The organism is Spirosoma flavus, assembly GCF_054778555.1.
Genome location: NZ_BAAGZL010000005.1, coordinates 1 through 57,671, shown reverse-complemented (window position 1 = coordinate 57,671; position 57,671 = coordinate 1). Strand labels below are relative to the sequence as shown.

49 protein-coding genes (1 of these 49 running past the window's edge) are annotated in these 57,671 nt (G+C 48.6%); 25 read left to right on the top strand and 24 right to left on the bottom strand.

From position 1 onward, the window contains the following. On the top strand, positions 1-555 hold the 3' portion of the coding sequence (locus ACYVF1_RS23985) for a 2-phosphosulfolactate phosphatase (protein WP_461083678.1). The gene continues 156 nt to the left of window position 1, outside the view; 555 of the gene's 711 nt are visible here — the last part of the coding sequence; its start codon lies off the left edge, out of view; the stop codon is at positions 553-555. Positions 556-618: 63 nt separating this feature from the next. Then, positions 619-1,014, top strand: a complete 396-nt coding sequence (locus ACYVF1_RS23980; RefSeq protein WP_461083676.1) for a hypothetical protein — start codon at positions 619-621, stop codon at positions 1,012-1,014. 10 nt (positions 1,015-1,024) lie between these two features. On the opposite strand, the gene ACYVF1_RS23975 is transcribed toward ACYVF1_RS23980, so the two are convergent. The 5 genes from ACYVF1_RS23975 to ACYVF1_RS23955 form a co-directional block, all read right to left on the bottom strand. Further along, entirely contained in the window at positions 1,025-2,992 is a 1,968-nt protein-coding gene (locus ACYVF1_RS23975; RefSeq protein ID WP_461083674.1) for a CotH kinase family protein, read from the bottom strand. A gap of 359 nt (positions 2,993-3,351) precedes the next feature. Further along, positions 3,352-3,582, bottom strand: coding sequence for an acyl carrier protein (locus ACYVF1_RS23970; RefSeq protein WP_461083672.1), 231 nt, complete (start codon positions 3,580-3,582; stop codon positions 3,352-3,354). Positions 3,583-3,679: 97 nt separating this feature from the next. After that, complete coding sequence (locus ACYVF1_RS23965; protein WP_461083670.1) at positions 3,680-5,026, bottom strand: TolC family protein; 1,347 nt, start codon at positions 5,024-5,026, stop codon at positions 3,680-3,682. Positions 5,027-5,101: 75 nt separating this feature from the next. After that, positions 5,102-6,682 (bottom strand): DHA2 family efflux MFS transporter permease subunit, encoded by a 1,581-nt coding sequence (locus tag ACYVF1_RS23960; protein WP_461083668.1) that lies wholly within the window; start codon positions 6,680-6,682, stop codon positions 5,102-5,104. A 121-nt stretch (positions 6,683-6,803) separates the two neighbouring features. Continuing rightward, positions 6,804-7,916, bottom strand: a complete 1,113-nt coding sequence (locus ACYVF1_RS23955) for an HlyD family secretion protein (RefSeq protein WP_461083666.1) — start codon at positions 7,914-7,916, stop codon at positions 6,804-6,806. A gap of 177 nt (positions 7,917-8,093) precedes the next feature. Here ACYVF1_RS23955 and ACYVF1_RS23950 point away from each other — a divergent pair, with 177 nt between their 5' ends. Further along, positions 8,094-8,573: a MarR family winged helix-turn-helix transcriptional regulator gene (locus ACYVF1_RS23950; protein ID WP_461083664.1), complete on the top strand. Its 480-nt coding sequence runs from the start codon at positions 8,094-8,096 to the stop codon at positions 8,571-8,573. Positions 8,574-8,658: 85 nt separating this feature from the next. Next, positions 8,659-10,017 (top strand): NAD-dependent succinate-semialdehyde dehydrogenase, encoded by a 1,359-nt coding sequence (locus ACYVF1_RS23945; RefSeq protein ID WP_461083662.1) that lies wholly within the window; start codon positions 8,659-8,661, stop codon positions 10,015-10,017. A gap of 135 nt (positions 10,018-10,152) precedes the next feature. On the opposite strand, the gene ACYVF1_RS23940 is transcribed toward ACYVF1_RS23945, so the two are convergent. The 4 genes from ACYVF1_RS23940 to ACYVF1_RS23925 all read right to left on the bottom strand — a co-directional run bounded on the left by ACYVF1_RS23940 (position 10,153) and on the right by ACYVF1_RS23925 (position 14,799). Beyond that, on the bottom strand, positions 10,153-10,986 hold the full coding sequence (locus tag ACYVF1_RS23940) for a LysM peptidoglycan-binding domain-containing protein (protein ID WP_461083660.1): 834 nt from the start codon (positions 10,984-10,986) through the stop codon (positions 10,153-10,155). A 67-nt stretch (positions 10,987-11,053) separates the two neighbouring features. Next, positions 11,054-11,542, bottom strand: coding sequence for a 5-(carboxyamino)imidazole ribonucleotide mutase (purE, locus tag ACYVF1_RS23935; RefSeq protein ID WP_461083658.1), 489 nt, complete (start codon positions 11,540-11,542; stop codon positions 11,054-11,056). Between the two features lie 204 nt (positions 11,543-11,746). After that, positions 11,747-13,168: a vanadium-dependent haloperoxidase gene (locus ACYVF1_RS23930; RefSeq protein ID WP_461083656.1), complete on the bottom strand. Its 1,422-nt coding sequence runs from the start codon at positions 13,166-13,168 to the stop codon at positions 11,747-11,749. 107 nt (positions 13,169-13,275) lie between these two features. Then, positions 13,276-14,799, bottom strand: coding sequence for a T9SS type B sorting domain-containing protein (locus ACYVF1_RS23925; RefSeq protein ID WP_461083654.1), 1,524 nt, complete (start codon positions 14,797-14,799; stop codon positions 13,276-13,278). A gap of 177 nt (positions 14,800-14,976) precedes the next feature. Between ACYVF1_RS23925 and ACYVF1_RS23920 the strand changes: the two genes are divergently transcribed. Next, positions 14,977-16,188 (top strand): DUF3179 domain-containing (seleno)protein, encoded by a 1,212-nt coding sequence (locus tag ACYVF1_RS23920; protein WP_461083652.1) that lies wholly within the window; start codon positions 14,977-14,979, stop codon positions 16,186-16,188. A 178-nt stretch (positions 16,189-16,366) separates the two neighbouring features. Here the strand turns inward: ACYVF1_RS23920 and ACYVF1_RS23915 are convergent, their stop codons facing one another. The 5 genes from ACYVF1_RS23915 to ACYVF1_RS23895 all read right to left on the bottom strand — a co-directional run bounded on the left by ACYVF1_RS23915 (position 16,367) and on the right by ACYVF1_RS23895 (position 20,650). Beyond that, positions 16,367-16,522, bottom strand: coding sequence for a hypothetical protein (locus tag ACYVF1_RS23915; protein ID WP_461083650.1), 156 nt, complete (start codon positions 16,520-16,522; stop codon positions 16,367-16,369). A gap of 843 nt (positions 16,523-17,365) precedes the next feature. After that, complete coding sequence (locus ACYVF1_RS23910) at positions 17,366-17,524, bottom strand: hypothetical protein (protein ID WP_461083648.1); 159 nt, start codon at positions 17,522-17,524, stop codon at positions 17,366-17,368. Between the two features lie 796 nt (positions 17,525-18,320). Next, positions 18,321-18,614, bottom strand: coding sequence for a hypothetical protein (locus ACYVF1_RS23905; protein WP_461083646.1), 294 nt, complete (start codon positions 18,612-18,614; stop codon positions 18,321-18,323). Positions 18,615-19,212: 598 nt separating this feature from the next. Then, positions 19,213-20,127, bottom strand: a complete 915-nt coding sequence (locus ACYVF1_RS23900; RefSeq protein ID WP_461083644.1) for a YihY/virulence factor BrkB family protein — start codon at positions 20,125-20,127, stop codon at positions 19,213-19,215. Between the two features lie 361 nt (positions 20,128-20,488). Beyond that, positions 20,489-20,650: an LOG family protein gene (locus tag ACYVF1_RS23895; protein ID WP_461084263.1), complete on the bottom strand. Its 162-nt coding sequence runs from the start codon at positions 20,648-20,650 to the stop codon at positions 20,489-20,491. 205 nt (positions 20,651-20,855) lie between these two features. Here ACYVF1_RS23895 and ACYVF1_RS23890 point away from each other — a divergent pair, with 205 nt between their 5' ends. The 7 genes from ACYVF1_RS23890 to ACYVF1_RS23860 all read left to right on the top strand — a co-directional run bounded on the left by ACYVF1_RS23890 (position 20,856) and on the right by ACYVF1_RS23860 (position 26,928). Further along, positions 20,856-21,134: a hypothetical protein gene (locus tag ACYVF1_RS23890; protein ID WP_461083643.1), complete on the top strand. Its 279-nt coding sequence runs from the start codon at positions 20,856-20,858 to the stop codon at positions 21,132-21,134. Positions 21,135-21,245: 111 nt separating this feature from the next. Next, on the top strand, positions 21,246-21,422 hold the full coding sequence (locus tag ACYVF1_RS23885) for a hypothetical protein (protein WP_461083641.1): 177 nt from the start codon (positions 21,246-21,248) through the stop codon (positions 21,420-21,422). A gap of 344 nt (positions 21,423-21,766) precedes the next feature. Continuing rightward, entirely contained in the window at positions 21,767-23,500 is a 1,734-nt protein-coding gene (locus ACYVF1_RS23880; RefSeq protein ID WP_461083639.1) for a gliding motility-associated C-terminal domain-containing protein, read from the top strand. 120 nt (positions 23,501-23,620) lie between these two features. After that, on the top strand, positions 23,621-24,286 hold the full coding sequence (locus tag ACYVF1_RS23875) for a hypothetical protein (protein WP_461083637.1): 666 nt from the start codon (positions 23,621-23,623) through the stop codon (positions 24,284-24,286). Beyond that, on the top strand, positions 24,286-24,969 hold the full coding sequence (locus tag ACYVF1_RS23870) for a response regulator transcription factor (RefSeq protein ID WP_461083635.1): 684 nt from the start codon (positions 24,286-24,288) through the stop codon (positions 24,967-24,969). The genes ACYVF1_RS23875 and ACYVF1_RS23870 overlap by 1 nt, the downstream gene beginning before the upstream one ends. A 25-nt stretch (positions 24,970-24,994) precedes the next feature. Further along, a complete protein-coding gene (locus tag ACYVF1_RS23865; RefSeq protein ID WP_461083633.1) occupies positions 24,995-26,353 on the top strand; it encodes a sensor histidine kinase in 1,359 nt (452 codons plus the stop codon). A 116-nt stretch (positions 26,354-26,469) separates the two neighbouring features. Next, positions 26,470-26,928, top strand: coding sequence for a DoxX family protein (locus ACYVF1_RS23860; protein WP_461083631.1), 459 nt, complete (start codon positions 26,470-26,472; stop codon positions 26,926-26,928). A gap of 156 nt (positions 26,929-27,084) precedes the next feature. Here ACYVF1_RS23860 and ACYVF1_RS23855 read toward each other — a convergent pair whose 3' ends face one another. The 4 genes from ACYVF1_RS23855 to ACYVF1_RS23840 all read right to left on the bottom strand — a co-directional run bounded on the left by ACYVF1_RS23855 (position 27,085) and on the right by ACYVF1_RS23840 (position 31,827). Then, positions 27,085-28,278 (bottom strand): PepSY-like domain-containing protein, encoded by a 1,194-nt coding sequence (locus ACYVF1_RS23855; protein ID WP_461083629.1) that lies wholly within the window; start codon positions 28,276-28,278, stop codon positions 27,085-27,087. A gap of 94 nt (positions 28,279-28,372) precedes the next feature. After that, positions 28,373-29,299, bottom strand: a complete 927-nt coding sequence (locus ACYVF1_RS23850) for a hypothetical protein (protein WP_461083627.1) — start codon at positions 29,297-29,299, stop codon at positions 28,373-28,375. Positions 29,300-29,583: 284 nt separating this feature from the next. Beyond that, positions 29,584-30,825: an MFS transporter gene (locus ACYVF1_RS23845; RefSeq protein WP_461083626.1), complete on the bottom strand. Its 1,242-nt coding sequence runs from the start codon at positions 30,823-30,825 to the stop codon at positions 29,584-29,586. Between the two features lie 282 nt (positions 30,826-31,107). After that, positions 31,108-31,827: a hypothetical protein gene (locus ACYVF1_RS23840; RefSeq protein WP_461083624.1), complete on the bottom strand. Its 720-nt coding sequence runs from the start codon at positions 31,825-31,827 to the stop codon at positions 31,108-31,110. Between the two features lie 133 nt (positions 31,828-31,960). Here ACYVF1_RS23840 and ACYVF1_RS23835 point away from each other — a divergent pair, with 133 nt between their 5' ends. Beyond that, positions 31,961-32,830, top strand: a complete 870-nt coding sequence (locus ACYVF1_RS23835; RefSeq protein WP_461083622.1) for a helix-turn-helix domain-containing protein — start codon at positions 31,961-31,963, stop codon at positions 32,828-32,830. A 196-nt stretch (positions 32,831-33,026) separates the two neighbouring features. Then, positions 33,027-33,788 carry a nuclear transport factor 2 family protein gene (locus tag ACYVF1_RS23830; RefSeq protein WP_461083620.1) on the top strand — a complete coding sequence of 254 codons (762 nt, stop codon included), beginning with the start codon at positions 33,027-33,029 and terminating at the stop codon, positions 33,786-33,788. A gap of 292 nt (positions 33,789-34,080) precedes the next feature. On the opposite strand, the gene ACYVF1_RS23825 is transcribed toward ACYVF1_RS23830, so the two are convergent. From ACYVF1_RS23825 to ACYVF1_RS23810, 4 genes are all read right to left on the bottom strand, one after another. Then, the gene (locus tag ACYVF1_RS23825; RefSeq protein ID WP_461083618.1) at positions 34,081-35,340 is read right to left on the bottom strand and encodes an arsenic transporter; all 1,260 of its coding nucleotides are present in this window, start codon (positions 35,338-35,340) and stop codon (positions 34,081-34,083) included. 20 nt (positions 35,341-35,360) lie between these two features. Beyond that, entirely contained in the window at positions 35,361-36,401 is a 1,041-nt protein-coding gene (locus tag ACYVF1_RS23820; protein WP_461083616.1) for a metallophosphoesterase family protein, read from the bottom strand. An 83-nt stretch (positions 36,402-36,484) separates the two neighbouring features. Next, positions 36,485-36,916, bottom strand: a complete 432-nt coding sequence (locus ACYVF1_RS23815) for a hypothetical protein (RefSeq protein WP_461083614.1) — start codon at positions 36,914-36,916, stop codon at positions 36,485-36,487. A gap of 429 nt (positions 36,917-37,345) precedes the next feature. After that, positions 37,346-38,083 (bottom strand): IclR family transcriptional regulator, encoded by a 738-nt coding sequence (locus ACYVF1_RS23810; protein WP_461083612.1) that lies wholly within the window; start codon positions 38,081-38,083, stop codon positions 37,346-37,348. A gap of 254 nt (positions 38,084-38,337) precedes the next feature. On the opposite strand from ACYVF1_RS23810, the gene ACYVF1_RS23805 reads away from it, so the two are divergent. From ACYVF1_RS23805 to ACYVF1_RS23755, 11 genes are all read left to right on the top strand, one after another. Next, positions 38,338-41,403: a SusC/RagA family TonB-linked outer membrane protein gene (locus tag ACYVF1_RS23805; RefSeq protein ID WP_461083610.1), complete on the top strand. Its 3,066-nt coding sequence runs from the start codon at positions 38,338-38,340 to the stop codon at positions 41,401-41,403. A 25-nt stretch (positions 41,404-41,428) separates the two neighbouring features. Next, positions 41,429-42,841, top strand: coding sequence for a RagB/SusD family nutrient uptake outer membrane protein (locus ACYVF1_RS23800; RefSeq protein ID WP_461083608.1), 1,413 nt, complete (start codon positions 41,429-41,431; stop codon positions 42,839-42,841). A gap of 17 nt (positions 42,842-42,858) precedes the next feature. Next, positions 42,859-43,329 (top strand): hypothetical protein, encoded by a 471-nt coding sequence (locus ACYVF1_RS23795; RefSeq protein ID WP_461083606.1) that lies wholly within the window; start codon positions 42,859-42,861, stop codon positions 43,327-43,329. A 150-nt stretch (positions 43,330-43,479) separates the two neighbouring features. Further along, positions 43,480-44,271 carry an SDR family NAD(P)-dependent oxidoreductase gene (locus tag ACYVF1_RS23790; protein ID WP_461083604.1) on the top strand — a complete coding sequence of 264 codons (792 nt, stop codon included), beginning with the start codon at positions 43,480-43,482 and terminating at the stop codon, positions 44,269-44,271. Further along, positions 44,268-45,236, top strand: a complete 969-nt coding sequence (locus tag ACYVF1_RS23785; RefSeq protein ID WP_461083602.1) for a mannonate dehydratase — start codon at positions 44,268-44,270, stop codon at positions 45,234-45,236. The genes ACYVF1_RS23790 and ACYVF1_RS23785 overlap by 4 nt, the downstream gene beginning before the upstream one ends. Then, the gene (locus ACYVF1_RS23780; protein WP_461083600.1) at positions 45,233-46,483 is read left to right on the top strand and encodes an MFS transporter; all 1,251 of its coding nucleotides are present in this window, start codon (positions 45,233-45,235) and stop codon (positions 46,481-46,483) included. Before ACYVF1_RS23785 ends, ACYVF1_RS23780 begins: the two co-directional genes overlap by 4 nt. Continuing rightward, positions 46,480-49,389: a glycoside hydrolase family 2 protein gene (locus tag ACYVF1_RS23775; protein ID WP_461083598.1), complete on the top strand. Its 2,910-nt coding sequence runs from the start codon at positions 46,480-46,482 to the stop codon at positions 49,387-49,389. The genes ACYVF1_RS23780 and ACYVF1_RS23775 overlap by 4 nt, the downstream gene beginning before the upstream one ends. After that, complete coding sequence (locus ACYVF1_RS23770) at positions 49,389-50,261, top strand: SMP-30/gluconolactonase/LRE family protein (RefSeq protein ID WP_461083596.1); 873 nt, start codon at positions 49,389-49,391, stop codon at positions 50,259-50,261. The genes ACYVF1_RS23775 and ACYVF1_RS23770 overlap by 1 nt, the downstream gene beginning before the upstream one ends. Before the next feature lie 44 nt (positions 50,262-50,305). Next, a complete protein-coding gene (locus ACYVF1_RS23765) occupies positions 50,306-51,019 on the top strand; it encodes an RraA family protein (RefSeq protein WP_461083594.1) in 714 nt (237 codons plus the stop codon). A gap of 606 nt (positions 51,020-51,625) precedes the next feature. After that, the gene (locus ACYVF1_RS23760) at positions 51,626-53,224 is read left to right on the top strand and encodes a beta strand repeat-containing protein (protein ID WP_461083592.1); all 1,599 of its coding nucleotides are present in this window, start codon (positions 51,626-51,628) and stop codon (positions 53,222-53,224) included. Between the two features lie 356 nt (positions 53,225-53,580). Then, on the top strand, positions 53,581-53,931 hold the full coding sequence (locus tag ACYVF1_RS23755; protein WP_461084261.1) for a transposase: 351 nt from the start codon (positions 53,581-53,583) through the stop codon (positions 53,929-53,931). A gap of 291 nt (positions 53,932-54,222) precedes the next feature. Here ACYVF1_RS23755 and ACYVF1_RS23750 read toward each other — a convergent pair whose 3' ends face one another. Both ACYVF1_RS23750 and ACYVF1_RS23745 read right to left on the bottom strand, forming a co-directional pair. Further along, complete coding sequence (locus tag ACYVF1_RS23750) at positions 54,223-54,939, bottom strand: LytR/AlgR family response regulator transcription factor (RefSeq protein ID WP_461083590.1); 717 nt, start codon at positions 54,937-54,939, stop codon at positions 54,223-54,225. Between the two features lie 339 nt (positions 54,940-55,278). Beyond that, positions 55,279-57,069 (bottom strand): ATP-binding protein, encoded by a 1,791-nt coding sequence (locus ACYVF1_RS23745; RefSeq protein WP_461083588.1) that lies wholly within the window; start codon positions 57,067-57,069, stop codon positions 55,279-55,281. Positions 57,070-57,671: the final 602 nt, after the last annotated feature.

Below are 57,671 nucleotides of genomic sequence, written 5' to 3'. Positions count from 1 at the left end.
GAAGAATGCCAGCAATTACAGGAACGTGGCTATCTGGCCGCTGCCGAACGTAACGCCCGCAAGGTAGAAGGCTTCGAACTCGATAACTCGCCCTTTACGTATATGGACGAACGCATTCGCGGAGCCAATATAGCGATGACAACTACCAACGGTACCTTAGCTATAACTCGTTCCCGTTCGGCGGTGAAAGTGCTCGTCGGGTCATTTCTAAATCTGGACGCTATTGTTCGGTATCTGAAAACCGAAGGCTACGATGTAATGGTGCTTTGCGCTGGCTGGAAAGGCCGTGTTAATCTGGAAGATACACTCTTTGCCGGTGCGCTGGTCGACCGTCTGAAAGACAGTTACGCAATGGCTGAGGACAGTGCCATCATGGCGTGGCGAATGTACGCACAGGGCAAAGACAATCTGGTGGGATTTATGGCTAATGCATCGCACATTCGGCGACTTCAGCGGTTAGGCATTCAGAAAGATATTACGTACTGCCTCCAACATGATCTCTACGACGTAGTGCCAGTGTTACGTGGCAATGCACTGGTGAGCATGGAAGTTTAATAGGAAAATAATCCTGGAAACGATGTTGATTTTTGTATATTCATTTATACAAATATTAACGCTATGAAAAAACTATTCGGAGGTTTAGCTATTACGTGTTGGCTGAGTTTGTCTGCTAACGCACAATCACTCCCTCCTACCAGAATTCATATTTTTAATGGCCTGACTGCGATACCTATCGAAATCAAAACAACGCTTAATGAAGCCAATCCGCTACGTATCAGATCGCGCATGTGGGCAATTATCCAATTTCAGGGAGACAGTTTAGGTTTTGTCGTAAACGATAAACCGTATTTTCTTCATTTTGAGCCGGGTAAGCAATATTATTTTGTAGCTCAGTCAAGCCATACTAGCCTTGCGGTCTTTACCGAGAAGTCGGAACGAGAGTTTATTCTAACAGCAAGCGTCGCTTCGGGCAAAGGTCCCGAAGCGTACAATCTGCCCCGACTCAATAAGTAAGTTTAGTTTCCTAGTCTCGGCTGACGAGAACTTTATGTGTACTTATCAGTCCGCTTTTTTGCGTAACTCTTACCAGATACATACCGGATGGTAATTGATTTACCTGAACTACACTTGGTGATGATAAATCTGAGCTATACAGAAAAAGACCGTTTGTCGAGTAGACATCTACTTGTTGCACATTTCCCTGTACCTGTAATGTAGTTGATACCGGATTTGGGTACACGCGCACCGGGATTTCGGCTGGGCTAAAATCTAGCTTTTGTATCGTACTGTAGGAAACGTTGTTTTTCAGATCAACGATTTTTAGTCGGTAGTAGACTATTCCCGAACCCGGATTTTCGTCGGTATAGCTATACGCACAGGGATGAGATTCGTCAGACAAAAGCGAATATCCATTGATCGAGCCCCAGTTTAGTTGATCACTACTCCTTTCTACATCAAACGTGTTAATAGCCAGGCAATTCGCACTCCAGTTTAATACAGCTTTCTGCTCAGCAGCCTGAGCCGCAAATTGATAAATTATGGGCTGATCCTGAACCAGATTTTTAAAATACGTATCCAGGTAATTTAATCGGTCCTGAAGCCAATTCTGCATGTAATTAAGTTCATCGCTGCTGTAGGAAAGCAACGGACCCGACCATTTCAAATTCTCCCGTTCATAAAGTCCATTTTTACTTAGAAAATTGTAGTAGCCATTTATAGAATTCGATAAACTATCGAACGATAAAATAGTGGCTCGTGCTGAAAACCAGCGGGTGGCCAACCGTATTCTAAAATCGGGACTTACTGTCAATAATCGATTGAAAAGATTATTGGATAGAATATCGTTTACACTGCCGGTGTTACTGCCCTCCCAGAGATAGCCCCAGGTTCCATCCAGGTCCCAGGGAGCAATAAAGTAGGGCTGCCCCTGATTATAGCGCGCCAGAAAAATATTTTTTCCAAAATTATCTGTCGCCCGAATCAGATTCAGGAATATAAAATAATCGGCCAGATTATCTTCCCTGATTTGCGTAGCGATTTGCTGTTTGAATAAACTATCGGATTGGTTAGCCACAAAATTTATGAACTGATGAAGATTTGCCCAATTTGTGGCATCGGGATAATCCAGTTCCCATCCTTGCCAAACGTTGGTTGACGTCGTCGGCAGCTCAGATACACTCGTAAAAACGGTTTCTGGAGTCAATTCTTCGCTTTTATAAAGCTCCCCTCCTACTTCGGAGGAAGTTTGTTTTTTTAGCTTAAACTGTTTTCGATCCGTGTCTTCAGCTAACAAATAGATACCCTGGTAATCTCCGTTGATAAATACCTCGACGTATTTTGTCCGAATGGTTGAGTGCGCATCAGGCTCTAAATCAGCGTAGTATAGTTTATGAAATTTCAGCCATAATTCATGTGATAGTTTATTATTCAGGCGTAGTTTCTCATTATACATCGCCAGCAATAACCAGGTCTGATCTTCACGCAGGCCGAGTAGCGATCTATCTTGCGTGGCAGCACCCGTAGCATCTACCCAGAGCTGAATATGGTAGGATTTCTTAGGAAATGTTCTGGATGTGGCACCTCGCAACCGGATACCCATCGGAGAATGCACAACGTCGCCAATCGTATCCGCTACGGTCAGGGTAGCACTCTGATAATTGTCCTGAATCGTTGTTGATACCTGAATTGAAGCAATTGGTACCTGAGTAAAATATAATCTGTAAACAACACCATCTGAGGCCACTTCGTAAGGCTGACCAATTTGAATGTTATTTGCAGGCGTGGAAAAGGTATAAAGTTTGTCGAACGTAACGGTATTGATTTCTACATCCGTCTTGCCGGGAACTCTATTACAGATGATTAACTGAAGATTTTTATCGACCTGATACTGCCCTGTTTCAAAAACTAACTGCGCTTGGGAGATAAATGATATCAGTAAAAAAGCGATGGTTAATGCCCTTTTTGGATTTGATAGGGCGAAGAAAATCTTCATCTTAATTGAGGCTTGAATGGTTGGTTCAGGCCAAAAATCAGCTATATGAATATATAGAGACAAAGCATTCTGAAGCCGGCAACACTTGCTGGTCAATCGTTTATCATCTACATGAATAGCCAAAATGGGCTGATAAAGTCATTACTCCTGAACGTAATGAACCGTTGCTCTATTAAGGTCTTTTTAAGACAGACTAGCTCAACCAACAACCTTCATTGGTGCCTGATCTGGTGATGAGGTGTAAAGCCAATCAGTCAGCGAATGGCAGATACCATAAAAAACGTGGAGGGAAAGCTAGGTTAGCTTTCCCTCCACGTTTTTTGATTATTAAAAGGATATGACTGCAAAAATGAGTTAACTCAGACAATGGCCTGTTCGGCTTCCAGATACGTTAACACGCCCTTCATGGTGGTTAACTTCGAGTAATCTTCATCGGGAATGCGGATGCCGAACGCCTGCTCCAGTTGCATAATTAGATCAACACTATCCAGGCTGTCTAAACCCAGGTCGCGGGAAAAATGGGTCTGGTCTGTAATCGCCGACTCGGCTACACCAAATTGTTTCAGAATCTCAATTACTTGCTCTTTCATACCGTGCTGTTTCCGTTTAGTTTCAACCTACTATACGCTTATACAATTGGTTTTGTGGTCACTTTAGTATATACGTTGGCTATTTTTTAACAACTTTTTATTGTCCGACCAACGTATCGCCCAACAATCGCTTTAACTCTAATTGATTCAGCAGCAATTGATATTGAAAATTCAGTCGTCCTAATTCCGCTTCTTCTACGCCGGTTTCTGCGCTTTGCAGTTCTACGTTGGTAATGACCCCGTTACGTAGTCGAGCGTTGGCAATCTCCAGTGCTTTTTTCGATTGCAGCACTTGCGTTTCTAGATTCGCGAGTCGGGTCAGGTTGCTACGTATGTCGGCGTTCAGTTGAGCAATGCTCTGCCGAACCTGTGCATTCGCATTTTCGACCGCATACCGGCTAGCGTTTAAATTCAACTGGGCAGCCTGATTCTGCAACTGATACCGTTTCCCCGAATAAATCGGCACGGCCAGAGACACCCCTGCCGCAATGTTGAATTTAGGTGTGTTGATTTCGGGCAGATAGCCATTCCGATACCCCGCCGATCCCGAAAAACTCAGATTTGGCCGACCCGCCAGATTATTCACCAGAATATCCGTTTCGGCTTGCCGAACCCGGTCCTGCGCCAGTTGAACATCTTTGTTTGCGGCCAATGCCGTTTGCGCATCATTAGCCAGCACAAAGGGTTGCGTTGTTACGTTGTTGCCAGCCGTTTCCAGATTAAATTGATTGGCAGCTCTGGAAACATCGGGGTTAGGGTTTCCGGTCAGGTACGTCAACAAAGCCAGTTGCCGATCCAGTTGATTTTGTATCTCAATTTTCCGGTTCTGGGCCGTTTTTACCCGCACCTGCTGCGTCAGTACGTCATATTGCAGGGCGTCGCCGTTTTGCAGACGCGTGGCTAACAGTTGCACATTGGCCCCCGCCGTGCGAATCACCGAATCCTGTACGGACAAGCTACGTTGCAGAAAACCAACGCCATAGTAAGCGGCCGCTACCTGATACGCCAGATTTTGCTGCGAAATTTCCAGGTTCCGACGTAGCACCTGTACGTTATCGGCTGCCTGCTGAACAGCCGCGTGCGTGCGGCCCCAGTCATAAATCGTTTGCCCAACTCCTATATTAGCATTCACATTGTGATTGGGCTGAAATTGAATGGTTCGGTTAACCCCATCGACCGGTAAAGTAGCTTGGGCGACCGGCGTCAGGTACTGATATGAGGCATTACCCGTTACGTTCGGTTTCATGGCCGAACGAGCAATATCAGTACGTAGCTCGCCAGCCCGAATTTGTTCCTGCTGCTGTTTTAGAACAGGGTAATTCGTATTAGCCTGCTGAAGCAGTGCCCGCAAATCGTCGGGAAGTTGAACAGTTTGTGACTGCGACTGAGCCTGCACAATGCCAACCGACAGCCAGAACAGAAGGATAAGAAGGAAATTCTTCATTTTTTTAGTGTTCCAAATCCCTGTTTCCGATCAGAACGATAATCCCGTCGGAAACAGGAACAGACAAATACTATGTTAGTGAGCGGAATCGGCGACTGCTTTGGCAGCGGCTGCATCCATTTTTTTGCTTTTCAGTAAAAACAAGAGCGGGAACGATACCACGAAAAATAACCCCGCCAGCCGGAACGTATCGAGATACGATATCATTAGCGCCTGCCGCGAAATAATCAGGTCGAGGTTTTTATAAGCGCCTGACACAGCATCAATTGCGTTGACGCCTTTGGCGGCCAGCGCTTGTGTCATGGCATTCAGGCGCTCCATAGTTAGCATTTCACCCGGTTGCAGATTTGTTACCAGATCGCCACGATGCACGGCGGTACGTTGCGTTACGTAGGTGTTCGTGATGGCTACCCCGAAAGCACCTCCAATCTGCCGCATCATATTTACGATGGCTATTCCAGTGGGTAACTGACGCGGTTCGAGCGTAGAAACTGATTGGTTGATTAGTGGTACGTTGAGCAGCGCCAGACCAATTCCCCGGATAATGAGCGGGGTGATGAAATCGCCGGTCGACGCATTCATATTCAACGTCGACATCAGGAAACAGAACGTAGCAAATGCTACGTATCCCCCGCCGGCAATGAGCCTCGGCGACACTCCCTTGGCCAGCATACGGCCAGTAATGGCAAACATTGGCAACGTAACTAAACCACCCGGAATCAAAAGCCGACCCGTTTGTGTGGCCGTCAGACCGACGATACGTTGCGCAAATAAGGGGTATAACAACACAGACGTAAATAGGCCATAACCTACCACAACCACTAGAATTGATCCGATAAACAGGTTCCGATTTTTCATCACCCGCAAATCAACTACGGGTTCATTGGTCCCACGTAACTCCCACCAGATGAATGCCGGAATCGCGAATATGGCCATTCCTGTAAGCCAACGTATTGCACTATCGTCGAACCAGTCATCGGCTTCACCCCGCTCGAGTACGTATTGCAACGCGCCAATCCCAAGGGCAAGCAAGAGAATACCAATCTGGTCTATCTGAATAGCCCTACGGTTAATGTTGTATTCATCGGGTTTCTTTTCGATGTAGGTCAAACTCAGGAGTACAGCGATGATACCAATCGGAACGTTGATGTAGAACATCCAGCTCCAGTGGTAATTGTCGATAATGTAACCACCTAACGTCGGGCCAAGGGTTGGTCCAAGAACGATCCCCATCCCAAACAGAGCTGATGCAACGGCCCGTTGCGAGGGCGGAAACGCGTCATACATCAAGCCTTGTGAGGTCGATAGTAAAGCTCCTCCCCCAACGCCTTGCAGGAATCGGAAGAAAACGAGTGTCCATAAATCCGAGGCAAATCCGCAACCGTAAGAGGCTAGCGTAAATAAAATAATTGATGCGATGTAGTAGTTTTTACGTCCGAAATACCGCTGTAAAAAGCTCGTCATCGGAATTACAATGACGTTGGCGATGGCATATGACGTCACTACCCACGATACGTCCTCGATTGTTGCGCCCAGATTGCCGGCAATGTCATTCAGTCCGACATTCACAATGGACGTATCAATCAGTTCCATGATGGCGGCCGAGACAGCGGTAATTACCACAATCCAACGGCCAAATCCACTTTGTTGTGACATTTTTAAGGAGTTGTAAGGTTGTAGAGTTATAGAGTTGTATGGTTATAAAGTTCTTGAGCGCGGCAGCCAACCGCAACGGCGGACCATTTTATAACTTTACAACCCTACAACTTTATAACTACTAGTTGACCACCCGTACTTCAGCTTCTACACTCAGACCGGCACGTAGCTGACTTTTGTATTTTTCCGGATTGAGAATTTCGATACGAACGGGGACGCGCTGGGTGATTTTCACGAAGTTACCCGACGCGTTATCGGCAGGAAGCAGGGCAAAACGAGCACCAGTGGCTTCTGAGAGCGAGGAGACACGGCCTTTAATGTTCAGGTCTGGGTACGCATCGAGCTTAACGTCGACTTCCTGACCAACCTGCATTTTTTCCAGTTGTGTTTCTTTGAAGTTTGCGACAATCCAGAACGTAGAGTCGGCTACGATGGTGAACAGATTCTGACCGGGTTGCACATACTGACCGGGCACTACGTTCTTACGCCCAATTTTACCGGCAATCGGTGCGGCAATATGTGCGTAACCAACTTTCAATTTCGCGTTGTCGATAGCCGCCTGTTTCAGTTTCAGGGCAGCCTGAATTTTCTGAATATTAGCTTCAGCTTTGGCAATGCCAGCCTGCGCTACGCCCTGCGACGTTTTGGCCAGGTTAATCTGCTCTACGTTCGCATTGTACTGACGCTCCTGCACCTCCACGTTGTTCTGCGAATCTTCCAGTTGCTTCTTCGTCAGCGACTGTTCTTTGTACAAATTCTGGTCGCGCTGTAAATCCTGCCGCGATTTATCACGTCGGGCAGCTTGTACTTGCGCATTCGACTGAGCCACACGGGAGTTCTGTGCTACGTTACGGGCGTTGGCCTGTGCGGTTTGCAAATCGGCGCGGGCATTCTGAAGGTCGGCCAGCGACTGCTGATAATCGGCTTCGGCCTGCGCCAGTGCTACGTCATATTCCTGAGGATCAATCGTTATGAGCGATTGGCCTTTTTTTACGTTCGCGTAATCGTCTACGTTTACCGCCGTTACGTATCCAGCAACGCGAGCCAGCACGGGCGCGGAGTTACCTTCAATTTGAGCGTTATCGGTTGACTCATAATGTTTGCCGTGCTGATAGGCCTGATAGCCAAAATACCCACCAATCAGTAAAACTAATCCAATAATAATTCGGGGTAGATAAGTGCGAATACTACTTTTCTCTTCTGTGGTTGCCATTTCTTGTGTCAAGGTTGCCATGTGTTCTGACGTTTTATCTGTACCGTCTGTGCGGTACAGAACCTATTATATAGTCAACTTGTTTGACTAGTGATGCAAAAGTAAACTAGGTTGACTATAAAGTCAAGTAGGTTGACTATATTTGTACAATCTTTTCGTTGATATTGTTTCGAGGTCCCTTATTTTGATTGAATATTCGTGGAAACAGACAAAAAAACCTTTGATTTTGCCCAATTTCGGCTCCTTCGAGAGCGTTCGGTAGGGCGATTATTCTGGCGGCTCAAGCGGTTTACGAGTGGTTATATAGAGCCTCGTCTGCACGCGCTTGGTTTTACAGACTTCAAAATGAGTTACTTAATGTTCCTATCGAACATCGAGGAAAACGGCATTACGAATAATGAATTAGCCAAACGTGCCTGCGTTACTAAGCAGATGATGAGCAAGATCGTGGGCCTGCTGGAAGCTGAAGGGTACATCTATACGCAGAAAAATCCGGCCGATTCCCGTTCCAGCATCATTTTTCTGAACGAGCGTGGGAAAGAATTATTTATAGCCATGGAAAACTGCATGAACGATGCCCGCGAAAAATTTGACGCCATTATTGGGCACGAACGTATGGAGCAGGTCATCAATACAATGGCCGAACTTGTTACTAAGTTAGAATCCGGAGAACAGTGATTTAAGAATTGCAGTTTACAATTACGACAGGCTACCGACCCAAATTGAGCCCTCGTGAACCATCGTTCGTAAACTGTATTCAACTATGTTTTCGTCCATAAATCCGTATACGCAGAAACGTATTAAAACGTATCGCGCCGATAGTCAGGCAGCTATCGAACGGAAATTGAAACAAGCCGACCAGGCTTTTGCCGATTGGTCGGCTTTGTCTATTTCAGAACGTATTAAGTACTTGCGTAAGGTTGGCGATTATCTGAAGGCAAACAAACAACGTTTCGGCGAACTGATGACCGCCGAAATGGGCAAAACGTTAAAAGAAGCGATCGCCGAAGTTGAAAAGTGTGCTGATACGTGTAACTTTTATGCCGACCATGCCGAAGCCTTTTTAGCCGACCAACGTATCAATACGTCTGCAAAAAACAGTTTCGTTACGTATCAGCCACTTGGCGCTGTACTGGCCATTATGCCCTGGAATTTCCCATTCTGGCAGGTTATGCGCTTTGCCATTCCAGGGTTGATTGCCGGTAACGTTGGTTTGCTCAAGCACGCTTCGAACGTATTTGGTTGCGCTGTTGCCCTTGAAGAAATTTTTCGGAATTGTGGGCTGCCAGATGGTGTATTCCAGACATTGATGGTTGACTCAGGAGCAATTGAGGGCATATTGAAAGATAAACGAGTGAAGGCCGTTACGTTAACCGGCAGCGAACGGGCCGGCGCTTCAGTTGCCAGTATTGCGGGCAGTCAGATAAAAAAATCTGTATTGGAATTGGGAGGTTCTGATGCGCTGGTAGTTCTGGCTGACGCTGATCTGGATAAAGCCGCCGAAATTGCCGTAAAATCCCGGATGCAGAATGCTGGTCAGAGCTGCATTGCAGCCAAACGTTTTATTGTCGAAAAATCGGTAAAGCGAGCATTCACGGAACGGGTTGTGCACCACATTAATCTAATCCAACAGGGTGACCCAATGAACGATGCCACAACGATGGGGCCAATGGCGCGACTAAATCTGGCTGATGATATAGAGCGGCAATGCCAGCAATCGGTAGATAAAGGAGCTAAATTGCTCATCAGCGGCAAGCGGTCGGGTTGCAACGTACCACCGTTGTTGCTGGATCACGTAAAACCCGGTATGCCTGCGTTCGATGAAGAAACGTTTGGTCCGCTGGGTGCTTTGATCGAAGCAAAAAATGAATCTGATGCTATACGATTGGCTAATGCATCTGATTTTGGTCTCGGCTCAGCACTCTGGACGCAGGATTTAGAGAAGGCGGATCGGCTAGCCCGGCAGGTTCAGGCCGGGTCGGTTTTCGTGAATGGGCTGATGCGTTCGGATGCTCGTGTGCCCTTCGGCGGCATCAAAACTTCCGGTTTCGGGCGTGAACTCTCAGAAGCAGGTATTAAAGAGTTCGTAAACGTAAAAACTATTTGGGTAGAAAATGGCTAGGAAACTGACTTACTTTTTCTAGTAAGCATTTTGTTATACCAAGAAGCAAAACATCTTTATCAATCCGCTTGGACACCTCAAGATGCTTCGTTTCTAGATATGACAAAATGCTTTTACTACATCAGCCTCCTGAGCCTATTGTTTATCAGGAAAAGGGATAACAAGCCTCTCCCCTCTTGTGGCGATATCTTTCGTGCGTTTGTTGGCGCGCATGATGGCTTCTTTGCTAACGCCGTATTTTTCTGCAATCACTCGCAGCACATCACCCGGCCCTACGGTGTGAACAGCCATTACCTTTACGTTTAATTTAGTAACGCCCGCTTTCACATCCGTTTCCGATACGCCCGGATTTAGCTCCTTTAACGTACTGATTTTCATATTATAGCGATTTGCTACGCCATAAAATGTTTCGCCTGCGCCCACCGTATATGTACTGGTCGTGCCGCCTGATTTAACGGCTACTTTTTCGACAACGGGCTCTGGCTTCACTTTTTCAACTGGTTTTTCAACGGGCTTCTCGACGGGTTTTTCGACTTTCGGTTTTTCAGCCGGTTTTTCCTCTTTAGGCTTCCCTTCTTTGGGAGTTGTTTCGGTTTTTTCGTCGGGAGACGGCTTGCCACCGGTTGTTTCGCGGTTGTCGGTAGCTACATCCTCGGCTTTTACATTCGCTTCTTCGGCATCGGCCGGTGGGACCGCCTGCGATAAATCGACCGGCGCGGGTTGCGAGGACGTATCGGCCTCTTCAGGAGCCATCAACTCCTGCGGGTCATTTTGCGCTAGCGGCTGCTGCGACAACGTATCAAGTGCTACGTTCGTCAACTCATCCGACCCGTTTGTGTCGTCTTTCAGGTAGTCGTACCCAATATAAAGTAAAGCAGCAATCATACCCACTAGTACGGTCAGCGTAATGGCGGGCAGGCTGGAGTTACCCTGGTAACGCGGATTGGCAGTGCGAGTTTCTTCTTCCATGGGTTAGTAAAAAAATAAGGCGTAGCGAGTGGGGCGAATAATGGTAATGACGTAGTACATACCGTAATTATTGTCCATTATCCGTAAGTTGGCGGCTCATATCGGCCACTTTTTCTTTAAGTTCTTCTTTAAACTGATCGAGTCGGCTGGCAACGGCTTCGTCGAAGGTTCCTACAATCTGGGCGGCCAGGATACCAGCGTTACGTGCTCCATCGAGCGCCATCGTGGCAACTGGCACACCGGCAGGCATCTGGAGAATCGACAGCACCGAATCCCAACCATCAATTGAGTTGCTGGATTTCACCGGAACACCAATAACTGGAAGTGTCGTTAGCGAGGCAACCATACCCGGCAGATGAGCAGCGCCACCAGCGCCGGCAATAATCACCCGTAAACCCCGGTTACGGGCAGTTTTAGCGTAATCGACCATTTTTTCGGGAGTGCGGTGCGCCGAAACAATATCCATCTCCCATTCCACACCCAACATTGTTAACACATCAGCAGCCTCCTGCATCACCTTTCGGTCCGAAAGGCTACCCATAATAATACCTACCATTCAAATGAATTAACTTGACTATCTGCGAAATAACGGAGATTAACGCACATTCACTCATGCTTACCATTAAATTTTGTGCATTTGACCGTTAGCTCAATTTTTTGGCCCGTAATTTGATCATACTCCGTCCTTTTTCTAGAGAAAATACGATTTACGAACGAATTACTACGTTGATTGTCATATCCCATTTCTCCATTTCGCTATCTAGTGCCAACGTAATGAATTGATATTGGTGCCAATTTTAGTGCCTTCGGATAGGCCTACTTCATTATCCTGACGGGTGTGAATACCACCCATTAATCGCGACTCAGCGCATTCCTTTGCCGCTTCCCAAAATGAGCGATAGTGACGAGGCTTATACACCAGTGTATGATTTGTGTAGGTCACTGCGTACTGCGTATAGTTTTCCGACGTAGGGGCTCCTTCTGGTAACTTGTTCTGTACCTGATAGGCTAACATCGGACGCTTTGTATGCGTATCGTCAACAAAGGCAAAATTATCGCCATATAAATCGGTCAAAACGGTAGCCGCAGCCGCCGACTGAACCGCGTGCCCCGAATAAAACGAGGGAAAAGGCGGTTCAAGAAAAAATGGCTCCCAAGGATTCCATTGGGTTTGTGGGTCAACTGCGGCCCGAATAAACGTAGTGGGGCGGGCTACGTTGAAGGCAAACTTAGCTTTCCAGCAGTTTACAAATGCATCGGCTACGGCCATCCCCACCCGTGCATAGGTTTCGGCGGCTTTCACCAAATCGGCCTGACTGCTACGTATGGTAATCGTTGCCAGATTATAGGAATGGCCGGGAGGAGCGCAGGTTTCCGAAGGGTCGTCGCTCCACCACATTACAGTGGTCCGTTCGGCATCGGTAAGCGATTTTTTTCGTTCAAATACTTCTTTGTGATGCTTGTAGTACAGGCTGGCCGTGTCTTTCGAATAAGGAAACGGCTTGGGCAGGGGAAGCTGACCATTTTGAGCAGCAAAGGTTCGATTCTGGCCCCAGTTTGGATGCAGCGGAAGCTTACTCGACGACTGTCCATGATACGGAGGAATCCAATACCCCTCCCCTTTGGGTCGTTTGTATTCAGATGGAAAATTATTCTTGTATCCCTCATGCCCTCCGTCGCTTTTCGACCACTCGTAAATTGCAGCGGCCACGGCTTCCCCGTATTTTTCGGAACGCTCTACGTTTTCGGGCTTAAGACCAGTCGCGTATCGGTCATGAATAAACTGTTTCAGCGAGTCAATAGCCTTTGTTCTACCAGTATAGCCATAGAGCGCATTAAGCATATAAGCTTGTCCGGCGTTCAAAGCCAGCTCCCAACAGATTGATTTTCTGTCTTTTGGCTTAGGTAATGTAAGCCCAGGTGATAACCTTAGGGCTACAGAACGATGGTTGGATGAAGAATAAACTACGGTTTCGTACATGGTCAGGCCAATATAGCCGATAGCCCGTGAGCCATACGTAGGCGTATTTTTTTTGGCCTTATTCATGACCTGAACCGTCATATCAGCCCAGGCTATCGCCACTGTATTTTCTTTACCACTCGGTTTTGTTTGCTGCCCCTGAATAACCAGAGACTGGCTCAGGCTAATACCAGTTATACCAATGAAAACAACAAGCTTCATATCCGTTACAGGAATTCTGACAATTCTTTGTCGTACCACAAAAAGTTTGCCAGTAACTTAGCAGGCAACAGATATGTCGTTAATGGAGCTTAAAAGTTGACGGATCGCTACCGCAATAACAGCAGTTGTCCCTGATCCTGCCTGGGCACAATCTGTTTCCCTTGTTTCAACAGATAGTGGATACTCCAGGCGTACACTTCTGAGGAACAGGCCTCCCCATGATACGTTCCATCCCACTGAAAGGGTGCTGAAGTCGTCTGAAAAATGGCTTCACCCCAGCGATTGAAAATAGTTAGTGAAGTTATGGTAATATCGCCACAGGCGTAGGTTAGAAAAACATCGTTTTGGCCATCGCCATTTGGGGAGAAACTCGATGGCGCGTACAAGACACAGTCACAGGCACCGTATGAGATTATGACTGAGTCGGTTACGGTAGCACAATCATTACGTACGCTGGCCCGAAATACGCCAGAACTGGATACACTACGTTCCGTTTCGGCGAATTGATCCTGCCAGATAAATTTCCCTTCGGAAATCGTTGGCCTGATGGTAAAGGTCTGTGCACCACAAAGCGCCTGATCGGGTCCTAACTCTAACGCTGGAGGAGCAATAAACCGAACCTGTATGGTATCGGCAGCCACACAATTGGGTTGACGAACCTGAACGCTATATTGGCCCTCCCGCCTGACCGTAAATCGGTTTTGCAAACTTCCATCCTGCCACCGATACGTTAAATCCGGCTCGGGAGGAACTGCCAACGTAATGGTTTGTCCATCGCAGAGCGTCGTATCGGCTCCCAGATCGAAATCAAGTGCGTACTTGATACGTATCGTGTCAATAAGGATTTTACAGGGTGTTGTCACCTTCACCGAATACGTTCCTGCCTTGGTCACGCGCAGAGTGGGGTTTGTACTTCCATCGTTCCAGAGGTAATCGGTGGCGCCGGGTGTAGTGGCATTCAATGGCAACGTTGCTCGGCGACCGCAAAGCGTCGTGTCTTTACCAAGATCAAGCATGATGGGTACCACTGTTACGTCGTCAATGAACACGTAGTAAAAGTCCAGCTGAGGAGGGGTCTTGAGAAAACTACCAATAGTCAGGTACTGCTCATTGCCACTAGCCTCAACCACGCCCGAAACACGCTCCCACTTCAGCGAAGGAATACTCGCGAGATGATCGAGAATCTGTGGCCTTACCGTAAACATCTCCGTAGAAGACCTGTTCGTTAAGGGTTGAGTCGACAGATGAAGACCGATCGTTTCGGTCAGGTATTTATTTGGTGTATTGGTAGCTATATACATCTCCACGTAGTAGCACTTACCGGCTTCCAACGGCTTCAACAGCCGAACACCCAGATACTCACCCCATCCCCGATCAAAGAATAACCGAGCCAAGCCCGACCCCGAGTGTGGGGGCAGAATCATCTGACCCGTCTGAAAACATTCATGGTAAAAATCAGGAGTTGCCCGATTGGGATTGTACCAGGGCGTCGCTTCTTCAAGAAGATTGTCCAGACGTGGGCAGGTCCGATACGTCTCGAAGCTGCTGTTGGGCACAAGATTCTGACTCCATACGGTTCCGTACAACAGGGTGACAAACGTAATAAACAGCCAGGTAAATCTTCTTTGCATAGACTGGAGTACTGCTTCGGAAAAAGTGATTAACTATCAAAATTGGCTTAAAAAGTTTGACAATACCACTACGAAACTTGCTTTTAGCAAGGAAGTTAACGAAAATACTGCGATAAGCAGTCTGTAAACTGGCTACATTTGTCTAATTGCCAATCCACCAGAACTCATTCGTTTTCGATGAAGCGACCGTTTTTTCTATTTCTTATCCTCACTCTCCTAATACTTTTCGAAATTGCCCGTGTCTATTTCATTATGCCCTTTCCGGGAAGCCAGCTCGGTCTCGACGGTACGTCGGCTCAGGCAGCTCTGAAGCAGGTCGAACTAGCGTATTGGTTACACACGAATGGCGGCTGGCTACGTGCACTTGGGCTGCTGCTGCTGGTCTATCCCACCTTACTTGTCCTTTCTAAACCGCGTCGGACATGGCAACGCTACGTAGCGGTATTGCTACTAATAGCTTATGGTGGCGTGCTGTACATGGTTAATCAGGAAATGATGGCCGACCATATGTTTCTTCAGCCTAAGCATAAACAGGTAGTGCCCCTGAGTCAGAACAAAATTCCTCTGGATAAACTTGTGCTGGGGTTCGCCACGAACGGACAGGCTGCGGCTTATCCGATTCAGTTGATTGGGTATCACCATCAGGTGCGCGACACGGTTGGCGGGCAATCGATCATGGTTACGTACTGCACCGTTTGCCGTACGGGACGCGTGTTTAGCCCGATTGCGGATGGAAAAACCGATGAATTCAGACTGGTAGGCATGGATCATTTCAATGCCATGTTTGAGGATAAACATACGGGTAGCTGGTGGCGGCAGGCAACGGGCGAAGCGATTGTTGGCCCGCTACGTGGTAAAGCCCTCCCCGAATTATCGGCTCGGCAGATGACGTTACGTGAATGGGCCGCCGAACATCCCAATACGCGCGTTTTGCAGGCAGATAGTACATTCACCAGCGAGTTTGCACAAATGAAAAACTACGAACGCGGCTTATCGAAAGGAAAACTGACGCGACGAGATTCGGCTTCCTGGCAGCCAAAATCCTGGGTGATCGGCGTAGAAACCGGAAACCATGCTAAAGCTTTCGACTGGAATCAGCTTCAGGAAAAACGTATCATAAGCGACACGGTTGGCTCAGAGCCCGTACTAGTAGCAATGTCATCTGACAACGTATCGTTTGGCGTATGGAATCGACGTATCAACAGTAAATTACTTACGTTTCACTACGTTGCCGGTCAACTCATCGATCTAGAAACACACTCTCACTGGACCTGGCGGGGACGTAGCATTTCTGGCCCTTTAGCCGGAACGCAGTTGACAGTCATTCCGAATGCGCACCAGGAATTCTGGCATTCGTGGCACTCGTTCCATCCTGATACAGACAAATAGCGTTACGTTGCTACCTTTTTGGTAAGTAAAGTCCGTAAGGGCTTGAATAAATGTAGATTCCTTCGTAACTTCCGTACCTGTTTTAGGCACGTGGCGTATGGAATTTACGATATACGGTAACAACGGATCTCTGGTAACGCGGCTACTAATCGTTTACACGATTGAACTAAGCTGCGAGTTACACACCGAAATTTTTCGGCAGGTGCTTGAATACATGCCCCATTACCAGCCAGGAGACGTTCTTCAATTTAAAACAGGCAAGTTGAGCAAGGAACGATACGTCGTTGATCGGGTTGTTAACGAGATCATCGCGAATGGTAAAGTAAGTAGGCATAAGCAGATGCCTACGTTTGAGAATGCAATCCACGTAATTTTAAGACCAGAAACGAGTCAGCGTACCTAATCCTGTATTCCTGAACGAAACCCAGTTATCAGCCAAGTACTAGGCAGATTAATAAATGACAAACGTCAGCTCTGTTGAAACAGCTGGCGTTTTTGTCTGGAGGATTAGTCCGAATGAACTCTGACTGAGTTAGTCAGGATAGTTATCAGGATTGCTCCAATAGCTTTCTTTCTAGCGTTATATTATTGACATTTTTTGTGGATTATTGAGGTTTCTTTTCCGCCAGTGCGGTCCCGTTAATCCGGGCTTTTGGAAACATCACAAGCTAAACCAGCAGTGCCATTTTCCATTTATTTGTTTTCAGAGCGATTCAGCTAAATACCTCATTTCTAAAGAAGGAATAAATAAGATGATTAAGCCATAAGTTTGTGAAGATGTCCTCACCAGTACAAACCGGTGAGGATCACGAACTACCAACCTAATATAAAATTTAAGCCGGGTCAATTGGTCCGGTTTTGTCTTAAGCGAGCTGAACTTCTGTAGCGTACAGTCGTCCTTGTAAAGCTAACATCTCTCCCATTTCGTCATAAACCGCCGGGTCCTGTCATCTTAGGTAGCCAGCCCAGCTACGTAACGGTTCTGCATGCATAAAGCTGCAGCAACTAGCACTGTATCATGAGAGTTCCGATCCGTAGCTTCCTGATGGTGTGCCTCATTAATCTGTTGTGAAGTAACGTGCTTGCCACCCTGTTGTACGCTACTGGGTATTTTTCAACAGTACTTTCATTGTAGCTGATATCGGCGCTATATCGCGATTATTTCATTTTTGGGTTACTACGTGATTGTCGCGCGCTGACAAACAATCGGCGGCTGCGCCATAACTCGTTGAGTAGAAAAACAATCATTTCGCCGGGATGTATAGGAAGCGATTAATCCGCATTCGCCCTGAGAAAATGAGTCGATGGCGTTAGCAGGCAATTGTATATGTGCCATTGTTATAACTATCCAATAGGGACAGGATTTGCATCACGCCAGATAAGTGTGCCAATAAACGTACTAGTAGTACTCACCCGAACAGCGCGATTAAGCAGATCAGGAGTGCATTAGTTCATCCGCATCGGACATAACTAAATAGCTACCCGAACGGATGTTCGACAAGCGTTATCGGGAAAAGTAAAACGGTTATTCGTGTACCTAAAGAAGTAAGCTAACGGTCATTCATGAGCCATCCTACATCGAAATTTCATATAGGATAGTAAGCCACAACAAACCAATAGCAGTTTAAGCTAAAGATTGCATATGAGCGCAGACGTAATGAATTGCTAAACAGCCTGTTCGGGCGGAGGGGAATGAATTGGTGCGGTGCACGTAGAAAAGCTAAACGATGCATCCGGAATCCTAACGGATTGGCTACATGCATTACCTAAGAAATGAAGTACCGTAGATGTACCAGGCGAGTATTCTTTAAGCAGAAACTTCAGCAATTGGCTGGCTTTACGTCCCGTATCAGTTGAAGTCGAGAGGTGATCGTTGAGAAAAGCGAGCAGATCATCCTGCCAGAACGAAGGATTAGGGGCTTCAAGGCCAGCAATAAGAATTTTGTCACCCTGTACTTCCAGACTAACAACATTATAATAATGCCCTCGGTATCTGATCTGCGAAAAAAGCCTATCTGGAGGTAATAGTTACGTGAACTACGTTTACTGATTTATTCTAGTTTTACTCGTTTTGGTGTCTGCAGCTCGTAAATTAAAAGACCCGCTTTTTAAAGCGGGTCTTTTAATTTAACCTATTGATTATCAGATTTATTCTTTCTCTTCATTTTGCGCTCTTTTCGAGCTTCTTTGCTCATTGTTTGGCTTACAGGTTGCGTTGTCTGATTTCCATAAGACGTACCGTTATCTGCTCCAACGGCCCCTTTTGTGTCTGAAGTACCCTGCGGAGAAGCCGAGCCATTGGTGCCATTTCCAACACCACTGTTTTTAGTAGTTCCATCCGTAACAGGGGCCGTGTTTTTGGTTTGGGCTTGAACACTTGCTAGGGTAGCCAGCAGGATAGCGCCCATCATCAGTAATTTTTTCATACGTTTCGTTGAGTAAACTGGTTAGATCAACTAAACCACAAAAAATCGACTTTGGTTAATAAAGCTATGACCTGAAGGTGTCAGACTACGCATTCACCAACTTATTTCCATTTAATCCATCCAACGTAGAACCAATCAGTTTTGGATAGCTTAAAGATTAATAAATCAAAGCATGAAGATTTACCAGTTATGTCCTCAATGAAGTTTATCACCAACTAATAGCAAGGAAAACATTCCCAAATACAAAATCCTAAATTTCTGCTTCGTCATTGGGTGACTGTATAATTAATCGAGCCTAAAGGCCGTAAAATCTTTGGATTCAAATTTTTGAAGAAACGTCTGAAAATCTTTGTTCGACTCTTAAGTCGAATTTTTCAACGTGATATTACATTTCTATATTGGTTAGCTTGTCACAGAATGACAAAGCTTTGATAGAACTTTCTGCGTACAGAATCTTATCATGTAGTCGCTCTAAACGCTCCAATTATGAAGCAGACACATGAACGCTCTTTCGTCTCAAGTGGGAACGTATGGAGAGACACAACCGAGTTTTCAGCAAGTCAGGATTTCACCTGTTCTATTAAAATCTCACCATAATTTAGGCCGATGATTCATCATCAACTTCAGTAATTTCATACCCTACGGCATGAGCACCTGGTTTGGCTTCCAAGTGAATCCACTCCGCATAGTAGCGGGTGAAACTGGCTCCAAAATAAAAAATTAAGGATGCGTAAAAAACAAATAAAAGCACCAAAATGATCCCTCCTGAAGTGCCATACAGTAAGCGAACCGGGCTTTGAATCAACAGTTGATCCAGCACTTGTTCGCCCAGTTCAATCAACACACTCGTTACCAGGCTCCCAATCCAAACTGCCCACCAGTGAATCCGAATATCGGGTAAGTACTTAAACATAATAGCAATCCATACAGTCAGAGTACCTATTGAGAATAGTTGCGTCCCCGTTATTCGTAGCCATTCATACCTAATAGAATCTGATAGCACCTGTTCATGGACACGGACTAATGCGTGGTTAATGGCCAGTGATGCCAAAACCAGCATACCCGAAAAAAGGATGATGCTGATGGCAATGACTCGATCGAGCAAACCATACCACCTGTTTCGATTCGCAGCGTGTTTCACGCTCCAAAGTTGGTTGAGCGAATTTTTTATAATTACAAACAAGGTAGTAGCGGCCATTAACAGAATAAATAGGCTCAAAACCGTCGATAAAGCAGTAGTAGGGGCTTGCTGGAGATTTTGCGAAATCTTCTGCAGTTCTCGAGCGCTCTGGTCGCCAAACAAATCGGCCAGTTTACGAAAGAGTTGCCAGCTTACCCGCCGATCATTGCTGTTGAGTAAGCCACCAAATAGCTGACTCAGTATGATGAGTATAGGGGGAAGGGCAAAAAAAGAAAAGAAGGCTGTTGCCGCAGCCATCCGGATTGGATCGTTTGCTTTGAGGTTATCAAACGCCTGAGCCATTATTCGCAAAATGGGTGCAACTTTTCTCACAATGGGTAGGCAGTAAATTATTCCAGGTTAACGGTCTGTCAAGCCACATAGTTTAGCATAGTATGAATCGGCCGGAAACAAGCTAACTCTACAGCCAATCAACACCAAGCTGTGACCGATCTGTGAGCAGACTAGTAAAATCAGCATTTACCGAGATGAATAGAATTACTTATTAGTAGCAAAAGCTATTGCACTTTTATCCCAAGTGGCGGCCGGTATCAACGTGCCAATAAAATCTTCCAGACGGTTCACAAATAACCACATCTCCAAATGTTTCTCATGCATGAAGTAGTCATGGACGCACCGTTTTAACATCTCTCGTACCAGATCATAAAGCCTATCGTATTTAAATTACGATAGGTTAGGTCAAATGACCTAACCGCTTAAGGGTAAATGCTTCTAGTAGCTCCTCCAATGTACCGCTTCCGCCTGGTAAGGTCACCGGACCATCTACTCCCTCCAGCAATCTAGCTTTCCTCTCGTGCAAGGTATTGGTAAACTCGAAGTCAGTGGCGTTTTTTATTGTTCTTACCCCGTTCGGTCAACCAGACATAACAAATAAGCCCAGCCGAATTGACTCGTCCAAGTCTGGGTATCATCCAGATAAAATCACTCAGTACTAACTCATTTCTGCCTGTTATTTATTGGGGCTGGCCTTTACCTGGCCCAATAAATAACTTGCGGCTCGTTTTACTGATTTATCCACTTTAGACTACTCTTTATTTCAGATGCGTTTGGCTCTGTATGGTCTGTCAGCACTATCACTTCTGTTTAGTATAGGTGGGATTCTGGTCGCCCAGTTCACGTCTAAATTTGAGGGAGGGGCGGGTATTGGCGGCAGCTTGTTGTTCCTGATTGGAGCCGTCTGTTCCGGCGCACAGACAGCACTGCTCTACCGGCAATGGGCCCTGCTGTCTACCCTGGAGCGGGTGGTTGGCGGCTTAGGCTGCCTGCCACTACTCACCCTGCTGCTGGTCTTGGTTTACGTGCTATTCCTGGATGAGTGATGGCAAAATGAGCCCCAGCCTACAGGACCGTCCTGCCCTACCTGGCTTACCCGAGTGCGTAAATAAGTAGACTCAAAATTCACGATCACTACCCCGTATATCCCACCAGGCATGGCTGATTTCACCGACAAAGACATACCCGATTTGATAACTCGCTTGGATCTGTTTGCTAACTACTTAGTCAAAACCATCTACGAGTCGAATAACCCGGAAGAGCAGCATAAGCTCCGCTGCATCAGTTACGAAACGTCCGCTCTGCTGTTATCGCTGGAGTCACTTCAAGCCTGAAATGCGTCCCCAGGCTGGTGGCCGCATGTGCAGACAACTTCGATTCATCTTTTGGCTTCATCCAACAGCTATTCACCTGTCCGCTTTATGACAGTTCACCCGTTTTCAATCAGACGTTTTTCTGAACGATAAGTACTAGTATAATACTTTTATAAGACATTGATGCGCAGAAGTTTATATAAAATCTAAAAATTCTAGACAATGAATTATTGAACAAAAATGACGTTACAGGTAAAATGCCCAACTTCATATCGACGCCTTAAGAAAACTTAATAATATACTAAGCTCGTCTTTAAATCACCCAACTAGTTTGGCCTTACTGAAAATGGCTAACTGAATTGGGGATGAAACGAACTATCTACCTGATCTTTTTTATAAGTGTGATTAACACACCAATTCTCGCCCAGCAGCTTGATTGTGCGAACATTGGCTTTGAGCAGGGAACAACCGACGGCTGGACGCTGACTAATGGACAAGTTACAAATCAAGGACAGCAGGTCATTTTTCAGAACGAGATAACTGGTATGTTTGAAAATGGTCATCGCATCACGCGCCTGAGCGATGGTAACGATCCTAAAATAACGGCTGAGGCTATTCCAATGGTGGCGCCCGGTAGTACGTATTCCATCCGCATTGGCAACGTAACGCGGGGAAGTCGTTTCGACCGCATTAAAGGCTCGTTTGTGGTCACGTCCGACAATACATTGTTTCAATATAAACTGGCGGTTATTCTGCAAAATGCTAACCATGAGGCTTACGAAAAACCGGGTTTCACCATCCGAATTACAGACAGCGACGGGCAGGAACTACCTTGTAGCTTTTACGATGTGCAAGTGTCTGCCGCCGGTACGGTCGATGGATTTAAAACGCAGGGCGATATTCAGTACCGCAACTGGACCGTTGGCGCGATTGATTTACGTAACTACGTTGGCAAACGCATCACGGTGGAGGTAACTGCGCACGGCTGTACGCACAATGGACACTTCGGCTACGCTTATTTCGACGCGCAGTGTCTCAAATCGGAAATCAAACAAGCGTCTGCCTGCCCCGATGCCGACGGATATATTGTCCTGAACGCACCCGATGGTTTCGAAAAATATACCTGGAATACGGGCCAGACGACCCGCTCGATTCGGGTGAAAGCGTTTGTTGGTCAGAAATACTGGGTTAAAATCGCGCCCTTTTCGAGCCTAAATGCCAGTTGTGAGTTCCAGCTCGATCATCAGATTATGTTTAAGCCTGTTGAAACAGCACTCGTAAAGACTATTTGCGAAGGCGACGGTTTTGTCGTGGGCGATACGACGTATCGAAGTAGTGGTCAGTTTATACGTACCATCACCCGCAATTCTTTATGCGATAGCACTGTTAAGTTGACCCTGACCGTGAGGCCGCTGGGACGATCCACGCAACAGGTAGTTATCTGCGAGGGAGGTAGCCTGGCCGTCGGCGACTCAACGTATCGCCGGGCGGGCACCTATCTCAATCGCTTCACGGGTTCGTCGGGCTGTGATAGCCTGGTTACTACACAATTAACCGTCAACCAACTGGCTATTCGTGTAAGCTCCGAAGTAACGATGACGCAGGGTGATAGCACGCAACTGGAAGTTATGGCGACGCCACCGGGCACCTACAATTATCAGTGGAATTCGACTGAGCGGTTAAGCTGCCCGACTTGTGCCCAAACCTGGGCCAAACCGTCCAATACAACGCAGTACGTGGTACAGGTGTCGGACAAAAGTGGGGTTTGCAAACAAGACAAAAGCGTTATGGTTACTGTCATCCCATGTGGCTTATACCTGCCTACGGCCTTTTCGCCCAACGCCGACCAGATGAATGATTACTGGGTGATTAAGGGTAACTCCTGCATTAAACAGATTCGGAAAATGACGATCTACAACCGCTGGGGCGAAGTCATTTATCACCAGGAACACCTAACGCTGTCGGACCATACCCGTTGCTGGAACGGACAATACCAGGGGCAACCTGTACTCGCGGGTGTGTATCCGTACACGATTCAGGCCGAACTAACCAACGGCGATTTGACCGATTATAAGGGTGCCGTTCAACTCGTCAGATAACCTTAATTCCAACTGATAATCAATAGTTAATCAGCTATTCCGAAATTGCTCACCGAAACATATTTTATAAAAAAAGGTACTCTTATTCAATGCTTATCTACCAGCGCCCACCTGTTGCCTATGAAAAAACTATTACCTTCTTTTTTGACCTGCTTTCTCTTGCTAATGATCCTGATACAAGCGAAAGCCCAGACAACTACGTCCGTTTCGGGGCGCGTGCTTGACTACCTCTATAATCGGATTGGGGATTATGACGGGCTGCGGTTAAAGACGACAACGGGGGAAGTTCACCTGCTTTTTCCTCCCCACACAGCGGCTCGAATTCGACGAGTGGCGGCAGTTGGGCAGTCGATAATAGCCGAAGTCGAGCCAGGACACGGTGGGCCAGGGCATCCCAGACCCGGGGTGCGACCATCAGAAACGGATGCGGTAGATATACCGGCTTACCGCTTAATCCGCTTGCAAAATGGGAGATTAAAAACCGGACTCCAATTAGCCGATATACCGCCCCCGCTACCCCAATCAGGGCCGCTGGTTCAGGCGGAAGGGCCATTGGTTGAGGAGATGCGTGATGACCATGGGCGATTGAGTGCCCTGCTGACTGACAAGTACTTAATTGAATTAAAACCCCATCAGTCTGAGCAGATTAGCTCGCTGCTCGTAGGGGTTCAACGATTGGGCGTTGCCGGGTTCGAACGAATCGCAGAGGGTTTTGTCAACCGAACCGGGCGCCCTTTGTTACACCCAACGTCTTTAACGATCCGAGGCCAAACGTTTGCACTCTAATGAAAATACTATTGATCGACGACGAAGAAAAGCTAGTCTTACACCTGCAAAAAGGCCTTCGGCAAGCCGGTTATACGGTCGATACGGCCTTATCAGCGGCCGCTGGTCTGGAACTGGCAGCGGTGGGTGGCTACGACTTGATTCTGCTGGATTTGATGCTACCCGGCACGACGGGTTTCGACGTGCTACGTACCCTGCGAGCGTTCGGCATCGACGTACCCGTTATGATCCTGAGCGCCCTCAATCAGTCCAAACACGTCGTGGAAGGATTGGATTTAGGGGCCGTCGATTACCTGCGTAAGCCTTTTGAACTGGACGAACTACTGGCCCGGATTCGTACGGTGCAGCGGAGCCATGCCGGGAGCCGGCTGGCCGTCTGGCGCGTCGATGATCTGATGATGGATCTGGCCAGTCGTCAGGTGAGTCGGGCGGGGCAAACGATTGCCTTAACGCCCCGTGAATATCAATTGCTGGAGCAGCTAATGCGCCAAGCCGGCCGGGTGATCACCAAAGCGCAGTTAACCGAAAAAGTCTGGGAATCGGATTTCGACCGGGGCAGTAACGTCGTGGAAGTACACGTGCATCAGCTCCGTAAAAAGATTGATCGGGGGTTTACAGTTCCGCTTTTGGAAACGGTCGTTGGGGTTGGCTATCGACTTAAGGGAAAGCTAGAGATCAACTAAACCGTCCTCCCTCTGTCGTTCGTCTATGGTATTGTTACGTCCGGTTCGCAGTATTCGGTTAAAGATCGGCCTCGTGTTCGGGATTACGTTCTTCCTGGGGTTTGCCGGAGCGGCTACCTATGTATTCCACGAAGTAAAAAAGGTACTAATTCAACAGGAAAATAGAGCGTTAACCGATCGAGCGGCCCGACTGTCCGAACGAACATCTCTCTATCCGCTGGTGATTCCCTTGCCGGATCGGGGCGAAGTGCTGGCGCTCTGGTACACCACCGGACGATTCACCAAACGGCTGTATCAGTCTCCGCGGTTTCCGGCTTACCCGAATAACCTAAGTGGCAATGCGATCTCCGAGTCGGATACGTTTCAACTGGCTCGCTATGTTCGAAATGCCGAAGGTGGCTACGGCAAACTAACGACTGTAATTGGACGTAGCAACCGACCATTGGCCCATCAATTACAAGCGATTGGCTGGCTACTGACGAGCACCCTACTGCTGAGTATGGTGCTGTCCGGACTGGGAGCCTGGTGGCTAAGCGGCTGGCTACTACGTCCGCTGAAAACCATCATTACCTCGGCCCGTTCCGTCAATCTGGCGGCAGACGTTACGCCAATTCCGACTCCAAATTCGGACGATGAATTACAGGAATTAGCCGATACAATCAACGACATGCTGGCTCGGATTCGGCAGGCGGTCGATACGCAACACAACTTTTTCGCGGCTGCTTCGCACGAACTACGTACCCCGCTCAGTATTTTACGTACCGAAATCGAAGTGGCCCAGCGGGAAGCTATCAACGACCGGGAGCGTCGTTTTTTAGCCAGTCAGTTAGCGGAATTAAGGCGACTGAGTCGTCTGGTGGATGATCTGCTGGCGATGAGCCAACTTCGGGCCGGTACGCTACAACTACGTCCGGAACTCATCGAACTCGACGATCTGACGCTACACTTGACGGAACGATATCACACGTCTATCAATCAGCGACAGCTTTACCTGGCCGTTCAATTAGATGATACAGCCCCTTCGCTCAGCATCCAGGCCGATCAGGATAAGCTGACTAATGTGCTCTTAAATCTGCTCGACAATGCGGTCAAATACGCCCGGCCAAACACCCAGCTCGACCTAAGTATTACCGCAGAAAATGCACTAATTATCTGGTCACTAACCAACTTAACAAGCGTTCCAATACCCGACCCAGATCGATTGACCCGCGAATTTTATCAGGCCGACAGTCGCCACGATGGCTACGGGTTAGGCCTCTGGATTAGCCACCAGATTGTTCGGTTGATGGGCGGCTCCCTTACCGTATCGGCAACGAATGATACGTTTCGGGCTGAAATTCGCTTCGATTGTAAACAGCAGGTCGTAAAACTTGCAGGAAGTTGATCGTTTCCTGTCGTTATCTTTCCCGTAAACGGAAGACAACTACAAACAATCGCGCTGAAAGTCACAATTTGCGCCGAATTCCATTAGGTTAACATCAGAGTGTCAAAAAGCGTAGTATGAAATCACTATTCGTAACAAATCCGGCTAACGTAACGCCTTTAATTGCCCGGCTGGCTTTGGCGGTCGTCGTATTTCCACACGGAGCACAAAAATTACTAGGTTGGTTTGGCGGAGGTGGCTTCGAGGGAACAATGAGTTTTCTAACCGGATCGGTTGGGCTTCCCTGGATTCTGGGATTGCTTGTGATTCTGATTGAGTTTTTTGGACCACTGATGCTTATCCTTGGCGTAGGCACCCGCATAGCCGCACTAGGAATTCTGGGCAACTTCATTGGCATCGTGGTAAGCTCCCATTTACATTCTGGCTTCTTTATGAATTGGGGCGCTGAAGCCAACAAAGAAGAGGGCCTCGAATACTTTATTCTGCTGTTTGGGCTGACACTGATTTTACTAATTGCGGGAGGAGGTAAAGCTAGTGTAGACGCAGAAATAGGTAAGAATAGTAAGGCTTTTTAGTAAGCCCTTCTGTCTATAGTCGTGAGATGGGATAACAGAAAGACGAGCGGCCGAGCCTCTTCATCCTACTCCAGCGTTCATACTCTTTAAAAATTACTGAGGCCAATCCCTGTAGAAACTGGCCTCAATAATCCATTCAACGCTTCATAACGGCAATTACCCTCTTGCTTCGGCCATTAATAACTCACCGGAGGCCGAGAACCGAAGTTTATACAATTGCTGCCCAACGACCAGATCGACGTTGTATTCGCCAGTGGTTCCTGTTGGGGGCGTGTGCATGTCTGCCGCCAGGAAGGTATAGCCACTAAAGTTAGCCTGCAAATAGGACGTAACAGCCGATGGCAACTTCGAGGCATCCAGAATAATCTGGTGGTTAGCCGCAGCGGGCGGTGTCATAGTACCCGCAACAGGTGGCGTAGCTGTGCCCGAGGCTGGTGGAGTAGCCGTACCCGAGGCTGGCGGTGTTGCTGTACCGGATGCTGGAGGAGTCGGGCCACCCGCTTTAGGGCCTGGGCCCGCTACCGCCGTTGTTGAACCCGGAGCGGCTGGACCGCCCGGTCCCGCAGGGGCTACCTGGGCACCTGTCGTGTCGAAATGCAGCACGACGAGTTGGCCATTGTTGAACAATTTAATGTCATACGTGGTGGTTCCGTCGTGAACGTGTTGCTCCGCCCAGCCATACGTATAAGCTGAATAGGTGCTGCTGCTCAACGCCGTTTTGATCGCACTTGGCAGATTGTCGCGCGTAACGTAGCTGACCGAGTGCGTGGTAGCTAAGTTGCTTGGCGCCGTATGTGCATCCCGGAAGGTCCCTGATCCATCGAAATGAACATCGACTCGCTGGTTGTTTGTCAGGATTTGCACCCGGTATTCCTGCGCCGTTCCGTTAATTTGCATCGATTCCGCAATGACAAGCTGATAACCGGCGTACGTCTGGCTGAGGTAACTGCTTACCGAAGCAGGCAATTGTGCTGCCGTCAATCGCGTAACGACTTCGCCACGTGGACCGGCAGGCCGGGTAGTTGGCTTCCCGCTTGTATCAAAGAAATAATCGACGGGGGCGCCATTTTGCAGCACCGTCACTTTGGTGCCCAGGGACGTTGTGGTTCCAGGCTGCACCAGTTTCTCGACGCGAATCAGCGTGTACCCGGCCGCATTCTGATCCAGATAGGTTTTCACCGCCGACGGTAAGGTTGAGGTTGGCAAGGCAACTAAACCGGCTGACACACGAGCACCAAACAGCACACTGGTTTCAGTCGCCTGGGTTTGATCAGGAACCATCGCCGTTTTGCTACAACTCGAAGTCAGCAACGCCACTAGTACGGCAACAGATAAAAGGGTTCGTTTCATTGGCTTTGTTTGTGTTAATGAACCAAAGTTGCCCCCGCCAGATGAAGATTTCCTTAAGATAGAATTAATTCCAAACGTGAATTTTACGAGTCCATTATCGCTTTACAGATGGTCGTACAATCTCGTTAAGCAGAATGGTTAAATCGTTGTTCATCAGTTGAAGTTCGGTAGCTAGCTGTCCCAACATTGTCGAACGGACGGTTAATTCTTCAGCCGTATAATCATCTCCGTCTCCAAAATAATTCACTTCCTGATGCCTGCGATTACGCGCTTTCTTCGCTTCGGCATTTAACGAAACCAGAAGACCCCATCGACTACGCAGGCCGTCGATCAGCGAGGGATTGCCTCCCGATTTGGGTTTGTTGAGATAATACCAGACCAGTGGCGGAAAAACGGTTGATGTGGCCGGATGCGTCCAAATTTCACGTAGCGGATTACGTTGGTGCCGATAGTCGGCCTTAGGAGGCTTCTGCAACAAAGAGGTTATACCCAGGCCCGCTTCGGCTAAGCCACCTCCAATACCGACCCACTCACCCGCATCTTCATGATCGCCTAATTTGAGTAAGCCAACCGTTAATGCGGTCAACGCACCGGTTGTGATGGCGCTGATGGTCATGCGCTTTTCCCTACTGTTTTCCTGTCGGGTCAGTAAAGTAGCGGTCAAGGTTGCCCGTTTGCTGTCACAATCGACCACCGCAACTGCCGTGGCAATATCGAAGCTGGCCAGTTGAAGCTGATCCGTCATTTTTTGTCGGATGGTCAGGTATTCATTCGACGCTGGCTGATCGGATTTTTGTTGCTGTTCCAGTTGCGTCGCCTGTACCAGTAACGTAGTAAGTCCTATAGCCTGTGCCATTCGAAGACCACGCTCGCCGTAGCGATGGCGGAGCAACGTATCGTCTGCTGAGCCGGGCACTAAGTCAACGGGGTGAAAGACGTAACCTGACGTACCGCTGGAGTCAATCGCGCAATTATCACTGGCAACCTTTGTTAAGGTGTATGCGGTCTGCCGAGAGGTCATACAACTGGTTAACGTAGCGACAAAAAGTAAACTTATCAGGAGACTCGGTAAATGATGGAATCTATAGGTGGTCATGTATAACCTGTTTAAACTTTTATTCGAGAGTGCTTTTTGTCATTCTGACGAAGGAAGAATCTTAAATTATCCCAACTCACAAGTTTCGTCAGAATGACAAAAACACCCATGTACGAGCCTGTTTTTCAAAAGTTTATACAGGCTCGTAGTTAATTCAGTTGTCGAAAATAAAAGACAGTTCACCCTTCGTCATAGATGCACTAAAGAAGTTAGCTCGTCTGAGGGCCTGTCTCCGGCACGAAAAACCACAATACAGCCAGAGCAACGATAGCCAGCGCAGCCAGGGTCAAAAAAGAGACGTTGTAACTGGTTTGCTGCAACAGCATCCCGGCAAAGGCATTGCTCAAGGAAGATCCCAGACCGACGGCCGTAGCAATGGCTCCCTGCGTCGTGTTGAACAGCCCCGACCCACGCGTCAGGTCCGAGACAATCAAAATGGAAAGAACACCAAAAATTCCCGCGCCAACGCCATCCAGAATCTGAATTGCTACCAGCAAAATCGGATCGCTCGTTAAGGTATAGAGCAAACCACGGATAGGCAGCACCGCAAAGCCAATCAGTAACAGTCGCTTGCGGCCATTAGGGGCTAGTTTTCCAGTCAGATAACTCACCGGAATCATGACGAGCTGCGCGACAATAATGCAGGCCGACATGTAAGCCGAAGACGCTCCCGCATTAATGCCCTGGGCCAGTCGTTGACCGAGCAGAGGCAGCATCGCGGCATTGGCAAAATGAAAGAGCACACAGGCCAGCGCAAAAAAGAGAATCGACCGATTGCTGAGTAGCGCCTGCCAGCCAGAGGGCTTATCATCATTGGCTTTTTCCTCTTCCTCCGTACAACCTCGGGCCAATTGATGATCGATGTCTTCTTCCCGAATGCGCCAGACCGACAGGCTACTTAGGAATGACATGCCCGCCAGCAGCAGAAAGATGCCTTTTGTACTCACGTAATAGCCCAGTAATCCGGCTAACAGAGCCGCAAATACGTTCCCCGCGTGGTTGAAGGTTTCGTTGCGGCCCACCCGCCTGTCCAGTGCTTTTGGCCCAACTAATCCCAGCGTAATCGCGGCAACCGCTGGGGTAAACCAGGCGGCTGCCACACCCATAATGGCCTGCCCGCCCAGAATAACTGAATAGGTCGGTACGGTAATTGTGATGATGGCAGCAAAGGCAATCAGAAGCGAAGCAACAATCGAGTAAGCCCGTTTCCGGCGAGTCCGGTCGACCAAAGCACCCGCTGGTGTCTGCGCAACTACGGTGGCAATGCCCATTACCGACATAGCAATACCGATGTTTTGCGCATCCCAGTGCAAAGTTGTTAATAAGTAAATAGCCAGATAAGGACCTAGTCCGTCGCGAACATCAGCTAGGAAAAAATTGGCGGCATCCAGCGCTCGCAGGCTGCCTAAACTGGGTTGTCGGATAGTTGGTTTCGGCGATATTTTAACCATCTTTTAATGATGAACTAGCGTTGAGTGAATTAACTGGTGAAACATCATTGTAGAGATTGCTTAACTATTGTGCCAGATTAGTTAGATGGATTAATTGGCAATTATTCCAATGATTGTCAATAGGTTAACTTGAGGATTGTTATAATGTAATACTTAGATGACTGTAGAGAAAAACACCTAGTACTGCTACTGGATTACGCATAGTTCATTGGATTCAATGCAGATGCCAATATGAATCCAATGAACTATGCCGATAAACAAGAAATCATCTAAGGTCCGCAGCTAACGGACCAGGAACGATTGCCCGTTTGCGGTGATCGTAGAAGCCTCGACAATGGTCTGTTTAGTCAATCTGACTTGTCCTTCTCCGATCGGGTGTACATAACCATCCACCGAAATCGTACTTTCCTTAGGCGCTATGGTCATGAGTTGAGCCGCTACGTGAGGAGGTACCCGAACCAGCGTCTGATCGCTCAAGCGTAATCCATTTACCTGTCCTTGTCGGTCTAACTGATAGTCAACCACTTTTCCTTTCACGGTAATGGGCGTTGGCGTAGGAAGTACGGCTGGAGCCGTTGGTGGCGTATCTGTCACGACGGTTTGACCATTGGTTAGGCTGACCAGCCGGAAAACAGATACTCCTTCGGGCGTAACGTCGGATATTCCGGTTATTGTCACTTTATTACCTGCCTTACCAGCAGCCTGGATCGCTTGGCCCAGGTGAGCAGGAAACTGAACAGCGACTGTTTTCGAACCGGTATTAAGGGTAAATCCATCCAGAACGGATTCGTCATTGGCAGTGAACTGTTGAACCGTACCTGACAGGCTTGTCAAGGCAACCATGCCCGTAGTTTGTGGAGGGCGAGGACCAGCTAAGGCAACTGGGCCAGGTCCACCGGGACCACCAAGGCCAGGGCCGATGGGAGGTTGTGCTTGTGTCGTAAATGTAGCGGCCAGGCCGACTAGTAAAAGCAGAAATGAAATTTGATGATTGCGTTTCATAACAGTAATTGATTGATTACGAAGGCAAACCTACCGCACCCTTCTAAGGATGATCTGAGAAAAAGATTAATTTATCTTAAGTTCCAGCTTAAGGATACGTACCGTGCTGACGTGCCCACAATAAACCGTAACGATGCCTGATTCTATTAAAACCTATGACTTTAAACCTGGCTTACCCGCTGAGATTGAGTTAATACCTATTTCAACCCTCTTTCGTAAGCACCAATCCAGCCTTATCCAACCGCACCGGGCCGATTTTTACCATATTATTTGGTTTACTCAGGGTACACCCGTTCACACGGTAGATTTTATTTCTATTGATATTGAGCTCAATACACTCCTGTTTATCAATAAGAACCGAGTTCATCACTTTGATCCAACAGGTAATTATGAGGGCTGGATGTTATTATTCACCGATGCGTTTTTTGCGCAGGAACCCCAAAGTGCTCAGTTTCTGCGAAACACCATTCTGTTTCATGACCTGCTGGATATTCCTACCGTTCAACTGAACCAAACCAGCACGGATCTAACGACCATTCTTCGGCAAGTACAGCATGAATTGGCAGGTCCAAATGATCCGGTTCATGCTGCTGTGCTGCAAAACCTGGTTCATAATTTATTGCTGTTGGCGGATCGGGAGCGACGCCGACAAGGGTTTGCCGAAATCAAAAAAGGGCCTCATTTAGATTATACGCTGCGTTTCTCCGACTTGCTGGAAAAGCAGTTTCTCCAACTTCGCTCCGTCAACCAATACGCCCGGCAACTGGCCATTACCGAAAGGCGCCTTCAACAGGCCGTGGCTAAATCGGTTGGAAAAACGCCCAAACAGCTCATCGAAGCGCGTATTGTATTAGAGGCCAAGCGACTACTGGTCTATACGACCCAATCGGTTAAAGAAATTGGGTTTACGCTCGGTTTCGAGGAGCCCACCAATTTTTCCCGGTTTTTCCGGCAGCACGTCGGTCAAACACCCGCTGAATTCCGCAAACCGTTCGCCGACTGATCTATTTCGCATTTTGATCATCATTTCTCCGACTTCTATCTTTCTTCCCGTGGCTGATTAGGCAACCTTTGCAAAGTCAGAAACAAAGAGCAAAGCATTGAAAATCAACCAATTTTTCACAACCACTTTATTGCTTTCCCTAGCTCTTGGGTTAGGTACGGCTTCCACTGGTTACGGACAAAAGAAGATAGAAACCATGAACAAAAAAGATCAGGTAGTTGCGCTACTTAAAAGCATTGAGACTGGCGAATCCGGGCCAGCAGCGGTTATTAATCCGGCCAAATACATTCAGCACAATCTGGGTGTTGCCGATGGCTTAGCGGGATTTGGTGCCTTGCTTCAACACTTGCCAAAAGGCTCAGCCAAGGTAAATACGGTGCGGGTGTTTGGCGATGGGGATTACGTTTTTGCCCATACGGATTACAATTTCTTCGGCCCCAAGATTGGCTTTGACGTGTTCCGATTCGAGAATGGGCAGATCGTTGAGCACTGGGACAATCTACAGGAAAAACCGGCGGCAGCAAATCCCAGCGGGCATTCGATGATCGATGGCACGACGCAGGTTATAGATGCCAGTCAGACCGAAGCCAACAAAGCATTCGTTCGATCATTTCTGGATGACATTCTGGTCAATGGGCGGATGGAAAAGATCGCGGCTTATTTTAACGGTGACAATTATATCCAGCACAACCCATCAATCGGCGATGGCCTTTCTGGCTTAGGCAACGCACTGGAAGCTATGGCCAAGCAGGGTATCACCATGAAATACAACAAAATTCATCAGGTACTCGGTGAAGGCAATTTCGTACTGACGTTGAGCGAAGGTACGTTCGGTGGGAAGCCAACCTCGTTTTACGATCTTTTCCGAATAGAAAATGGCAAGATTGCTGAACACTGGGATACAATTGAAACCCTACCAGCTCGGTCGGAATGGAAAAACGATAACGGCAAATTCTAAGTAGCCGTTGCCTTCCAGTCTAGGAAGTAGGCATTCTTGGCTGATTTAAGCTTTCAGAAATACTTTGAAAAGTAGCCGTCTGTCTTTTGTCATGCTGACGAAGGAAGCACCTTAATGTTTCCTTACTCGGTAATTAGGAAACGTTGAGATGCTTCCTTCGTCAGCATGACAAAAACGTCTGTTGTAGGAAAGTCTAAACAGCTTTCTTGCTGGTCGAACGGGAAAATTTGAGATGCTTCCTTCCGCACCAGCGGACAGGTCAGCGTGACAAAATATACTTTTAGACACTCTTTCAAAAGTAACGATAATAGAGCCAGATCGTGCCCAGCGTGCAGAGTAGCGGAATGGTCATGACTAAGGCACCTAATTTGAGGAATTCCCACGCACTGATCGACTGTCCTTCCCGACGTAAGGCCACCAGCCAAAGAATCGTAGCCAGCGAGCCTGTTACTGATAAATTTGGCCCCAGATTAATGCCGATCAGGATCGCACTTTTAATTGCTTCAGGAACCTGTCCGGCCTGAACGACTGTGCCCGCAATCAACCCGGCAGGTAAATTATTGACCAAGTTACAGGCAATCGCTACGCCGATGCCACTCAGCCAGGTCGTCTCCGATACTGAATTAGCAGTACTAGCACGCAATAGTGAAGTTAGCTCCTGAATAACGCCCGTCTTGGCCAGCGCTTCTACCAGCACAAATAGCCCTGCTACTAGCGGCAAAACCGCCCAGGAAACGTCCTTAATAACCACCCAGGAATTTTTTCTAGCCCGGATCAATACCAGCGCTGAGGTGAGAATACCGGTGATGGCCGTTGGCAGACCCAGGGGTTTGTCGAGCGCCGAAGCCCCTAACAAAATGAGCGCAGTAGCGGAAATGCCGATAATGGCAAGTCGTCCACCCGGCGACAAGGTTGGAATCGAAATGTCCTGGGCCACGGACTCGCGCAATTCGTTCTGCTGCGTAAAGCGAAGGATTGCGTAGGTAGCGGCAATCGAGACAACGGAGGGCAATGCGTAATGCGCTAACCAGACCAGTAAAGGAGGTATGTGCGTACCGTAAATAACCAGATTGGCCGGGTTTGAGATCGGTAACACAAACGAAGCAGCATTGGCGATAAACGCACAGATAAATAGATAGGGCAACGGATTTTTAACCTTCGCCGTTTTCACCGCGGCCGCTACGGCTGGGGTAAGCACAACGGCCGTAGCGTCATTCGACAAAAAGGTGGTAACCACTACGCCCACCAGGTAAATTAGCCCGAAAAGTCGGCTGGCCGATCCGTTGGCTCGTTGGGTTGCGTGGGCTGCCAGCCAGTCGAAAAGGCCCTCTTCGCGAGCGGTTTCGGCCAGCAGCATCATGCCGGTCAGAAATAGGTACACGTCCATTCCCTTGGCAATTCCCGACAGGCTTTCAGTAGGCGTAATCAAGCCGAGGACGAGCAGTAAGACGGCTCCCCCAACCGCCCAAATGAATTCTGGTGTTTTGAAGGGACGAAAAATGACTCCGGCAATCGATAAAATGGTGATAATCCAGATGGAAAAAGATGTCATGTCTAGTTATTAAAACGTACTCAGGAAGTTGGTTTGCCGTTTCGATTAGGACCTAATTGCGTTCCAAAAATCCCATTTTCAGGCCAGTCTCCAATAGAATCGGCGTCGCTTCCATTTTTTACTCGTTCGATTTTTCGTTGATTGGGTGTAGTTAATTGTATAGTGTGCCGTCCTAGTCGGCCGCTACTATCGATGGCTTCGACGGTCAGTTCCAACGGGTCAGCGGATGGCACACTAATCGTGGCTAACCAACTGCGCTGATCACTTGATAAAGTCATAGGCGTCCAATCGATGTCATTCAGTCGGACGGCTACGGCTTGCAGAGCATTGGCTCCCAGTATACTAGCTCGCACCTCTATAGTATCTGATGGGATAGGCGCTTCGTCCCGACGAAGCCGGTAATCGGCTGGACTGGTGATCATGACAAACGGAAAGGCGTCATGAAGCGCTTTAAATCGCCAGCTAACACTTCCGTTGTCAACGGAAATCAGCGAATAGCCAACTGGCCCTTCCTCGATCTGACCTGTAGATCGGGTTGCCGAGAAAATCACATGCCCGTCGTTGGTCAATTCGTTGTAATGCGTATGCCCCATATCGACCAACACCACGTCGTGCTGAGCGATGAGGTTATTCAAAAAATGGGTTTCCTGCGGATCGACTAAATCAGCCGGGTAGGTATGCATAAAAATAACGATTCGCTCGCCGTTGGCTTGGGCATTTGCCATCTCCTGACTTAACCATTGACCTTGCGAACTGCCCAATCGAAAATCCGGTCCACCGTTGCCAGTGCTGCATATATCTAAAAACAGACAGCGAACACCTCGTATACGTCTCGATATCGGCAAAGTTTCTGCCTGTAATTGTCCGTAAAATGCATCCAGACTTTTCTGTTTCATGTCATGATCGCCGGGAATACAGTAGACCGGAACGCTAAGCATTTTCAGGGCCGTAGCCACCCATTTGTACTGAATCGGCAACCCTTTATCGGTGTAATCACCTAGTAAAACTACAAAATCAAGCGCGCAGCCGCATTCGGTTTCGAGTTGGGCTACTATAAACAAAAATCCATGTGCTTCTGTTGCTTGGGCTGGGTAATGTGCAAATCGCCGATGTGGGCGAAGAAAAGCGGGAAATTCTTTAACGACTAAATAGATGGAATAATCATAGTAGAGTTATGCTTGGATAACGGCAGGTGCTTTGGTGCTACAGGCGGCTTTAAGTGAATCGGCAAATAGTACCCACAAACCGATAGAGACGAATGAAAATCAAGAACGTAGATGAATAACCGATCTGCTGAGCCATCCACCCACCAATAGCCGGACTCAAGGATGCCCCTAATCCTTATAAGGCCAGGAGCACGAAAAACGATGGCGGGGCCAATGGCCGAACCGGCGATGACCGTGGCAACCTGAGATATACTGACTGACCAGAATTTTTGCGACAAAAGTATGATTCCAGAAGTCAATGTGATAAATAAGACTGCAACAACCACATATTTCCGTTTCCGCTTGGTGGCGTCAATCAGCGCTCCGGCGGGCGCAGTCATCAACATACCGGCCACCCCAACAATGGTCATGACCGAGCCAATCAGGCCATTTTGCTAACCATGAGCTAATAAAAATACCCTTAGAAAAGGGCTAATGCTCGTTTGCATATTGGCCATGAAAAATTTTAGCACCTAAAGCGGCCATAAAACGTGGTACTTAGTTGAATTTTGAGATGTAGATTGAGTCATAAGTCATAATACGTTGAGTAATGAATGAGCACTTCTCCATCAAATGTATAATTCGGCGGATCAGCAAAGTAACTCTGAGGGGATATTCGATTAAGAACTCAATTAACTCTTTGCTGTGTACGTTGGCGCTTTGCTACGAACTTGCTCAACTATTTGGGCAAAAAGCCGTTGTTTACGGATTATTATTAAATTAATCGTCTGCCGAGTATACCCCCAACGAGCCATTCGCGACTCAAACCAATTCGCTGGCTAGTAGTCCGGATCTGCATGCTACGATCTTAACCTCTGGTTAATTTGCTCAGCAGTCTCTCGTAGTCCGGTTAGCACTGCACTAGCTTTTTCGGGCGTATGTCTGTAAGCCGGTAAATAGACGCTTAGGCTAGCCACTACTTCCTGTTGCCTATAGACGCCAACAGCATACCCAACAACCTGCCGCTTACTTTCTTGAAAGGCGTAACCCTGTTGCCGTATCGTTTGAATCTGGCTATAAAAAGTTGGTTCGCTGGCCGCTTCTTCCCATAATTCAGGTGTGGGTAGGCCGTACCGATTTTTAAATTTAACCAGATCTGCATCGTTCTGAAGACTTACTAACAACCGGCCGGACGCCGAATCATACGCATGTTTTTCGTTTGAGGTCTGCACTTGAAGAGGCTGATCGCACAACTCGCGGTGGATAATCAGGCGCTGGTCGCCATTGAGAACGGCCAGAATGCAGCTTTCGTCGAGTTGCTGGGACAGGGCCGCCAATACCGGATTGGCCGCTTCCAGAATGTCCTTCCGATACGATGTATTGCCCGTTAACCAATATGCCCGCGATCCCAAACAATAGCCTTTTTTTGGACCAACCTGATCCAGGTACCGCCTATTTACCATCGTTTTCATGATGTTGGCACAGGTCCCCATATTCAGTCCGGCTGCTTCGGCAACTTCGCTTAACGATTTAGGCCGGTTGGATTCGGTGGCCACGTATTCTAAAATGTCAAAGGCACGGTTTATAACCTGAATCATGATTTTTATTTTATATTGTAAAATTAATTATTTCAATAAAAAGACAATGACTATATTATTCTATTATTAATGAAATAATCGGTTAATGATTGAAAAAGCCATTTGTGATATCATAGTATAATTTTTAGCATATTTTTTTTCATCTGTGAAACAAAAATATGCTAAAAAGTTTGGCAAAACCAGAAATACAACTCATACTAACATCATTATTGAGTCGTATTTTACATTATTGAAATTGAAAAACCCTAAACCAAATGAATAAATTTACCTACCAGTTATGCCTGATTATTGGGCTATTGCGTGTAGGAATCGCCTACGGACAGCCATTGACTGTTTCAGGGCGGATTACCTCGGAGTTGGGACATGAGGTGCTACCTGGCGTGAACGTATCAGTTGAAGGTACCACGTCCGGTACAACCTCCGGAGTCGATGGTACGTATCGGTTAAACATACCTTCCGCCAGCAGCACAGTTGTCTTTTCCTACATTGGCTACGTGACCCAGCGTGTTTTGATCGGCGGCCGTAGTCAGCTGGATATTACGTTGGTGGAGGATAACAAATCGCTTAATGAAGTCGTGGTCGTAGGGTACGGAACCAAAGAACGACGCGACGTTACCAGCGCTATATCATCGGTCAGTGGTAAGGAGATTCAGAACCTGCCTGTAGCCTCGCCCGTTGCGCTGTTGCAGGGACGGACGGCGGGGGTACAAATTGTGCAAAACACGGGCGCACCGGGCGCAACTAACTTCACTATCCGAGTACGCGGTACTACGTCCATTAATGCGGGCAACAACCCACTTTATGTAATTGACGGCCTGCCTTTTGAAGGTAACTCGTCCGATATTAACCCGAATGACATCGAATCGATGGAAATTCTGAAGGATGCGGCTGCCTCGTCCATCTACGGCTCTCGGGCGGCCAACGGTGTGGTACTGATTACCACCAAGCGGGGCAAAACTGGCAAGGCATCGATTAGCTTCAATTATTACAAAGCCGTTCAGCAGGTTGATCGGCAACGGTTACCCAAGCTGATGGATTCCCGCGAATTTATCGAGTTGATTCAGGACCAGCGGGCTACCGGAACGGGCGTAACGTCGCTATACGGTTTCATTCTGCCGGAAAACGGAATCATTGGTGGTAATGGACGAATTGCCAACACAAACTGGGTCGATGAACTGGTGCAGACCGGCGGCATGGATAACTACGAACTGGCCATCCGGGGTGGAGAAAACAAACTCAAGTTTTACTTAAGTGGGGCCTTGCTCAAGCAAAAAGGCGTGCTGGTTTCCACCGATTATAAACGCTACACCGGCAAGCTGAATCTGGATTACCAGGCGAGCGACAAACTGAAAATTAGGACCAGCATCAACTTTACCCGCGCCGAAACCAACAGCTCACCCGAAAACGAAGATGGCGTGTTCCAGGCCGCTTTGTTCAAAGCGCCCGTCAACCCCGTATTTGCAACGGATGGAACCTATTTCCTTGAAGATATTTCGGGCATTATGAACCCAATCGCTGTTTCTAATCTGGAAACCCGGTTCAACGTTAGGAACCGCCTGCTCGCCAATGCCTTTGCTGAATACACCATCCTACCCGGTCTAACGCTTAAAACCTCCTGGGGCGCTGACTTAATCACTTCCCGGAACGATTTTTTCCAGCCGTCTAACTCCCGTCGACTGACCGTTGCCAACGGGAGTTCGGCCTACACCGATGAGACAAACTGGATATACGAGCATACGTTGACGTATGTCAATACCTTTGGTCAGCACCGAATCAACGCCCTGTTGGGCTATAGTCAATTGGAAAATGCTTTGGCGAGTAACTCGGCAGCCGCCCGCGATTACGGGACTAACAACATTGAAACCCTGAACGCGGCCTCCACGCCAACTCAGGCGACATCGGCAAAATCGGCCAATGGGCTGTCGTCACTCTTTGGCCGGGTTGGGTACATCTACGCTAATAAATACTACCTCGAAGCCAGCCTTCGGCGAGATGGTTCGTCGAAGTTCGGGGCTAACAACCGCTACGGCCTGTTTCCGGCGGCTTCGTTGGGCTGGCAGGTCGGTCGGGAGGATTTCTTTAAGGGTATATCGTCGATAGTCAGCGATTTGAAGCTCCGGGCAAGCTATGGCCGCACGGGTAACCAGGGTGGTATCGGCAACTATACCGCGCAGGGCGCTTTCTCAACCGGACTTGGGTATATTGGCCAAAACGGGGTAGGGCCAACGGCCATTGCCAACCCGGATCTGAAGTGGGAAACGACCGACCAATTCAACGTGGGGGCTGACTTGTCTTTTATGAAAAACCGGGTGAACCTGAGTGTGGATGTATACCAGAAACTGACGAGTAATCTGCTGCTCAACGTGCAGCTACCCAACACGTCGGGCTTCGTTTCGGCACTACAGAATGTGGGTAACACCGAAAATCGGGGTATTGAGTTCAATTTGAACACCACCAACCTCGACCAACCCAATGGGCTACGCTGGACGTCGAATTTTAACATTAGCTTTAATAAGAACAAGATTACGAAGCTCTACAATGGTAACGATATCATTAATTTACGGGGTGGCTCGGGCTTCGGGCAGGCTCGCACGTTCGGGTTGTTACGTGAAGGGGAGTCCATTGGAGCGTTCTTCGGCTGGCAGACCAACGGCGTCTATGCTACGTCGGCAGAAAACGAAAACAGCCGCTCCGGCGGCCCGGTTCGGGCCGACAACGCTACGGGTTATTTGTACCGGGGAGGAGATATGCGATTTGTTGATCAGAACGGCGACAACATCATCGACGACCGCGACCGGGTTGTGATCGGTAACGCGCTCCCCAAATTTACGGGTGGTTTCACCAATACGTTACAATACAAACAGTTTCAGCTGGATGCGTTGCTTCAGTTCAGCTACGGCAATGATACGTATAATGGTACACGTACGGTTAGCGAAAGTCTTTTCCAGTTTGCCAATGCCTCGAAGCGAGCCCTGAACCGCTGGCGGAAAGAAGGCGACATTACTGACATTCCCCGCGCCGACCATACCGATCCGGGAGGTAACCGCCGTAGCTCAACCCGCTGGCTGGAAGATGGCTCCTATCTGCGGGTAAAAACAGTGACACTCGCCTATGATGTACCCTCCGCCTTGCTTCAAAAAATTCGGGTAAGCAACCTGCGACTGTATGCAACGGCCCAGAATCTGTTCACTTTTACCCGCTATACGGGTGTCGACCCCGAAGCCAATTCGTACAGCAGCACGGTAACGGATCTGGGTTTCGACTATGCGTCTTATCCACAGTACAAAACGTTCCTGTTCGGCATCAACCTCGGCTTCTAAACCGAATCGTATACCTAAGCATACCATGAAAACGATTCATAAAAACGTAACACTCGCGCTGGTATTGGTTAGTTTAGCCAGTTGCCGGGATGTGACAACGCAGCTCAACCCAAGTGGGATTACGGCGACCAATTTTTACCGCAACGGAGCGGATGCGGACGTAGCGATTAATAGCTGCTACGATGCGTTCCAAAATCCTTCCCAATACGTGCTTTGGGGGGATGGCCGCGCGGATCTGCTGGCGGTTACGGATCGATCCACTAACAACGACATCCAACTGGTGAATGGCAACCTGAACGCAACCAACCCGTATATCGGCTGGGATAACATGTACGAAGCCATCAAGCGAACGAACAGCGTACTAAAGAACGTCCCAACTATTGCCGATCCGGGCTTTGCCGGTCGTAAAGAGCGTGTGCTGGGCGAAGCTTACTTTCTGCGGGCCATGGCTTACTTCTATTTAGTGCGCACGTTCGATAACGTACCGCTTATTCTGGAACCCTACGAAAGTCTGACGCAGGACTTCTTTCCCAAACAGGCGACGCCCGAGCAGGTATTTGCCCAGGTAGAAACCGACCTGAAAGCAGCCGAAAGCAGACTACCTAATCAGCCCTTCAGCTCGCTTGTTGAGCAGAAAGGAAAGGCATCGCTGGGTGCGGTTCGGGCTGCCCTGACAGATTTGTATTTATGGCAGAAGAAATACCAGCAGGCCGCCGATGCCGCCCAGCAGGTGATCAGTAGTCCGAATGGGTACGCGCTGGTTTCGGGGGCTAACTTCGGAACGATATTCAACCGAAACTCGTCGGAGTCCATCTGGGAGGTTCAGTTCAATAACGCCTACCTCGAAAGCAATAACACGAATAACCTGGTCAATCTCTTTGTCCCACTGGGCGGCACGGGCTACGCTGGTGGCAACTGGAGTTTTACCTACACCCCCAAACTTCTGAACGCCTACGTATCTGGCGACTTGCGCGGCCCTGCAACGGTACGTAACACCGGTACGCCCAACAGCACATCGTTTCGCGATGCGAACACGGCCTATATCAATAAGTATCTGGGAACACTAGCCAATGGCAACGCCATTCGTTACTTCGACGCGAATCAAGTCATTTACCGACTGGCCGACGTGATACTGATGCGGGCCGAAGCGCTGAACGAACTGGGTAAAACCACCGATGCTATTCCGCTGCTGAATCAGATTCGGACGCGGGCGGGCGTATCCGTAACCAACGCCAGCTCACAGGCCGATGTGCGATTAGCCATTGAAAACGAGCGGTTTTTAGAACTGGCTTTTGAAGGGAAACGCTACTACGACCTAAAACGCACGGGTCGGTACGCGGCTGTAACGGGTAAGAACGATCCGAACTGGCTTCGCTGGCCCATTTCATCGACCGAAATTACGAAAAACCCCAACCTTGTTCAAAACCCTGGCTACTAACCAATATCGCTATTACGATGAAAATAAAATCAAATCTGGCTTGGCTGCTGATTGCGGTCCTACCTATGCTGGCGGGCTGCACCAAAGAAGAGACCGTTTACAAAGATTTGCCCAAAGCGGTTTATATTACTAACAAGGTAGCCGACGGCACGGCTAATATCACCAATTCGGCCAGTGCCAAAAAGAACGTAACAACCGGAGCTGCACGTGTGTACCTCAACCAACCCTATGAGAAAGATGTGACGGTGAATTTTACCCTAGGCGGCACGGCAACGGCTGGACAGGACTATACGCCCCCCACCACACAGAGCGTCACGATTGTGGCAGGTCGATATTCCGGCGAAATCAATTTTGCCGTGCTGAACAACCCGGCTCAGACAACCAATAAAACGGTGTTGATTAACCTGGTCAGTGCTACCGAAGGCTTTGATATTGGGATAGGTTTCCCAAAAGGCTATTCGACCTTTACCTACACCATTACACCTTAATTGTACTTTAGATAGGTCGGTAATCGTCAGGTAGCTGGCTTGTTTTGGCTACCTGATTTAACGATTCAACTTAGTAGGCCGTTTTTGGACCTTTTATTAATGATTCAATAAAGCTACCTGTATGCTGTCTATTAAACTTTTTCCTTCCGCATGAATCGCCTAACCGGAAAAACTGCCCTCGTCACGGGAGCCTCTCGGGGCATCGGTAAAGCCATCGCCCTTCGCCTGGCCGGGGAAGGGTGTGCGGTCGTTATACATTACCATGATAATCAGCCGGAAGCCCAATCCGTTGCGGAAACCATCCGGAACAACGGCGGCACGGCTTACCTCTTGCAGGCTGATTTTATGGAGGTTGAGCAGGTCATCCGGCTGGGCGAACAAGCCTGGGAGATAACCGGAGGGCTGGATATGTTAATAAACAATGTCGGTATTTCGTACAAAAAGCATTTTCTCGATTTGACCGAAACCGATTTTGATGCCTTCAACACAGTCAATTACAAAAGCACTACGTTCCTGACGCAGACCGTCGCCCGAAGAATGGTTGACGAGAGACGGGAGGGAAGCATTTACACCATTACCTCGGTAAACGGCATCCGACCCAACTTTGGACAAAGTGCCTACGGTGCCAGTAAATACGCCCTCGAATCGCTCATGCGGGGTGTTGCCCTCGAACTGGCCGTGCATAATATTCGGGTCAATACGGTGGCGCTGGGCGCTATTGAATCCGATATGACAGCTCCGGCGATGGCCGACCCGGTTTTTTTTCAGGAAGTAAAAGACGGCATTCCCATGGGGCGATTTGGTCTGCCCGACGAAGTAGCCGCGGTGATGGTGGATTTACTGGTTTCGGGCAGCTACCTCACGGGCACAACCATCACCCTCGACGGTGGCCTATTGCTCATGCGGGGCTATGGAAAACCCGAACCTTACAAGACGCTATGAAACTATCCTTTCTCTTTTTTGGCAACCAACCTGACGAAAAATGGGTGCTGGCCCGTCAGATGGGTATTCAATATGCCATCGCTAAACTGGCCCCCGACCTCACTGGACAGCCTGGCATTTGGGAGTTTGACTCGTTCCGACGAACCCACGAACGATTTACCGAAAACGGTTTTCAACTCATTGGCCTGGAAGGGGATCAGTTCGACATGAGCCGGATTAAACTCGGACTACCTGGCCGCGATGAAGACCTCGACCGGTACCGGCATATGCTTCAAAATATGGGGCGGCTGGGGGTTCGGCTGCTCTGTTATAATTTCATGGCGACGGGCTGGTATCGCACCCACAAAGACTTGCCCGAACGGGCTGGCGCACGCGTGACGGGTTTTGACAACCGAATCGCTCAGGGCGAACCGCTCACCAAATATGGTGAAATTCCCGCCGAAAAAATCTGGGAGAACTACGCCTACTTTCTGGAGAACGTACTGCCCGCTGCCGAAGCTACTGGTGTTCAGATGGCGATGCACCCCGACGACCCGCCAGTACCGACCCTGCATGGGATTGGCCGTATTTTCATCAATGCCGCGGCTACTCGCCGTGCCCTCAACTTATCCGGTAGCCCCGCTCATGGCCTGACCTTTTGCCAGGGAACCTACACGACGATGGGCGAGGATATTCCAGCACTGATTCAGGAGTGGAAAGACCGCATTCGGTTCATCCACATCCGCGACATAATTGGTACGTCCGACCATTTCCGCGAAACCTTTCATGATAACGGACCCTCCGATATGGTAGCTGCATTCCGGGCCTATCGTGATGCGGGCTTTACGGGCCCAATCCGTTCGGACCACGTACCCACGATGGCGGGCGAAGACAACCGGGCCCATGGTTACGAAATGAAAGGCAACCTATTTGGCATCGGCTACATGAAAGGCATTATGGACGCGCTAACCATCCCGGTCGAATGAAAGCAACGCTCTCTTTTTTTACCCGCTGGAAACTGCTTATGCTTCTCTGGCTGGCCTTTTTTCTCAATCAGGCCGACCGCCAGATTTTCGGGGTAGTGCTGCCGCTCATCCGTACGGATCTCAACCTAAGTGATGCCGACCTGGGTTTGATTGCTGCCGCGCTGGTCTGGACCTACGGCCTGCTGGTGCCGGTAGCGGGCTTCATTGGCGACCGCCTATCGCGCCGGAACATCGTCGGGTTTAGTCTATTGTTCTGGAGTTTCTCTACGTTAGCAACGGGTTTTTGCTCAACCCTATGGGAGTTTATTGGCCTGCGGGGTATGGCGACGGGCGGAGGGGAAGCCTTTTATGCCCCGGCTGCCAATGCGTTACTGGGTGAGCAATACCGCGAGAATCGTTCGTTCGTACTGTCCTTACACCAGACGGCGGTGTACGTAGGGATCGTTCTGAGCGGCTTTGTGGCGGGCTACATCGGACAGCAGTACGGCTGGCGGTATGCCTTTTTTCTGTTTGGTAGCTTCGGCGTCGTTTTAGGAGTATTGGTATTTATATCGCTGGCTAAAGACCGACCCGCGATGAGTACGAATCCTGATTCGGTGCTCCATACAGCTGGCTATCTGGGTCGTAACCCCACAGCTATTCTGCTCACCCTGGGCTTTGCCTGCATGGTGTTCGTGAACGTTGGGTACGTAACCTGGATGCCTTCGTTCATGGTCGAAAAATTTGGCTTATCCCTCCCCACAGCGGGTTTCAACGCCCTGTTTTTTCACCATCTCGGCGCGGTGTTGGGGGTTCTGCTCGGCGGCCGACTGGCTGATCAACTAGCGACAACCCGCCCGCAAAGCCGTCTGTGGATTCAAGCCGGGGCGTTGGCCGCAGGGGCACCCTTCATTTACTGGATGGGCAGCAGTCACTCCGAAACAGGCACCTACCTTGCTCTGGGGCTGTTCGGCCTGTTTCGGGGCGTGTACGATTCGAACATTGTTGCCTCGCTTTATGAGGTAGTCCCGATGCACTGGCGATCCTCTGCTTATGGGCTGATGCTCATGATCGCATTTTTGGTTGGGGCTTTCGCCCCTTATCTGCTTGGCGTATTAAAACCAACGCTAGGTCTTTCGGTAGGACTGTCGGGGCTTTCGGTAAGCTACCTGCTCGGCAGTGTATTCATTGCCAGTGGTGCTCTATTCTTCTTCAAACTCGATCATCGGGCCGCTCAACCGGCTCCTACTCCTGCTCTATCTATATGAAACCTGGATTAGCCCGCTGGCTCGTTGCTACCACCCTATTGGCGCTATCGCTTCCTGCCAGCACCGTTGCCCAACGAGCCGACTCTACCAAACTGTGGAGTCCCTACCGAATTACTCCGCGTGTGGGTTCCCAACATATTGACTTATCGGGTGCTGGCTGGGAGTTATCCTATACCGATACCCCTGTAACCAGTCTGAAGGAACCTCGTCAGGGTGCTTTCCAGACCACCATACCGAACTCGGTACATTGGTCGCTCTACAAAGCAGGCAAGCTACCGCATCCCTATTACGGTCTGAATTCGACAAAATACCGTTGGGCCGAAGAAAAAGCGTGGTATTACAAAAAGTCATTCGAAATACCCGAATCGGTGCAGGGAAATTATGTGTTTCTGTGCTTCGACGGGGTGGATTATTTTACCAAAGTCTGGGTAAACGACAGCCTCGTGGGGATTCACGAGGGCATGTTCGGCGGGCCATCCATTGAAATCAGTCGTCTGCTGAAGACAGGTCAAAAAAACGACATCACGGTGGAAGTGCGGGCTGGTAACTGGGGTAATAAAGCGACCGATTACGAAACACTACCCCGTACAGCGACCGGCGATTATGATTTCTCAAAACGGACGGGTTTCAATCCCCGCGCCAGTGGCAGGATCATCAAACCCTGGGTCATTTCCGGCGGCTCCGGGGGGGAAGCATTTTTTTCAGTCGGCATCTGGCAGGGTGTTCGGCTGGAAATTGTGCCGAAGATCCACCTCGAACGACCTTACCTGACCACCAAAAACGTGATCGGCACTACGGCTCAACTGCACCTGTCGGCGGAGGTCTTTGCCAATGCCCATTCGCTACAAAAACAACTTCATCCCTGGAACAACTCCCAACTATACCACCCGAACGAAAAAGGGACCCTGTTTAAGCCCATCAACCAGAAGTTGAGCGTACGGGTAGAGCTGATTTCGGGAAAAGCCACCGTTCTGACAAAAGAAATACCCGTTAACGCCTACGAAGGTCGGATTTGGATCGAAGAAGATCTGACCCTGCCGAATGCCAAACGCTGGCAACCCAACGGCCTTGGCACCCCAAACATATACACGGTCAGGCTAAGCCTGAACCAGAACGGCAAGCCTATCGACCAGCATCAGTTTACGTATGGCATCCGCACCATCGAGCGCGTGTTGACCGCCGGGCCACGCACGGCCGACCGCTGGGAAAACTGGCAATTCATCGTCAACGGGCAGAAGATTTTTGTGAAGGGCATGAACTTTACCCCTCAGGATATTCTCCTTGACTTACCCCGCGAACGCTACCGCTGGACACTCCAAGCGGCTAAACGCATGGGCGTACAACTCATCCGCATTTGGGGAGGAGGCATTTTAGAGACCGATTCTTTTTACGACCTCTGCAACGAGCTGGGCCTGATGGTCTGGCAGGATTTTCCCATTGGAAATCAGGATACGCCCGATTACCCACAGGACATCTGGGAAGCGCAGGTCGTGCAAAACATTGTCCGATTGCGGAATCATCCCTCGCTGGTCGTCTGGTGCGGAGGGAATGAATTCAACGCCTATTCAGCTGGTAACGCCAAGACTATCGGTATCCTTGAACGTAATCTGGATATTTTTGATAAATCCAGATTCTTCGTCCGTACGACCCCCGACGACGGCTCGTTGCACGTTTATCCCGACATGGACCCGGCCTGGTATAATCGTAGTTATCGCTTGGACCCCTGGATATCGGAAACGGGGATGCACAGTATTCCCGAAGCAGCCGGATTTTACGAGGTCATTGATAGAAAGGAATTTACGGACCTGGGCAAGATGTGGGCGAAGGAGTTTGGCCCCTCGCATCCTGAGTTTATTCACCATTTCACCGAGTATGGCCCGGCCCGTGTGCCCCGGATGTTGAGCCGGGCTTCGCACATAGCGGACGTGACCGATCCAACCCTCGAAAGTATCGCTGAAGCTTCTCAGATCGGTGCGGGAGAATTTTATCAGGTCATGTCGGAGAAAATGCAGGGTAATTATCCCGTAACGGCAGGGCTGATGCCCTGGGTATTTAAGCGCCATTGGCCGGTCATCGCCATTCAGATGATGGATTGGTTTGGGCAGGCAGCGGCCCCCTATTACTTCCTGAAACGCACGTACGAACCGACCCATGTTGCCCTTGACTTACCCCGGCTGCTCTGGGCTTCCGGCGAAACGATTCCCTTCCTGGCGAAAGTGACCAACGCCCAGGCCGCAATGCCCGGTTGCAAAATGTCAGTAACTGTATTTGACGACCAATTCGCAAGTCTCTGGACGTCCGAAAAACCGGTGGCTGTCTCGACTGGCCCGTCCGTTAGTTCCGCCACTATGGGCTCATTCACTATACCGGCCGACTACAAGGATCGATTCCTGTTTGTTGTGACCGAACTGAAAGACAAGGTAGGCAGGCTGGTTTCGCGGTCGGTCTATTACCCTCGTTCACTGACAATGCTGGATGATAAACCGTTCCACGACAAATACGTAGCCGAACCCATTGCCTGGCCCACCCTGGAAAAAGGGCCGTTTCTGAAATCAACCGCCCAGAAAACAGCCACGCGTTTAGAAAGTAAAATATTATCCATGACCTCGTTGGGTGAGCCCGGCTCACAGCCTGTGCAGGCCGTTTTTTCGGTGCAGGTCCGCAATGTCGGCACTGTTCCCGCCTTCATGACGAAAATCGACGTAATCGGCACAAAACGAGCGCTGGTGGCTGATGATAACTATTTCTGGCTGGCACCGGGCGAGAGTCGAACCCTATCGGCAGATATACTTTGGCGGGAAGCCCCAGGACCTGCTACCTCGATCATGGTTTCAGCCTGGAACGCTCCCGGGCTGACTATGCCTGTAGGGTCGACCATAACCACCATGCAAAATTCAGGTAAGTAATGAAGCCTAGGCACGTATTAACAGTAGTGGATGGAATAGCCTTCCCCGAAGGACCCGCCTTTGCTCCCGATGGCAGTCTGTGGGCCGTTGACTTAAAAGGAGAAAGCCTGCTACAGTTTCAGCGTGGGCAGTTGTACCGGTATCGGGTTGGGGGGGCACCAAATGGAATTGCCATCGACAGACAGGGCCAGATTTGGTTTTGCGACGCAGGGCAGAATTCCATTCGCCGGTTCAACCCGCCGTCCGGTCAGTGTGAGACCATATGTGATAGGGTCGATAATTCCCCTTTACACAAGCCGAACGATCTCGCTTTTGATCCGCTGGGAAATCTGCTGTTCACCTGCCCTGGAGAGTCGCGCCGAGAGCCGTCGGGCTACGTATGTGTTCTGACCCTGGCGGGTTTGGTACGAAAAGTAGCGGAAGGACTTTATTTTCCCAACGGACTGGCCTTCACCGAGGGCGGCACAAACCTGGTCGTTGCCAAAACCTACCAGCATCGGTTGTGGAAAGGTCGCTGGAATCCCAAAACGACCGAATTGACTCAGAACCAGGTCTGGTCTGCCATTGGCGGACCAGACGGACCGGGAGGGCCCGATGGCATGGCATTCGATACGGATGGCAACCTATACGCAGCCGTCTACGGTACCAGCGAAATACGGGTGGCGGACCCTAACGGTACGATCATCGACCGAATACCGCTGCCTGGATTAAACCCCACAAACTGCGCATTTGATCCTTTCGGTCGCTGGGGCCTGATCGTTACCGAGGCCGAGCGGGGTCAGGTGTTGAGCATATCCGTAGAGGCTACCGGGCTTCCTTTGTACGATGGCCTATCGATACCGGCTCAATCCACTGCATTCACCAATAGCTGATCAACTTGAATTAATTCACTCATTTAGTAAACCAACTCGTTTTTATGGAAATTATCACCAACACCTATCCTGTTCGTCAGCATATTATTTCGTACGATGCCGCTGAAATTGCGGATCGGTACAAAAAATTATATGCCGCCCTTGTGTCGGATGTGCTTGAGCATATGGGGTATCATAGTCAGTGCATGGCTAGCGGTATTTACCCCCTCCTTCACACCATGAAAGTAGCTGGCCCCGCCTTCACCGCCCATGGTATTGCCACGCCCAGCCGGGATGAGAAGATTCACGATATTCGTCTGGGTATGTTCAAGAGCATGACTCCCGGCGTGGTGCAGATTCGCGATACGCAGGGCGATACGTCCTGCGGGCAGTTCGGCGAAATCTCCGCAACGGCGGCTCTGGCCCATGGTTGCGTCGGGGCCGTGATAGATGGCTCCACCCGGGACTCCAATTACCTCATCGACATGAGTTTTCCTACGTTCTGTCGGTTTCGCAATCCGGTCGAAGCATTCGGTCGGTTTATGGTCGTTGATTACCAGATTCCGATTTACGTGAAAGGCATGGATGGGCTGCTCAAAATTAACCCCGGTGATTATATCTTCGGTGACAATGACGGGGTAGTGGTCGTACCTCAAGAACTGACCATCCCGGTATTGGAACAGGCCGAAGAATGGTTTTCCAGTGAAGCCCGTAGTCGACAGGCTATGGCCGAAGGGCGAGACCCGTTTGAGGTGTACGAAGAATACGGACGATTTTAACAACTTGTGTAAGCCAGCAATTCTCGGCTGGCTTACGTATTTTACGTAAAGGAGCAAGCTAACTTGTCTGGACTAACGTAAAATTTACGTATTGCAGACTGCATTTTGTTGGATTTTAGTCGGCTTGACGTAGCTATTTAGCTTTAGTTAGGCAAGACGTTTTTGCGGAACGTAGACACTCCGGTGGAGTAAGCTTTCGTGTCCGGATTTTTAGGGCCATATCAGGTAGCTTGGAGTAGATTAACAGATTTGTAACGCCAAACATAGCCCCTAGGCCTTAGCTTCTTATTGAACATATTGGTCAAAATTGATTGCGCAAACCCCTATAGTCTAAGTAAGAATTGTACATTCCTATTTTCCTGCTGTCGAAAAGTCTTTATACAAATTCAGTTGACCTCATATAATACTCTCAGCAACTTAAATCCGTTTACAGACGACTCATCTATCCAACGCTACCGTTCATTTGTTTTTTTTTGTTGAGTATGCCTGCATAAATCACTTTTGACCCGTCAACTAGTGAATAGCTAAGCTTTCATACAAACCTTACTTTATGGAAGTACATCTTCCGGATTGTATAGCAGGCTTAACCACTCAAACCTCTACTGTATGCGTTTATATCTCTGCTTTCTGCTCCTGAATGGGCTACCCCTATTGGTTCTGGCTCAAACTAATTACGTAGTTCGAACGCCCAACTCAACCACGCCTGGTACTAATAATACCCTGATAGGTCCTAGTGCGGGTAATTTAACTATGACGGGCACAAATAACTCGTTTTTGGGCTATAATGCTGGGAATGACAATACAACTGGTACACAGAATAGTTTTATAGGCACTCAGGCAGGCTTTTCAAATACAACCGGCAATAACAATAGTTTTATAGGCAGTCAGGCGGGTTATTCTAATACCACTGGTAACAGTAACAGTTTTATAGGCAGAGGTGCAGGATATAACAATACCACTGGCACCAATAATATGTTTGTAGGCCTTTCTGCGGGCGGTGCTAACACGACGGGTAATCAGAACAGCTTTATAGGCACGTATGCTGGCTACAACAACATTACCGGTGTTGAGAACAGTTTTGTGGGCAATCAGGCAGGCTACAATAACTCTACTGGTAACAGTAACGTATTCCTTGGTTATCAAGCCGGTTTCAAAAACACCACTGCCAGCAATAACGTGTTCATTGGTTATCAGAGCGGTCAAAACAATACCACTGGCCTTGGCAACCTGTTCATGGGCAACGCAGCAGGTATCCAAAGTAACGGCTCCTACAACCTCTTCATCGGCAATGGTTCGGGCTACAACAATACCTCAGGCCTGGGCAACACCTTCATCGGTGACGGCTCGGGCTACGGCAGCACTACCGGTCAGAACAACACCTACATCGGCCGGGCGGCCAACTACTCGGGCAATGGGGCAGGCAATTACAACACCTTCATCGGCTTCGGGGCGGGCACCAACGGGCCCACCGTCAACAACGCCACCGCCATCGGCGTCAACGCCATTGTCACCGTCAGCAACGCGGTGGTTCTGGGATCTCCCGGCTCAAGGGTGGGCATTGGCAACTCGGCCCCCAACAACACCCTGGAGATCACCAAGGGCACCGCGAACCAGTCTGGTCTTCGCTTTACCAATCTGACGAATTCGGCCCCTGCTACTTCTCTCAACCAAACCAAGTTTCTCTCGGTCAACGAGCAGGGAGACGTAGTGATGGCCAGCGTGAACGGTTCGGCTCGCGAGGGCGTGTCGGAATCGCTGTGGCAGCGCAAAGGCTCGTTTCTGCAAAGCACTCAGAACGATGCGGTCATTATTGGTAGTAACGTAGCGCGTACGCCGTCGGGTTACAAGTTATTTGTCGAAGAGGGTATTCTGACCGAGAAAGTGAAGGTAGCCGTAAAGAATACCAATGATTGGAGCGACTATGTATTTACCAATACGTACCAGCTAAAAGATTTAGTAGAGGTGGAAACGTTCATTAAAGCTAATAAGCACCTACCGGGTGTTCCATCGGCAGAAGAAATGGTTGAGAAAGGCAACGACCTACACAAGACAGACGCTAAACTCTTGGAGAAGATTGAGGAGCTGACGCTATATAGTATTGAACAATATAAGGAGAACCAATCATTAAAAGAAGAAATGGCCGATCAGAAAGCCAAAGTCGAGAAACTTGAAAAAATGCTTCAGCGGTTCTTGGAGAAGAAATAACCTGAGAGAACAACCCCGAACGTACTTTATTCGGGGTTGTTTATGGTTACGCTAGAATCAAGTTTATTTTCTAGCACCCGTTTAGGGAATGTTCAATGAAGTGTGTCATTTCTTTAGACCTTCAAGTATGGTTTGACCCGTTCGCCCAACAAAATAGCTAACTGGTGTACGGTCATCAAAGGCCGAAAACATCTCCTATACCCAATCGAGTTAACGTCCTATTTCCCTCACTTAATTAGCTTTGGGTGCTTTGTGAGCACAATTACATGCGTGCTGCCGGGCTTGTTTATTTTTCTGCAGTACTGCTGCCGATCGCAGAGTCAGTTGAGGAACACTTATTTTCTCGACTCTAAAAAATTACCTGTCGGTTACAATCGCCGGATTCACACCCACCGCATTTTGGGGGAGTAGTTGCTCGTGATAAAAGCTCCACTGACTGTTTCCATAGCCTCAAAATGCATCTGGGGATTAATCAGGTAGTACAACCGGCGAGTTTCTCATTAACACCGGGCAATGTGGCCGATAACAACCACCAAGTCTTGCACTACTTGCTGGATCACCTAAAAGGCCATTTTATTGGCGATAAAGAGTATCTGTGTGCGTTCTTCGAGCATTTTTATCAGCCAGGATTGCACTTAATCACCGCGCTGGCGGCCCGGCAAGATACGGTTCAAGATGAAGAATCAACTGTTGCTGCTGAGCCATAAGCTCAAGCTGCGCAAGTGGGCCTGGATTGAGTCCACCAATGATTTGTTAATGAGTAGGTTTGATATGGATCATTCCCGCCATCAGAACTCTTAAAATGCCCTTTCGCACATTTTACCGGGTTTGATTGTCTACTGTTTTTATCCTAACAAGAAATCGGTATGTATTCCAGCAACAGGTTGTCGCTTAACCTCATAGCCCAATATTCACGTTAATTAATACCCCATTTTGGGAAAATACCCAGACTTCCTAATCAACCAATCAATGAGAGGTAATAGGTATACAATAGAACCTTATCCTCCCGAATCACCATGGTCAAAAAGTCGCAAAATCTTGTCAATTTTATCCCGGTAGGAAACACCTATGGGAACGGTATGCTCCCCAAAGCGAAAGCCATTTTTACTGTAACTCGAAATTTTATTGATATTAACAATGTAGGTCTTATGCACCCTGTAAAATGACTGCGCCGGCAGTAATTTATCCAGGGCAGCAAGACGTTCGTTGACTACATGTGACTGCTTGCCGGTTTGAATCTTCGAGTAAATTCCGTAGGCTTCAATAAAATCGATCTCATGAAAGTTAAAACGCTGTACTTTACGCCCTGTTTTCAGGAAAATAAAATCTTTATTGGCAAAGCTGTTAGCAGAAGCCTGCAGCCCCAGTGCCCGGTTAACAGCCAATGACAGCCGATCAAACGTAAAAGGTTTAAGCACGTAATCAACGGCCTTACCAATTTCATAGCTCTCCAAAGCGTATTGGGGGCTGGAGCTGATAATAATCACAGGAGGCAACTGAATACCATTCTTAAGCAGAAAGAGCCCTGATTGGTCGGCCAATTTGATATCCAGAAAAAGCAGATCGACCGGTTGAATAGCCAGACATTCTAGAGTAGCTTCCAGCGTGTAACAAATAGCCGTCAATGACAGGAAAGGTAGTTTATTCAATTGCGCTTCCAGTTGCCTTGCCTCAACTTCTAGGTCATCGACAATCAGGTATTTTTTTAGGTGCATTCGACAAAGCGATTTCTGGAGTGTATGAACAAAATTCGCGCCATACTATAGTGAACAACTAGAATAATGGTCTCTTTTCATCAAGGATACGTTACCAAAATGTCTGTTGCCAAGGAAAGGAGTCTAATACAAGAGTAATCAGACGCTTTCTTTAATTTTAAATAGCAACAAGAGGTGGTCATTTTGTTGCCTCAATAGAGACGTAGTATGATAATCAATTATATGACCCATTAGTCAGGGAGGCCAGCTTGGTTAGGCCAAGTAGATAAGGTGAGCTATACGCAAGTAAGCCGTCGGCACTGGTTCATCATACAGCAAAGACCTGGGACCTTACCTCATCTAGTTCGCTCGTTGTGTAGACATTCGCAACGATTCAAACGTTATCTTAACCGTTGTCCCCTTTCCGGGTTCACTCGATAAACGAAGCTGCCCCGCCTGTTTAGCCAGCATATCCTGCACTAGTCGCAGCCCTAGCCCCGTACTTAGCTCGCCCTTCGTACCGGTTCGGATTTCTGGATCCCGCCACAACCGCTCAAGCTGCTCCTGGCTCATGCCAATACCCGTATCTTGGATACGCAGTTCTATGAAATCACCGGTCTGCCTGGTTGACAGGCGAATAAAGCCGCCATCGGGCGTAAATTTAATCGCATTTCCAATTAGGTTACGCAGGATAGCCTGTAAAGCCCCCCGTTCCATTTGTACCCATTGGCCAACCGGCATCTGGTTGAGCAGGGTGATCCGCTTATGCTGAAGCGAATGGGTCAGTAAGCAAACAGTTTCGGCAATAGCATCGGCAAGATCCAGGGGCCGAACTTGCCCTTTCCCGCCTTTCAGCTGCGTAGCCGACCATTCCAGTAAATTCGTGACCAGGTCCAGGACATTATCCAGCAATTGTTCAAGCTGGTCCATCGATTGGCTGGTGGCTTCAGCCGGTGATGGTGAACGCAGCGTAGTAAAGCCGAGTTTCAGCCGGGCCAGTGGACTTCTAAGATCATGGCTGATAAGGGAAAAGAGTTTATCCTTTGTGGCATTAAGAACCGATAAAGCCTGGGCCCGTTGCGCTGTAGCCCGCTGTTGCCGGCGTAAGAAATAAAGACTTAGGCTGAATAGAAGGAGCAGAAGACCGAGACTTATACCCAGAAATAGGCGTTGCTGACTGGCTAACTGCAGTTGAAGGGCTATGGCTTTGATCTGCTGTTGCTTACTGGCTAACTCATAGCGGGACTGAATGCTCAGCAAAGCTTTCTGATGGTCCAATCCTGATAAACTGTCTTTGAGTAGCTGAGCGTGCTGACTTGACTGAAACGCTTGCCGGTAGTTATCCAACCTGGCCCACAGTTGACTTTGGATCGTCAATGCCTGTTGCAGGTGTTTGGGCGAATTTATTTTATGAAAGATGGTAATGGCCAGTTCGATTTGCTCCAGGGCCTGAGGATAATTTTTAAGCGCCTGGTAATCCAAAGCCAGCAGTTGAAGAAGGCTTCCGATCAATTCAGGCTGTTGAACCGAACGAGCCAGCGCCAACGCCTTCTGGTGAATACTCAGTGCCTTGTTGAATTGATGTCGGGCATACGCTATACTCCCCAAGATATCGAGGGAGGATATCATTTGAGACAGGTTGCTCATTCTACAGGCGATTAACAGACTCCCCTGGGCAGCAGAATAGGCGTGGGGTAAATCATGGTGATCCACGTAAAATTGGCCCAGGTTACTCAAGGCCGTGGCTTCTTCAATGGAGTCTTTGTTTGTCCGAGCCAAGGCCAGCCGTTGTTTATGGTACAAAAGCGCTTGGGTTGTATCCCGGCTTGCTTCATATAGTAGGCCTAGCGTAGTATAAAGTCTGGGCAGTCCGCTTTGATCAATTTCCGGATGCTGCTGGTAAGCCTGCAGGGTCTGTAAAGCGAGTTGTAATCCCTGCCGGTCGTTTCCCTGGTTACTGAAGGTAAGCGCCATGTTGGCCTGGATTTTGAACTGCTGGGCCAGCAGGTGATACCGCTGAGCAAGTTGTCTGGCTTGGTGAAAAACTTTTAAACTAGTCGCAAAATCAGATTTTATATAGTTCAGTCTGCCCAGTAGGTAATACTGATCGGTCAGCTCCCGTGCCGTAGCCCATCGTTTTGACAGGTACATAGTTTGCTGCAAATAATGAAGGGCTGAGTCCACCTGGATTGTCTCGTAGGCTTCAGCCAACTTGAAGAAAATTCGTGCCTGTTCCCTGTCCGATTGTGCGCCCTGCAGTTGCTTTTTTAACTGCGTAATCGTTGACGTCTGGGCTACCGCTATATTGGCGCACAGACATAAAAACCAGCAAGTATTATATACCATAATCCTTATTATCGCCCGTTCTGGTTGCATATCGTCTACATATTCTAGACTTGTAGTGCAGTTAAAAAAACATTGATAGTAGCTAGTAGGCTATACGACTTGTTGGAAAAACGATACTTTTCAATTGCTCTTCAACCACGTGGACTGGTAACGGGTGTCTTTGCCTCTTACTGCTACCAGTGGGTCGATTGTCTGGATCCATGATGATCGTAAACAACTTAAATACCAACCGTATAGAAAGAGTTGCCTGCCAGGTCGTATTACCCTCTTGAATGTAGGCAAAAGAATGGCACGCAGGTATTAGTCCTATTGTAAGCTTCCCTGAAATTAGGACAGTCATGGATTAGACTCGAAAAGAGCTAATTTTAACTGACACATGAAAAAAAAGAAGTTTACCGAAACACAAA

Bases quoted from the DNA above. Each gene is read 5' to 3' on its own strand.
- ACYVF1_RS23980 (WP_461083676.1), top strand. From the start codon at position 619: ATGAAAAAACTATTCGGAGGTTTAGCTATTACGTGTTGGCTGAGTTTG.
- ACYVF1_RS23975 (WP_461083674.1), bottom strand. From the start codon at position 2,992: ATGAAGATTTTCTTCGCCCTATCAAATCCAAAAAGGGCATTAACCATC.
- ACYVF1_RS23970 (WP_461083672.1), bottom strand. From the start codon at position 3,582: ATGAAAGAGCAAGTAATTGAGATTCTGAAACAATTTGGTGTAGCCGAG.
- ACYVF1_RS23965 (WP_461083670.1), bottom strand. From the start codon at position 5,026: ATGAAGAATTTCCTTCTTATCCTTCTGTTCTGGCTGTCGGTTGGCATT.
- ACYVF1_RS23960 (WP_461083668.1), bottom strand. From the start codon at position 6,682: ATGTCACAACAAAGTGGATTTGGCCGTTGGATTGTGGTAATTACCGCT.
- ACYVF1_RS23955 (WP_461083666.1), bottom strand. From the start codon at position 7,916: ATGGCAACCTTGACACAAGAAATGGCAACCACAGAAGAGAAAAGTAGT.
- ACYVF1_RS23945 (WP_461083662.1), top strand. From the start codon at position 8,659: ATGTTTTCGTCCATAAATCCGTATACGCAGAAACGTATTAAAACGTAT.
- ACYVF1_RS23940 (WP_461083660.1), bottom strand. From the start codon at position 10,986: ATGGAAGAAGAAACTCGCACTGCCAATCCGCGTTACCAGGGTAACTCC.
- purE (WP_461083658.1), bottom strand. From the start codon at position 11,542: ATGGTAGGTATTATTATGGGTAGCCTTTCGGACCGAAAGGTGATGCAG.
- ACYVF1_RS23930 (WP_461083656.1), bottom strand. From the start codon at position 13,168: ATGAAGCTTGTTGTTTTCATTGGTATAACTGGTATTAGCCTGAGCCAG.
- ACYVF1_RS23925 (WP_461083654.1), bottom strand. From the start codon at position 14,799: ATGCAAAGAAGATTTACCTGGCTGTTTATTACGTTTGTCACCCTGTTG.
- ACYVF1_RS23920 (WP_461083652.1), top strand. From the start codon at position 14,977: ATGAAGCGACCGTTTTTTCTATTTCTTATCCTCACTCTCCTAATACTT.
- ACYVF1_RS23915 (WP_461083650.1), bottom strand. From the start codon at position 16,522: ATGCCTACTTACTTTACCATTCGCGATGATCTCGTTAACAACCCGATC.
- ACYVF1_RS23910 (WP_461083648.1), bottom strand. From the start codon at position 17,524: ATGGCACATATACAATTGCCTGCTAACGCCATCGACTCATTTTCTCAG.
- ACYVF1_RS23905 (WP_461083646.1), bottom strand. From the start codon at position 18,614: ATGAAAAAATTACTGATGATGGGCGCTATCCTGCTGGCTACCCTAGCA.
- ACYVF1_RS23890 (WP_461083643.1), top strand. From the start codon at position 20,856: ATGCGTTTGGCTCTGTATGGTCTGTCAGCACTATCACTTCTGTTTAGT.
- ACYVF1_RS23885 (WP_461083641.1), top strand. From the start codon at position 21,246: ATGGCTGATTTCACCGACAAAGACATACCCGATTTGATAACTCGCTTG.
- ACYVF1_RS23880 (WP_461083639.1), top strand. From the start codon at position 21,767: ATGAAACGAACTATCTACCTGATCTTTTTTATAAGTGTGATTAACACA.
- ACYVF1_RS23875 (WP_461083637.1), top strand. From the start codon at position 23,621: ATGAAAAAACTATTACCTTCTTTTTTGACCTGCTTTCTCTTGCTAATG.
- ACYVF1_RS23870 (WP_461083635.1), top strand. From the start codon at position 24,286: ATGAAAATACTATTGATCGACGACGAAGAAAAGCTAGTCTTACACCTG.
- ACYVF1_RS23865 (WP_461083633.1), top strand. From the start codon at position 24,995: ATGGTATTGTTACGTCCGGTTCGCAGTATTCGGTTAAAGATCGGCCTC.
- ACYVF1_RS23860 (WP_461083631.1), top strand. From the start codon at position 26,470: ATGAAATCACTATTCGTAACAAATCCGGCTAACGTAACGCCTTTAATT.
- ACYVF1_RS23855 (WP_461083629.1), bottom strand. From the start codon at position 28,278: ATGAAACGAACCCTTTTATCTGTTGCCGTACTAGTGGCGTTGCTGACT.
- ACYVF1_RS23850 (WP_461083627.1), bottom strand. From the start codon at position 29,299: ATGACCTCTCGGCAGACCGCATACACCTTAACAAAGGTTGCCAGTGAT.
- ACYVF1_RS23845 (WP_461083626.1), bottom strand. From the start codon at position 30,825: ATGGTTAAAATATCGCCGAAACCAACTATCCGACAACCCAGTTTAGGC.
- ACYVF1_RS23840 (WP_461083624.1), bottom strand. From the start codon at position 31,827: ATGAAACGCAATCATCAAATTTCATTTCTGCTTTTACTAGTCGGCCTG.
- ACYVF1_RS23835 (WP_461083622.1), top strand. From the start codon at position 31,961: ATGCCTGATTCTATTAAAACCTATGACTTTAAACCTGGCTTACCCGCT.
- ACYVF1_RS23830 (WP_461083620.1), top strand. From the start codon at position 33,027: ATGAACAAAAAAGATCAGGTAGTTGCGCTACTTAAAAGCATTGAGACT.
- ACYVF1_RS23825 (WP_461083618.1), bottom strand. From the start codon at position 35,340: ATGACATCTTTTTCCATCTGGATTATCACCATTTTATCGATTGCCGGA.
- ACYVF1_RS23815 (WP_461083614.1), bottom strand. From the start codon at position 36,916: ATGACCATTGTTGGGGTGGCCGGTATGTTGATGACTGCGCCCGCCGGA.
- ACYVF1_RS23810 (WP_461083612.1), bottom strand. From the start codon at position 38,083: ATGATTCAGGTTATAAACCGTGCCTTTGACATTTTAGAATACGTGGCC.
- ACYVF1_RS23805 (WP_461083610.1), top strand. From the start codon at position 38,338: ATGAATAAATTTACCTACCAGTTATGCCTGATTATTGGGCTATTGCGT.
- ACYVF1_RS23800 (WP_461083608.1), top strand. From the start codon at position 41,429: ATGAAAACGATTCATAAAAACGTAACACTCGCGCTGGTATTGGTTAGT.
- ACYVF1_RS23795 (WP_461083606.1), top strand. From the start codon at position 42,859: ATGAAAATAAAATCAAATCTGGCTTGGCTGCTGATTGCGGTCCTACCT.
- ACYVF1_RS23790 (WP_461083604.1), top strand. From the start codon at position 43,480: ATGAATCGCCTAACCGGAAAAACTGCCCTCGTCACGGGAGCCTCTCGG.
- ACYVF1_RS23785 (WP_461083602.1), top strand. From the start codon at position 44,268: ATGAAACTATCCTTTCTCTTTTTTGGCAACCAACCTGACGAAAAATGG.
- ACYVF1_RS23780 (WP_461083600.1), top strand. From the start codon at position 45,233: ATGAAAGCAACGCTCTCTTTTTTTACCCGCTGGAAACTGCTTATGCTT.
- ACYVF1_RS23775 (WP_461083598.1), top strand. From the start codon at position 46,480: ATGAAACCTGGATTAGCCCGCTGGCTCGTTGCTACCACCCTATTGGCG.
- ACYVF1_RS23770 (WP_461083596.1), top strand. From the start codon at position 49,389: ATGAAGCCTAGGCACGTATTAACAGTAGTGGATGGAATAGCCTTCCCC.
- ACYVF1_RS23765 (WP_461083594.1), top strand. From the start codon at position 50,306: ATGGAAATTATCACCAACACCTATCCTGTTCGTCAGCATATTATTTCG.
- ACYVF1_RS23760 (WP_461083592.1), top strand. From the start codon at position 51,626: ATGCGTTTATATCTCTGCTTTCTGCTCCTGAATGGGCTACCCCTATTG.
- ACYVF1_RS23750 (WP_461083590.1), bottom strand. From the start codon at position 54,939: ATGCACCTAAAAAAATACCTGATTGTCGATGACCTAGAAGTTGAGGCA.
- ACYVF1_RS23745 (WP_461083588.1), bottom strand. From the start codon at position 57,069: ATGTACCTGTCAAAACGATGGGCTACGGCACGGGAGCTGACCGATCAG.